Genomic DNA, 57,671 nt, shown 5'->3' with positions numbered 1-57,671 from the left:
TAACAGCGTTTTCTGGGTCGATATTAAACAGCAACTGTTATACCGCATGGATTACGCATCCAGGGCTGTGACGTCCATTCCAATGCCAGAACAAATTGGCTGGGTGAAAGAAACCCGTTCGGGCCGTTTTATTGTTGGATTACAGTCGGGCATATACTGGCTAAACGACGATCTGAGCTGTGGCGAGTGCTGTTTATTGCTGAGCGAAGAACCGGCAGGCAATCGCTTAAATGATGCGAAAACTGACCAGGCTGGTCGGCTGTATTTTGGTTCCATGGATGACAGTGAAACGGCTCCCTGCGGGAGTCTCTATCAACTTGCCAATCTTAACGAAAATCCCACATTACACAAAGTAGACAGTGGCTATGTCGTATCCAATGGCCCGGCATTTAACCTAGCCGGAGATCGGCTTTATTCAGTGAGCTCTGCCACCCGAACCATCTACGCTTTTACCGTTGATGGTCATGGACAGCTATCCCATAAGCGCCAACACATTGTTTTACCTGAGCACCACGGTTATCCGGACGGTATTACGGTGGATAGCCATGACAACCTTTGGGTGGCCTGCTGGCAAGGGCACGGGCTGTGTTACTTTGATCCGGCAGGAAAGCTCATCGAGCGAATTGTGTTGCCTGCGCCACAAATTACCAATGTCACTTTCGGCGGGCCAGAATATTCAACACTGTTGGTTACCACAGCCTGCATCGGCATGGATGATGATGCGTTAAATCGCTATCCGCTGGCTGGTAGCGTGTTTGAACTCGACGTGGGTGTAACGGGTGTGCCTGAACCGCGGGTTAAAGATAACTAACTCAGATTTATCAAGTTCTTGTTTTTGCTACAAGGTAAACGTATACCCATATTTAGCGTTGCTCCCCATTTATAGTGACTAGCCTCATTTATGTTAATTAGCTGATCAGATGAGAATAGGTGGCGTAGAGTTATTTACATCTATGTAAAAAAAGACGAGAATAGGGAAAACGTTTACCCTTTAAGTTAAACAGGAATTAATCATGTCTGTTCCTTTTGAGCCGTCGGATCATCCACATCGACGTTACAACCCGTTATTGCAAGAGTGGGTGCTGGTATCGCCACACCGGGCCAGGCGCCCCTGGCAGGGCCAGCAGGATGAGCCCGATCAGTCCGTCTTACCTACGTATGATGAAAGCTGTTATTTGTGTCCGGGAAACACGCGGATCAACGGGGAAGTCAACCCGGCTTTTGCAGGGACTTTCGTATTTACCAACGACTTTGCCGCGCTGCAACCAGACACGCCGGATAGTGCCAGTAGCGACCCGCTGTTTCGCTATGAGTCTGAACAGGGATGTAGCCGGGTGATTTGCTTTTCGCCGGATCACAGTAAAACGCTACCATTACTGACCAATGAGGAAAGAGTCGGCGTAGTGAAATGCTGGATGGCGCAAACCGCAGAGTTAGGTGAAAGTTATCAGTGGGTACAGGTTTTTGAGAACAAAGGCGCCATGATGGGCTGCTCCAATCCGCATCCCCATGGACAAGTCTGGGCTCAGCGTCATTTGCCAACGCAGGCGGCCAGGAAACAGGCAAGCTTCGCTGAGTATTATCAGCAACATCAGCGAGCCCTGCTGCTCGATTATGCGGAACGCGAAATTGCTGTCAAAGAGCGGGTAGTATGCAGTAATAAAGACTGGCTGGTTGTGGTTCCTTACTGGGCCGCCTGGCCGTTCGAAACTCTGCTATTACCGCGCTTTAGTGTGAGTTCTCTGGCGGATCTGAGTGAGACTCAGGCGCGAAACCTTGCCATCATTGTGGGCGAAATTACCAGTAAGTATGACAACCTGTTTAACACGTCCTTCCCATATTCAATGGGCTGGCACAGTCAGCCCTTTGATGACAAAGCGCATCCTGAATGGGGGCTGCACGCACACTTCTTTCCGCCATTGTTGCGCTCTGCCAGCGTCAGAAAGTTTATGGTTGGCTATGAGATGATGGCAGAAGCTCAGCGCGACCTCACACCTGAACAAGCTGCCCGGCAGTTGCAGGCGCTTTCTGCCACACATTATAAAGAGGCCGGCCAATGACGCTTGCAGATATTTCTTCGCTGTTCTCTGCTTATTTTAACACCACGCCAGAGGTAACCAGCCACGCCCCCGGCCGGGTTAATCTGATTGGTGAGCATACCGACTATAACCAGGGTTTTGTATTTCCGGTTGCGATCAACTTTGGTACCGATATTGCCGCGGCAAAGCGGCATGACGGCATTGTGAAGGTGGTGGCCGTTGACTACGATAATGAATGCGCGTCATTTTCCCTGGATAACATTCAGCACCAGCCACAGCCAGGCTGGCTCAACTATGTAAAAGGGGTGTGTCAGGTTGTCAAAGCGAAGTACCCACAACTGGGCGGGGCGAATCTGGTGGTTACCGGTAACGTGCCACAGGGCGCGGGGCTGAGTTCATCTGCCTCTTTTGAAGTTGCGATTATCAGTGCCTTAACGCAGCTTTATGAGCTGAATATCGAAGGCATTGAGGCTGCCTTGCTGGGTCAGCAGGCCGAAAATGAATTTGTTGGCTGTTCGTGCGGCATTATGGACCAGCTGATATCGGCACTCGGCAAACACGGGAAAGCTATGTTGTTGGATTGTCGCGACCTGTCCCAGCGCTTTATCGATTTACCTGAAGATTTCGCCATTATGATCATCAATTCCAATGTGAAGCGGGGATTGGTCGACAGCGAATACAATTTGCGCCGTCAGCAATGCGAGGCAGCAGCTCGCAAACTTGGCGTGGCCAGTTTACGGGATGCCGACACAGAGCTGCTGGAAGCCGCCAAAAATTCGCTTAGTGAGAATGAGTACAAGCGCGCACGCCATATAATCAGCGAAAACGCACGCACCACTGCCATGTTTGATGCATTGGCAAAGGGTGACATGGCTCAAGTGAGTCAGTTAATGGCTGAGTCGCATATTTCAATGCGTGACGACTTCGAAATAACCGTGCCGCCGATTGATTTTCTGGTAGAAATTATCCAGCAGGAGATAGGCAAAACCGGCGGGGTTAGGATGACTGGAGGCGGATTTGGCGGTTGTGTTGTTGCTTTATTACCAAAAAATTTACTTTTAGGGGTGACTAAACAGGTAGAAGACAAGTATTATGCGCGGACTGGGTTGAAACAAAAAGTTTACATTTGTACTACAAATCAGGGTGCTTTTGACGAAAATACCTAATTTCGTTATCCACTTACGAATTAAAATTACAATCTATTGGGTCGCATAATGAAAATTGAAACACTCGACATAGCGTTATTCGCTATCTATGTGATTGCCTTAATCGGCATCGCATGGTGGGTTTCTCGTGAAGAAAAGGGACACGAGAAAGACACTAACGATTACTTTCTGGCGGGTTCAAGTCTGCCTTGGTGGGCCATCGGTGCCTCACTGATCGCTGCCAACATTTCGGCAGAGCAGATCATCGGGATGTCCGGTTCCGGTTACATGGTGGGGCTGGCAATAGCTTCCTATGAGTGGATGGCAGCTATCACGCTGATCATTGTAGGTAAATACTTCCTGCCGATCTTCCTGAAACATAAAATCTATACTATGCCGCAATTCCTCGAGCAGCGCTACGACCACCGTGTACGCATGGTGATGGCGGTATTCTGGCTGGGTGTTTATGTGTTTGTAAACCTCACCGCAGTATTATGGCTGGGTGCACTGGCAATCAATACGATTGCTGGTGTTGACCTGATGTACGGTATGATTTTCCTCGGTGTATTCTCTCTGGCTTATTCTTTATACGGTGGTCTGAAAGCCGTGGCCATGACAGATATTATTCAGGTTGTGCTGTTGGTATTAGGCGGAATGTTCCTGTCTTACACCGCATTGAATATTATCGGTGACGGAGCCGGATTCTGGGCTGGTTTCAATACCGTAACGACTGAGTTACCGGGTAAATTTGACATGATCCTGAGCGAAGACAATCCACATTATATGGATCTGCCGGGCTTATCAGTTCTTATTGGTGGTATGTGGATCATGAACCTGTCTTACTGGGGCTTCAACCAGTACATTATCCAACGTACTTTGGCGGCTAAAAGTGTTAATGAAGCTCAGAAAGGGATTGTATTTGCTGCATTCCTGAAGGTGTTGATGCCGTTGATTGTAGTATTACCCGGTATTGCAGCGGTGCTGTTGGTCCCGGATCTGGAAAAAGCCGACCAGGCATATCCGTCACTGATGACACTGATGCCGGTTGGCCTTAAAGGCATTATCTTTGCTGCACTGGTTGCCGCAATCGTCTCGTCACTGGCGTCGATGACCAACAGTGTGTCGACTATCTTTACCATGGATATTTATAAAGACCGAAACCCTGATAAGAGCCAGCATCACTATGTAAAAGTAGGTCGTATTGTGAGCTTGCTGGCGCTGATTATTGCCATGGTTGTGGCTAAACCATTACTCGGTCAGTTCGATCAGGCGTTCCAGTATATTCAGGAATTCACCGGCTTCTTCACACCGGGTATCGTAGCGCTGTTTGCACTGGGTATGTTCTGGAAGAAAACTACCGCTAATGGTGGTCTGGTAGCGGCCGTTGGCTCTGCGGTATTCAGCCTGGCATTTAAACTCCTGCTGCCAGAGCTGCCGTTTATGGACCGCGTAGGCATTGTATTTTTACTGTGTGTGGGCCTGGCCGTTATTGTTAGCCTGTTTGAAGGTAAGGGCGACCATGAGCACGCCGTACAACTGAATGACATCAACTTTAAAACTTCATCAGTGTTTAATGTTGGTTCGGTGGCATTAACCATTGTAGTAGCGGCGTTTTATATTACCTGGTGGTAAGCACCGTCGGCTAATAAAATTGAGCTGAAAGCCTCAACTCCGGTTGAGGCTTTTTTTTGCCTGTCTGTAATTAATTTTGCTAAACATGGCCGCCATCGCGAGCTTACCTGCAGGGTTAAGTCACACAACCGGTTGCAAGAACAGGTGAAAGTCGCGCTAATTTGCCGTAGTCTAATTGGTAAAACAACGAGTTAGTATTTTGTCATTGAGGATTTTTATTTAACCTCAAAAAGGCGCTGAGCGAGCGCAAAAAATGCGTTATAATGGCAAGCTTTACAAACGACGACGAAGCGCTGCATGCGCTTATATTATTATAAAAGCGTAAACAGATTTTAGGAGACATCATGGCAACTCGAGGCGTTAACAAAGTCATTCTGGTCGGTAATTTAGGTAACGACCCGGAAGTACGTTACATGCCCAACGGCAACGCCGTTGCCAATCTGAGCCTGGCAACCAGTGAAAGCTGGAAAGATCAGCAGGGGCAGGTGCAGGAACGAACTGAATGGCACCGTTTAACCATGTACCGTCGGTTAGCAGAAATTGCCGGTGAATACCTTAAAAAAGGTTCGCAAATTTACGTTGAAGGTAAACTGCAAACCCGCAAATGGCAGGATCAACAGGGGCAGGATCGTTACACCACAGAAATCATCGTCGACCAGATGCAAATGCTCGGTGGCCGTGAAGGTGGTCAGGGCGGACAGGGCGGCGGCTATCAACAGCGTCCACAAGGCGGTCAGCAGGGCGGTGGTTACGGCGGCGGCAACCAGAATTATGGTGGTGGCAATCAGGGCGGAAACTACCAGCAACCACCTCAGCAGCAACGTCCGCAGGGCGGCCAGAATCAGCAAAAGCCTCCTATGGCTGAGCCTGACTTCGACTTTGACGACGACATCCCGTTCTAGATCTAAGGTATGGTTGTTTTACAAACCCCGCATCAGCGGGGTTTTTTATTGGCAATGACAGCACCGCCAAAAATGCATATAGTAGAATTCTGTCAGTTTCACTTCTGCAGGAAGTTAGATGGATTGTCCCAAGTGTCATGGTCGTTTTGAGCATATCAATACGCCTGCCGGCGTGGTTGAGCGTTGCAGCACCTGCCACGGCTTATGGTTTGATGTGATGGAGCATAAGGCGCTAAAGGATTTTGCCCGCGCTCTGGACACCGGCGATAAGAAAATGGGCACGCTTTATAGTGAAATAAGCGATATTCAATGCCCGGTGTGTCCGAATAGTAAAATGCTCGAGATGACCGACAGCGCGCAGCGACATATTCATTTTGAAAGCTGTCCCCATTGCCATGGCCGGTTTTACGATGCCGGTGAATATGTTGATTACGCCACGATTTCTGTGAGTGACTTTCTGAAACGTTTCGGATTGCGAAAGTAAAGCTCAGCGGGAAACCGCTCTTTAAACGGGCTAATAGGCTTTTGTGTTTGCGAAAAAAAGCCCCGCTTGTGCAGGGCCTTTGGCTTTAAAGGCTTACAGGCGCAAAGACTTCTTAAAATCTGCCTACAACTGTCAGCATCGCGTTAAGTGGCGCCGCTACCGTTGCCTGATGGGTGGCTTGGGCATTCGGGAAGTACAGTTCGTCGGTCAGGTTTTCGATGTTCAGCTGCACGCGCAGGTCTTCGCTGATATCGTAATACGCCGAGGCATCCCAACGGGTATAGCTGGGTAATACCGCCGAATTACCGTTGTTAATAAAGCTCTCATCCTGATAGGTAGCACCCAGGCCTACGCCAAATACGTCATTCACCTGATAGGTGCTCCATACCGAGAAGGTATTTTCCGGCAACTCGCGAGGCGTGCGGCCGGTTGGACCGTTGCGGTCTACTATTTCGCCTTCAAGGTGGCTGTAATTAGCGGTAATGCGCCAGTCATCATTCAGATAGCCGGTGAGTTGCAGCTCGTAGCCAGAGATGTCTGAATCAATCACATCCAGGGTTTCCGGATTATCATCGGCCACCTGAGGAGAGCTTTGCTCGTTTTCAAATACGGCGGCAGTGAAGCTCAGACCCTGGGCAAAGTCCCACTTAATACCAATTTCCTGATTGCTGTAGGTATCAGGATCCAGTTGGTTGTCACTGCCGTTAATATCGGTATATTGCTCGCCACTACGCGGCAGGAAAGACTCGCTGTAACTGGCATAAAGGGAGATGTTTTCCTGTGGCTTATAAATAAGACCGGCGCGAGGAGAAACCTGTTCGTCGGTGCGACTACGGGTTTCCACTGCTTTAGCGTTAAATACTTCAATATCGAAACGGTCAAAACGAGCACCAAGTACCAGGTCCAGGTGTTCAGATAGCTCAATTTCATCCTGCACAAAGAACGAGGCAACATCTAAGGTTACGCGAGTGTCATCATTGAGTGCCGTAAAAGCGGTGGTGACCTGATTACCGGTAGCGTTGATGCCGCTAAAGCCGCTAAACAATAGCGGGCGCTGGGTAATAAACGTTTCGCGGTCATTCCCTGTGCTATCAAATACGGAGTTTAAGCGGAACTGGTCTGAATTGGTGCGGATCACCTCTGTACCGGCGATCACCATATGGCCAATACTGCCGGTGCTGAATTCGCTGATCAGGTTGCCTGATACAATCAGGTTGTCGCGAGCCGTTTCATCAATATAACCGTCCAGTTCAACAATGTTGGTGTCGGCGTCATAGTCACTGGCGTAAAAATTTGAGTAAACCTTATCGTAATCACCATAAAACACGTTCACGTTGGCTTTGGTGTAATCGTTAAACTGGTGCGACAGGTTTACGCGGAATACGTGGGCTTCCAGCTCGTGATAGTTATTCTCCGGGTCGCCAAATACCACATTTTTCAGTGACTCTACCGGGCGACCATCAGCGCCGGTGGGAATACCGCGGTCAATAAAACGTTCGTGGTTGATGTACTCGTAAGACATATCCAGCACGCTGTCGTCGCTTAATTCAAATCTGGCGGTAGGATTAAATCCAATGCGCTCGCCGTCGAAGAAGTCGCGGTGGTTATCCAGCGATTCGTACATCGCATTGATACGCAGCGCTGAGGTGCTGGTCATATCGGTGTTGGTGTCGATTTCTACGCCATAGCCGCCAAAGGTGTTCAGCGTGGCTTTGTAACCGGTAAAGGTTTCATCTAATTTTGCTTTCTTTGAGACCCGGTTCAGGATTCCGCCGGTGCCACCGCGGCCGAAAAGCAGGGCGTTGGGCCCGCGCAGGATTTCCACCTGTTCCACATTGTACAGCGAGCGATAGTACTGCACGTCATCGCGGTTGCCATCCATGTAAAAATCTGCTGTCGAGCGAACGCCGCGAAATACCACTGAGTCGCGGTGTCCCTCACCCTGAGAGGTGTTCACGCCTGGCGTGTAGTCGATGATTTCACCGATGCTGGTGATCCCGCGCTCGGTAATCTCCTCGGCTGTCATAATCGACAGGCTTTGTGGTACATCAATAATCGGCGTGGGTGTTTTTACCGAATTGGACTCATTGATCGATAAATACTGGCCTTCAATAGTAATGCGTTCCGGGTCATCCGCCGTGTTGGCTGATACTGAAGTATTAAAGGTAAGCGCTGCGGCAACTACTGATAGTGCAAATTTCAAACTAAAGTCTCCAGGTATGCTGAGCTGAAATATCGGTCAACAGCCTCTCCAATCTGTGTTGGTTGAGGAATGATCGACTGCAAAATTTGAGAGAATAATAATGCGAATAATTCTTGATTACAACATATGTTTTAATTTTGATTAAAATCTATGTTTAGTTTTACTTAATCTTTAGGGCTTGATTGGCGGGCTTATTGAGAGAGTAAGCGCTATTAGTGAGCCGGTTGTTTAGCCGGTTAATAGCCAGATAAAACGTCCTGTCAGCGCGGGTTGATAGACCAGATTTGAAAGGCGCAGTTCACAGCGACAAGCGCTTTACGAATTAAGCGCCTGCTGCATGTAGTGGGCAATCATCCATTCTTCATTGGTGGGGATCACTCGCACAGTGACAGTTGATGATGACGTGCTGATTATGGGGCGGTTGTCCTGGTTGGCGGTATTATCTAACTCAACGCCAAGCCAGCAGAGCTGCTCGCACACCCTGCGGCGGATATCCGGAGCGTTTTCTCCCACTCCTGCGGTAAAAATCAACGTATCCAGGCCTTGTAACTCGGCGGTCAGGCTACCAATGGCTCGTACGATGTAGCGGCAATACAGGGTAAGTGCATGAGTCACAGCAGGCTCATCATCATGTTGCTCCAGAATTCGCATGTCACCAGAATAACCGGAAACCCCCAGCAGCCCCGACGATTTATACAATGCACTGGTCACTTCTGAGGCCGACATCCCCAAGTGGGTTATGCAGTGTAATACCAGCCCCGGATCCAAAGTGCCGCAGCGAGTTGCCATCATCAGACCATCAAGGGCGGTAAAGCCCATGGTTGAGCTAACGCTTTTACCTTTATACATAGCGCAACCACTGGCGCCGCTGCCCAAGTGCAACACAATACATCTACCGCCCGCTGAAGGATCTGAAGCGGCAAGCTGATGACTGATGTAATCGTAAGATAAACCGTGGAAACCATAACGGCGAAGCCCTTGATGGCGCAAGGAGTCAGGCAAAGCATAATCGGTTGACACTCTAGGTTGCGTAGCGTGAAAAGCGGTGTCGAAGCAGGCCACCTGAGGTAATTCCGGGTGCAGCTCGCGCAGTACTCTCACGGCATGCAGATTATGCGGCTGGTGTAAGGGGGCCAGATCGCACTGTTTATTGAGTGATGCGAGTGAGCTATCATCAATGAGTAGTGGTTGCGTATAGGCGGTACCGCCATGCACCACCCGGTGCCCCACAGCCCTGACATAGCCGCCATGGTGCAATACTTCTTCCAGCGTTTCGGCATAGTTATCTTCATTAAGTTCGAATAGGCCCCGTTCTACTACCGCCAGGCTGATGGCGTCAAATACGGCGTATTTTAAGGTGGAAGAGCCGCTGTTTAATACCAGGTAATGGGGGCTATCGGTTTGCTTGCTCATAACGGCAGATCCCCGCGTTTACGCTGATAAACCAATGCCATGGCACAAGACACTTTGCGGGTTAGCGGCCCGCCGGCACGACTGGTCAGAATAATCGGTGCTCTGGCCCCCAGTACAATGCCTGCTCCTTCGATGCCGGACAGGTAACGCATTTGTTTAAACAACATATTGCCCGATTCTAAATCCGGTGCGACCAGAATGTCAGCGTCGCCGGCCACCTGCGATAATATTCCCTTGGCTTTCGCCGCCTCAGCCGAAATGGCATTATCCATTGCCAGCGGTCCGTCGAGGAGTCCTCCCACTATCTGACCACGCTCGGCCATTTTACAAAGTGCAGTGGCATCAAGTGTTGAAGGTATTTTTTCTTCCACCGTTTCCACCGCAGATAATATCGCGACCTTGGGAGTGCGGTTTGTCAGGGTATACACCAGTTCGATGGCGTTTTGAATAATATCCTTTTTAGCGGCCAGGTTAGGGCGGATATTTATCGCGGCATCGGTGAGAAAAAGCGTCTTGTGGTAACTGGGGGCATCAAGCGCAAATATATGACTCATCACCCGCCCGGTTCTTAATCCGTAATCCTTATTGAGTACTTCATGCATCATTTCATCGGTGTGTAAATGGCCTTTCATCAGTGCTTCGGCCTTACCACTGCTTACCAGTTTTACCGCCGTTTCAGCCGCGGCATGGCTATGCGGTGTATCAACCAGTTCAAATGAGGATATGTCGAGTTTATTTTCCCGCGCGACTTGTTCGATGCGGGCTGTGGGGCCCACCAGAATAGGGGTAATAAGGTTATCTGCAGCGGCTTCTACAGCGCCGGCCAGTGAATTGAGATCCACCGGATGAATAACACAGGTTTTGAGCGGAGACATATCTTTTGCCATGTCCATAAACTGCTGATAGCGCTCACTGCTTTGTTCTTTGAGTTCAACCGCCGGCAACACTGCTCTGGGCCTATCGATTTGTTCGGTAGGCGCTTTTACCAGTGCCTGACCGTCAATAACAACTTCACCGTCCTGATTAGTACAGGCACAGCCGAGCAGGATTTGATAATGCTCACGTTTTTCTAACACGGTTACCGTGACGGTGAGGTTATCGCCCAGGCAAACCGGGCGGCGGAAGGTGAAATCCTGCTTAAGATAAATGGTGCCCGGGCCTGGAAGTTGGGTACCCAGCACGGTTGAAATTAATGCTCCTCCCCACATCCCATGGGCGATAATGTGATGAAACTGAGAGCTGTTAGCGTACTCCTCGTCTACGTGGGCCGGGTTTACATCGCCCGACATAATGGCAAACAACTGAATATCTTTACGGGTCAGTGTGCGGCTAAGCGAGGCTTTATCGCCCACCGTAATGTTGTTGTAGGGTTTATTGCGGATCATTTCCATATTGATTCTCCGGCCAGAGGCGCCAAATTGTGAATGCTGTAACTCGCTTTGTAATATTACACGGTTACACTACAGGTTGATGAATAAATGTGCATTGATACCGATCAAGATCAAGCTTTTTAAGCGCTGAAGCTGTTATGCTGAACAAAACAGTCTGGGAGACTTGTTGTGATAAACCACGAAAGTAACGTTATTGAATATACTTACACCGATCAGCATGCGGTACCCTACGATGTTAGTGAACCGCTTAATCCTGATTATGCCATTAATCAACTCCTCGCGCAGTTCACCGGAGGCATCGATCCGGTGGCTTATTCGCTGGCTTTTACCGATTGGTTTATTCATTTGCTGCTGTCACTGGGTAAACAGCAGGCACTACTGGACTTAAGTCTGACTAATGCCAGTACGCTCAATAAAAACCTCGAAAAAGCCGCAGACGACAACCGGCTATCCGGTCCCGAATGGCAAACCTGGCCCTATGCCGTGTATCGGCAAAATTACCTGGCCATGCGCCAGTGGTGGCAACTGGCCACCCGCGATGTGCAGGGCGTTGAAAAACACCATACTGATATGGTGAACTTTTCCGTGCGGCAGTGGCTGGAAGCTTTGTCACCGGCTAACTACATGACTACTAACCCGCAGGTTATTCATAAAACCCTGGAGTCTGCCGGGGCGAACCTGGTGAAAGGCGTTGATAATTTTATCGAGGACATCCAGCAACAGTACTTCAGGGAACCTGAGCTTCAACGCCAGGAAACCTACCGTGTAGGCGAAAATATTGCCGTCACACCTGGCCAGGTAGTATTCAAAAACAACCTGCTGGAGCTTATTCAGTACAGCCCGGACACCGAAGAGGTGTGCGCTGAGCCCGTGCTGGTAGTGCCGGCGTGGATTATGAAGTACTACATTCTGGATCTGTCTGAGCACAACTCGTTGATAAGGTATTTAGTGCAGCAGGGCCATACGGTATTTATGATTTCCTGGAAAAATCCTCAACAAGAGGATCATAACGTTGGCCTGATCGATTACCTGAAGAAAGGCCTTGGTGAGGCAATAGAAGCCGTTCAGCAACGGGTACCCGGGGAACAAATCAATGGGGTTGGCTACTGTCTGGGGGGCACCCTGCTGACGATGGCTGCGGCCTGGCTGGCCCGGGAAAAGCGTAATCCATTTTGTGCGCTAACGTTATTGGCTGCACAGACCGATTTCAGTGATGCCGGCGACCTCAGGTTATTCATTGACGAAAGCCAGTTGTCGATGTTGGAGGCGGTGATGGCTAAAAACGGTTTCCTGCCCAAAGAAAGCATGGCTGGCACTTTTACTCTGCTGAGGGCGAATTATTTACTGTGGTCGCGATGGGTAAAAGAATATCTGCTAGGTGAACGCCAGCACCCTAACGACCTGTTGACCTGGAATAAAGACGCTACTCGCATGCCTGCGCGCATGCATGCCGAATATTTGCGCCAGTGTTATTTACATAATTCGCTGGCGAGCGGTCAGTTTATGGTGGATGACAGGCCCATTGCGCTGGCCGATATTCAGGTACCGTTGTTTGTAGTCGGTACCGCCAAGGATCATGTCGCGCCATGGCAATCGGTGTATAAAATTAACTTATTGATTGATAAGGATATTACATTCTTACTGACCAATGGTGGGCATAATGCCGGGATTATCAGTGAACCTGGTCATGCCCATCGGGTTTATCAGATGGCTACCCGTAAAGAAGACGGGGCTTATCTGCCACCCCAGGCATGGCTTGATGAAGTGCCATTACAGGAAGGTTCCTGGTGGCCGGTCTGGCAGCAATGGCTAACCTCACAGTCAAGCCGTAAGGTCAGCGCCAGACCGGTGGAAGCCATTAAGACGTTACCGGCCGCTCCCGGCGATTATGTGCTGGCGCAATAGCGTTGGAGGTTACTCGAGAAGATTGGTGCGCACCAGCCGTAGGTAGACTGCCCGTTGCTTTTCTTTAATGGAATAACTGGCATTAAAGAAGGCCACGGTCCAGACCCTTTCCGGGTCGTTCAGGCTTGGCGTGGACGACCAGAAGCTGTCTTGCGGTGTCGCCGGGAAAAACGCGGTATTCACCGACGGTCTTACGCAGTTTTTCTCGGTCAGAGAGGCCAGTTCTTTGACATTGGGAACACGCCAGCCTTCCAGTAATTCAGCGTCATAATCCCGGGCATATACCAGCGCCTGCTGCCAGGTCAGCTGTTCTGCTTCGCCGCTGCAGGTTTCGCCGGTCCAGGTTTGCCCTACCGCACAGCGCTGCCAGATCAGGCCGGTGCGAATATGTAAAACGGTGCCCGTAACGAATGGGCTGAATTCTTCATCCGGAGTGGATTCAACCGCATTGGTAAGGCATTCCTGAGCTGAGAGCTGGGCCATTACTCCCAGGCTAAACAGTAAAGTGATTAGGCGTTTCATGATTATCGTCCCGCTCTGACCAGCCGGATGCTTACTGCATCTGACTTATTAAGAAAATTATCTACCCCACTGATAAAATCAATGGCCCAGGCGTTTTGCGCGGCATCATTGCTTACGCCATCGGCGCTGGGCTGGACAGTCCAGTACCAGAGCGTAGCGGCGCTGTCGGCTCCGGTGTTGGGGAAATACTGTGTATCAATGCGCGGCAGGGCAGTACGGCCAAAGTGTACCAGTGACATCAATTCCTGATGATTGGGTAGACGCCAGTCATAAAAGCCGCATAATCCCGCACTGTTAACAGCGTCAATGTAAGCACTGGTATTACAGCTCGCCAGCGTACAACTGGTGTTGGTGCCATTAAGGTTGCCGGGCGCGCCACCGTTGTTTTCTTCGGCATACCAACTGTAGCGGTGATCCAGGTCGCGCAGGCCGCCGTCGGTAGTTTTTACTTCCCACACCAGCCCGGTAACATTATCCCGTACACAACTGAACTGCGGTGCATCCACATCCTCTTCATCGCCATTGGCATTGAGCTTGGTAAAATCGAAGCCGTTTTCGCCGCGACCTGCTTTTTCCAGCACGTTGTTGTGGGCCAGCGCATCGGCACCACGCTGACCATCCTGACCGGGAAACGCGTTTTGCTGAGTGGCCGATAACGTAGTGTTAGTGGCCTGCTGCGTCATGCCGGTATCATTGAGGACCCGCACCGGAAATGGGCGCACCAGTACCCGCAAATGATCGGTCACTTCGTTACCAAACCTATCTTCCCCGGTGAGGTAAAAATCCAGAGTGGTGGCACTGTCTACCAGTGGCGCAATAGCGTAAGTGTCGGCAGTATTCGGATTGATAATTTGCGGCGCTGCATCACCGCTGTAAGTCCATAAGGTGGCAATTGGCGCAGCTGCAGGTACCGTGCTCGTGGCGGTGCCGGCCAGCACAATTCGCTCACCGCCAAACAACGCCTGATCTATTCCCGCATCTACCTCAGGCGGCGTCTCACTCATTGACAGAACAGTAACAGAATGCGTTGTGGTATCTTCCGCTCCTTCATCGTCAGTTACCATCAGGCTGAAAGTCAGGGTTTGCCGGGTATCTGAAATCGGCGTGTCGATCACCAGCGTCGACTGGTCGGTCTCAATGCCGGTCAGCACATCATCACCGGCGGTTTGTTGCCATGCCCAGGCGCTAATTTCTTCGCTGCTGGTACCATCGCTGTCAGAGCTGTTGCGCCCGTCAAAGGTCAGGGATACGCCTGCCGGGTAGGTGCCGGGCGGTAAATCCGGCCAGTCGCTAAGAGTGATAATAGCTGTGGGAGGCAGGTTGTCCGGGGTTACGGTAAGTGTGAAGCTATCTGAAGCCGACTGACCTGCACTGTCGGTGGCACTTACAGTGACCACATACTGCGTGTCGGCGGTAACAACCGGGGTGGTCAGACTGGCCGTGGCAATGCTGGTGTCATCATGGGTGATGGTAAGCGCCGGTGTTGACGACCAGTTGTAAACTACGGCCCCGGATGGGAAAGACACCTGTGCCGATAAACTCACTTCGCTTTGTTCTGCTGCCGCGCGATCGCGACCGGCATTGACGGCAAAGGCTTCGTCCGAGTCATCCTTACTCAGCCCACCGCCGCATGCACTCAACAGCAGGGCTAGCGTCAACAGGGCAGCCCGCATCATCAAATGACGGGTACGTAAAGGCAACAGGCTCATTATTCCTTTCATCAGACGTTATCACTCTTTTTGGCACAACACTGTGAGTGTTATCGGCCACCCCGGGCTGATTATTGAGTACTTTGTGTAATATTACGCTGTACAGTGGCAGGAACGCCGTAGGCGACGGCATTGGCAGGGATGTCGCTGGTCACCAGGCTGCCCGCGCCAATCACCGCGTTATCGCCAATCGTTACGCCGGCACAGATAGTGGCGTTAGCACCAATCCATACCCGGTGACCAATTGAAACCGGCAGGCCGGCCTCCTCTGGCGGATAATGCTCTGGCCAAATCTGTGTTCTCCCCACTGCGCTGGAGATAATACAATTGGGGCCGACAAGTACCTGATTACCCAGTTTGATCGGGCAGACATCAAGAAAGGTCGCGTTATGATTGATAAAGCAGCCTTTGCCAATGGAGCAGTTAAGGGCATATTCGATTTGAAAGGTTGATTCAATCTGTACCGACCCCGGGCACTTTAGATGTGATATCAGCACGGCCTGGCGCTGGCGGGCATCGGTTAGCTGGTTATAGTCGTGACACCATTGCCGGGAAGCCTGCCTTGCCTGCTCAAAAGGCACATCAGCCGGGGCGTAGGTCGCTCCGCCTGCCATTTCGAAAACGCTTTTAGCGGGGGCCTTTGGGGAGGCTTGGCTGGTCAAAAATGTACCCTGATGTCAGAGAGTTAAGCTTTAATTATAAAGGGTGACGGGCATTTGGTACATTGTTCGACAAAAGTGTGGTATCCGGCACTGGTACTTTGAGCTAAACTCTGTTGTAATTTAACTAATAATTATACGAAGTTATAAAAATATATGCGCATTGGTTGGCGTTCTTTCCTCAAACAAAAATTCCAAAAAAAATCTGGCTATCATGCAATCGGCATTGCAGTGTCGCTGGATTCGGTAACGTTTTGTGCGCTTAAAAAACAAAACGGCGAAGTTACCCTGGCGTTTGAAGAGACTGTCAGCTTTTCTCACTGGGGCGCTCACCTTGCCAAATGGGTCGATAAACACGGCCTGGCCGGCACCCCCGCTTATGTGGCGTTTTCAATTCATTGGTATCAGATTCTGCAAATTGACCGTCCCACAGTGGAAGCCGATGAAATCACCGCGGCATTGTCCTGGTCGGTAAAAGAACTCACCGGCAGCGATAAAGAAATGGCCATCGATTACACCGATTTACCGGTGCCGCTGGCCGGCAATGCCAGAATTAACGTGTTTGCCTTACCCAAAGACGATGTCGAGAATGTCAGCGAAGCAGTATTTAACGCAGGTCTGGTGCTCCAACTAATTACCGTTGAAGAACTTGCTACCTGCGAATTAGTCCCGGTGCAATCCGACCCCATCCTTACCGTGGTGCAGGAAGCCGGAGAGGAAATTTGTCTGAATATCATCAAAGACGGCCAACTGTATTTTAGCCGCCGACTCAAAGGCTTTGAGAACCTGGGTAGCTTTACTGAAGACGAGCTCAGAATGGGCATCGGTGAGTCGTTAAGTGTGCAGATTCAGCGCTCTATGGATTTTTATGAAAGCCAGTTACGCCAAGCTCCGGTAAGACAGATTATGATGCGCCTCGATACGCCTCATCGGGATGCACTGGCCAGTCAGATTGAACAGGTGGTGAGTGCCAGAGTCAATGATCTCACCCCCGCAGTGACTGCCGCCGAGCCGGGCATGTCGGTAACCCGGGTCAATTATTCCAGTCTTGGTGCAGCGATTTGTGGGTCTGCTGAGCCGCAGGTTAAAAACGAGGCTGCGGCATGAAAAACAGGATTAATTTTTATTCTGCCGAGTTTGCCCCGCGCCTCGACTTGCTCTCGCTTACCAGTGTGTTATTAGCATGGGGAGCAACTCTCTCTGTGCTGTTACTCATTTGGGCGGGTGTCGCCTGGTATGGCGCTTCTAAACGCACCGAACTGGCAGAGGTTCAGGACCAGCAACAGCAGTTATCGGCTTCGGTAAACAACCTTAAAACCACGCTTGAGCAACGTAAACCGGATGCTGGCCTTACCCGCACTCTGGAACAACGTCAGCAGGAACTGGCAAATCGTGAACTGCTGGTGCGCGAACTTAGTCAGCGCGAACAAATTAAGCAGCAGGGCTTTGCCGGGATGCTCGATAGCCTGGCTCAGAAAGATGGTCAGGATATCTGGCTCGATACCATTGAAGTCAGCGAAAACATGATGGTACTGCAAGGGCAGCTGAGTAGCCCTCAGGCCATGCCCAAATGGTTACAACGGTTGGGGCAGACTACGGCTTTCTCCGGTCGCACCTTTGATTCCACCCGACTATACCGGGACGATGAGCAACTGCGCTTTGAATTAAACATGGCCCGGGTGCCGGAAACAACGCAACAAGGTGGTCTGCGGTGACTTTTGACCTGTACGAAGAAAAATTTGCCGCGCTGAGTCAGCGCGAGAAGGTGTTAATCTTTGCCTCGGGAATGGTGGTGGTCCTTGCCGTGCTGGTTTTTTTGCTGATTGAGCCTGGCATTAAGGAAAACGGTAAAACGAGCAGTAGTATTGAGATTGCCCGCAACGAAGTTACCACCCTTAAAGAGCTGCAACTGGTTTATGAGCAGGCGCTGGCCGAAGATCCGGATGCTAGCCTGAAGCAGCAGATCGCCCAGGTGGATAAGCGTATGGTGCGCCTGCAGGAAAACTTTGCTGCACAGCTGGCCGATTTAATCCTGCCCCGGCAAATGCCCGCGCTCATCGAGCAGGTGTTTTCCCAGGCTGATGGGCTAAAACTCATCGAAATGGCCTCAGTCAGCCCGGAAAATATTTTTGCCGATAACCCGGCTATGGCAGAGGTCCCGCTATACCAGCACGGGGTTACGCTGACCTTCGAAGGCCGTTATTTTGCGGTACGCGATTTTCTGGCCCGCCTGGAGCAACTGTCAGACAAGCTGTACTGGCGCTCCATGGCCTATCACGTAAAGGAATATCCCACTGCTGAAGTGACCCTTCAGGTTTACACTCTGAGTACTGAAAAGGCGTTTATAGGTGTTGAATGAAGTGTCCCCTTTGTTGCTGATATCCATGCTCGTTAGCCCCGCCGGAGCTCAGGTGCTTGAGGACCCAACGCGCCCGGCACGCGCTGCCTCTCAGGCGAGTGCGGCGGTAGCCACAGCTGCAGTTGAATTACAACTGGAAGCCGTATTACAGCTGGGCGCGAGCCGGACTGCGGTGATAAATGGTAAACCGGTTAAACAAGGGCAGACAATACAGGGCGCAGTAATCAAAGAAATCAATCCACGTAGTGTGGTGATTGCGCATGATGAAAACGGGGTTTGGAAAACAATGACGTTATGGGTCAGCCAACGGGGCAACGTGAAAACCAATGCAGCAGAGAATTATTAAAATGAGTAGCATGACTAAACGTTTGATATACATCGCTCTCGCTATGGCACTGGCGGGCTGTCAGTCGACACCCGAAGAATCCGTGGTAGAACAATCATTAAAACAGCAACTGGCTGAACAAATTGCACATGAACAAGCCGCGCAGAAAAAGACCAAAGCGTCACCGGATTCATTGCAGGACGTGCCGGACAGTGTGACCAATTTACTTGGCGATGTGGCAACCACCGGTGAGCGCCCCTCGTTATTCGGCCCGGAAAAGTACGACATCGAAGCCGATGGCGTAGGCGTCAAAGCCTTTTTTACCGGCCTGGTGGCAGATACGCCCTACAGCGTGGCTATTCACCCCGACGTCAGCGGTGAAATTTCCCTGAGCTTAAAACAGGTCTCCATGGAGCAGGTGATGGAGCTGTTGGGCGACCTTTACGGCTTTGATATCAGTCGCAAGAGTAATGTGTTCAGAGTGCTGCCCGCCGGCATGCGCACTGAAACACTGGCCGTAAATTACCTGCTGATGAAGCGGGACGGCTCGACACAAACCAGCATTATCTCTGGCGGCGTTTCCCAGGCCGATAACAACGGTAACGGAAATTCTAATAGCAATTTTAACAATTTCAGCGGTAATTCGGCCAACAGTAACAATCTGGGTAACCAGTTTGGAAACAATATTAATGGCACCTCTATTTCAACCCGTACAGAGACCGATTTCTGGACCGATCTGAGAGCGTCACTGGAGTCGATGATTGGTACCGAAGGCGGCCGTGCGGTATTTGTTACCCCACAAGCGGGCCTGGTTACCATTCGAGCTATGCCGGATGAGATCCGTGATATTAAACGTTTCCTGAAAACCTCCGAGGCAAGCCTGCAGCGCCAGGTGATTCTGGAAGCCAGAATTCTTGAAGTGGCTCTCGATGACGGCTACCAGCAGGGCATTAATTGGTCTGAGGTAGTGGCAAACGTTGGCAGCACCGACTTTACCTTCAGTAATACCGCGGCCACCATTGGTAATGAAATTTCAGCCTCGCTGGGTGGCGTTACCAGCTTATCGTTCCTTAACCAGGATTTCTCCGGGGTTATTTCACTGCTGTCTACGCAGGGAAATGTGCAGGTGTTGTCCAGTCCCAGAGTCACCGCGATTAATAACCAAAAAGCGGTGATTAAAGTGGGTGACGATGAGTATTTCGTAACGGATGTGTCGAGTCAGAACACCATCACCTCCACCACCACATCGGTTGTCCCTAATATCGAACTTACCCCGTTCTTTTCCGGGATCGCCTTGGATGTAACGCCGCAAATAGATGAAAACGGCTCAGTGTTGCTGCACGTTCACCCTTCCGTTATCGAAACCCAGGAGCAGGAAAAAGTAGTAAGCCTGAACCAGGAGCAAATTGTCCTGCCGCTGGCGCAAAGTACCATACGTGAGTCTGACACCATCATTAAAGCAGCGTCGGGCGAAATTGTTGTTATTGGTGGCCTGATGCAAACCAGCCTGACTGATTCAGAATCAAAAACGCCGCTGCTTGGTGATATTCCGCTACTGGGCGAATTGTTTACTAACAAAAGCCAGCGTGAGACCAAGAAAGAGCTGATTATCCTGCTTAAACCCACGGTTATTGGCAGTGGGACCTGGGCGGAACAAATTGAATTAAGCCGTGAAAAAATGGCCGACTGGTTGTACGTAGACTAATTATGTACCTGTATCACTTTGGTATCCGTGAACTGCCTTTTACGCTGACCCCGAATACCAGCTATTTTTTCGGTTTGCCGAGCCACAATGAGGCCATGCAGGTATTGCTGACGGCACTGAAAACCGGTGAGGGCTTTATCAAGGTTACCGGCGAAGTGGGTACCGGTAAAACGCTGATTTGCCGAAAGTTGCTAAATGAGTTACCGGATTATTTTGTGGCTGCCTACGTGCCAAACCCGATGCTGTCACCCACCGAGTTACGGCGTGCGGTGGCCAATGAGTTAGGCGTGGAGCTGGGCAGCGACTGCGATCAGCAGGCGTTCACGCAAAAGATTCAGGAACGTTTGATTGCCATTCATCAGCAGCAGAAAAGCGCGGTGCTGATTATTGATGAGGCCCAGGCGTTGCCCACAGAAAGTATTGAAGCGTTACGGTTGATGACCAATCTGGAGACTGAGTCGCGCAAGTTACTTCAGGTTGTGTTATTCGGGCAGCCGGAGCTGGACGAAAAGCTGGCCTTGCCGGAGTTACGCCAGTTACGGCAGCGAATTACCTTTAGTTACAGCCTGGCGCTTATGGATCCCGATCAGGTGTATCAGTACGTCAGGCACCGGGTCAATGTGGCTGGATATCATGGCACCGATTTATTTAATCGTCAGTGCTGTGAGTTACTCTACCGCGCGAGTGCCGGCACGCCACGGGTAGTGAATGTGCTGGCCCATAAAGCGTTAATGCTGGCTTATGGCGAAGGCAAGTCTGCCGTAGAACCGGAGCACATCGCTGCGGCATCTGCCGATACAGAAGCAGCGCAAACGGTGAGCAGTAAGTGGTGGTTTAACCCCCAGAGTAAATGGTTGCTATTAGCGACCACAGTAGTAGTGATTGCGATGATTGCAGGGATATGGAACATGAGGGCGACACTGTGAGTGTAGTCAATAAAATGCTGAAAGACTTAGAGAACCGGGAAGCCAGTCAGGCTACGCCGGCTAACTATCAGCCGCCTGCTAAAAAGTCCTCGTCAGTGTTGCGCATTGCTGTCATTCTGCTGCTTGGCGTAATAGCTATTGGCGCCGTTTACTTATGGCCGGTTGCCAACGAGGATAATCTGTCACAAAGCCCCTCAGTAGGGCCGATTAACCAGATTGTACCTGATGCCGTGGCCGCCCGGGCAATAGCGCCTGAAGAGCCGGAACCACAAACGGCTGAGCCTGAAGAACCCAGACAGATTACAGCTTCACCAATTACAAAGCCGCAAAATACCATGGGCGTAATGGATGGTCCGGTCGATATCAATGCGCAACCTAAACGCACCGAGTCCTCTGCCGGTGATCCTCAACCCAGTGCGCTGGAGAGAGTGGCTGCGTATTCAGGTGGCAACGCATCTGTATCAGAACCTTCCCTAACAGCAGCCCCCGAGCCTGATAAAGCGCCCGCTGAGCCGGTGATTAAGCCCAGTGCCGCGAATCCGGAAGAAGCCCTTAAAGCGCAAATCCGTCAGGCTCTGAGCCAGAACGATACACCAATGGCTGTGCAGTTGTTACGTACGCTGATCCGCCAGCAACCTGATAATGTGGCCGCCCGTAAACGTCTGGCCGCCCTGTATTTCAGTGCTGGCCGCACCACCGACGCCCAGCAGTTACTGCAACAAACCGTGGCGGATATGCCCGCCGACAGTAGTGTCAGACTAATGTATGCGCGCTTGCTGGTGCAGCAAAACGAGACCAAGCTGGCTTATTACACGCTGCAGGACGTTAACGACTACACCCAGCCATCTATTGAACTGTTAGGCTACCGGGCATCGCTGGCGCAAAAGCTCGGCCTGCTCGATGACGCGCTGCAGGACTACGCACAACTGGTTGTGCTTGATAGTCAGACCGCTAAATGGTGGCTCGGTCAGGCGGTGGTTGCCGACAAACAGGGTTACACAGCCCTCGCGCTAAGCAGCTATCGGGAAGCGTTGTCACTAAGGCAGCTCGAGGACGGTATAGAACAATTTATTCGCCAGCGCTTAACTAATCTGACAGGAGTTTCATCATGAGTGGTGTAAAAGTCAGGCTGGGTGATCTGCTGGTTCAGCAGGGGCTGATAGACGAGCCTCAACTGATGTCGGCGCTGGCTGAACAACGCCAGACCGGCCGCAAGCTCGGCGCCACTTTGATAGCCATGGAACTGGTTACCGAAAAGCAGTTGCTGGAACTGCTCTCCACCCACTTAAATGTGCCACTGATCGACATTGATCACTTTAATGTTAATCCGGCTGCGGTCAAACTGCTGCCGGAAGTGCAGGCCCGTCGTTACCGGGCACTGGTGCTGGAAGACCGTGGCGATAAGTTACTGGTGGGAATGAGCGATCCGGCCGACCTCACCGCCGTGGATAACCTTGGCGAGATCCTGCCCAAGCCCATTGAAGTGGCCGTAGTAAGTGAACAGCAGTTGTTTGGCGCTTACGACAGTTTCTACCGGCGCACCGATGAAATTGCCTCTTTTGCCCAACAGCTGGCCAATGAGTACCGCGATGAGCAGGAGTTTGAGCTTACCGCCGGGCTAGAGGACGAGCAGGATACTGCCGTTGCCCGCCTGCTGCAGTCGATCTTTGAGGATGCGGTACAGGCCAAGGCCTCGGATATCCATATCGAGCCAGATGAGCAGCAATTACGCATCCGGCAGCGGGTAGACGGGGTATTGCAGGAAACTGTTATTCCGGAAAATAACATTGCCGCAGCGCTGGTATTACGCCTTAAACTGATGGCGGGTCTGGATATTTCAGAAAAGCGTTTGCCGCAGGATGGCCGTACCCAGGTCCGCGTAAAAGGTCACCGGGTGGATGTGCGTTTATCAACTATGCCGGTACAAACCGGTGAAGCAGTGGTTATGCGTTTGCTGGATCAGTCAGCCGGCGTATTAACCCTGGATGAAACCGGCATGCCCAGGCCATTACTCGACCGTTTACGGGTATTACTGAAACGGCCTCACGGCATGATCCTGGTAACAGGGCCGACCGGTTCCGGTAAAACCACCACGCTGTATGGTGCCCTGAGTGAATTAAACCAGCCGCAGCGCAAAATTATTACCGTTGAAGACCCGGTTGAATACCGTTTGCCGCGCATTAATCAGGTACAGGTAAACAGCCGTATCGGACTTAGTTTCTCTAGCGTACTGCGGACCACCTTGCGTCAGGACCCGGATATCATCATGGTGGGTGAGATGCGGGATCAGGAAACCGTGGAAATTGGATTGCGCGGTGCGTTAACCGGTCACCTGGTATTATCCACGCTACACACCAACGATGCCGTATCCAGCGCTATTCGTTTGCTCGATATGGGCGCTGCAGGCTACCTTGTTGCCAGTTCATTGCGAGGTATCATTGCCCAGCGTCTGGTGCGGCGGATTTGCGATAATTGCGAAGTAGAGCATCAACCTTCACACGATGAGCTGTTCTGGCTCGGGCATATTGATAACAACCTGGATAACGTTACCTTTAAACGGGGCAAGGGATGTCAGAAGTGTAACCATACCGGTTATCGCGGCCGGATGGGCGTGTTTGAACTGCTCGAACTGACCGATCCGATGATGAATGCATTAAAAGCCGGTGACACTGTTGCCTTTGGTGAGCATGCCTTACGCAGTCCGGGATATAAGCCGCTGTCTCACGTTGCGCTGACCTATGCCAAAATGGGCCAGACAACGGTAGAAGAGGTACTGAAACTGGTGGAAATGGTTGCCGAGCTCCCGCAAAGCCAAGAGCAGGATGAGCAATCCACAAAGCGCGATTCTGGCAATAATGGCAATACAGGCGGCCTGAGTCTGGAGGACTTACCGGATGCCTAGGTTCAGCTATACCGGCCGTGAGCCTGGTGGCGAAATGAAAAGCGGCATGCTTGATGCGCTTGACGCTAACGCAGCGGCTAAAATGTTGCTGGCGCGCAGCATTACACCTATTTCTATTAATCCGGTAGAAGGCGGGGCGACACAGAGCGAGGTAAAGGTTAATTTCCTTACCCCTAAGGTGAGTCTTGATGAGCTGGTGATTTTGTCTCGTCAGATGTATTCCCTCACTCATGCCGGTATTCCGATTCTGCGAGCGGTAAGCAGTCTGGCCGAATCGTCATCGTCGTTGCGCCTTAAAATAGCCCTGACCGATATCATCAGCCTGTTGGAAAGAGGGCGCACGCTGTCTTCAGCCATGCACCAGCACAGCGAAATCTTCGACCGGTTATACGTTAGCGTGGTGCACGTGGGTGAGAATACCGGTCGTTTGGATGAGGCATTTTTGCAGTTAGCCGGTTACCTTGAACGTGAGCAGGAAACCCGTCGCCAGATTAAAGCGGCAACCCGCTATCCGATTTTTGTAGTGTTCGCACTGGTGGCGGCGCTCATCATTATGAACATTTTTGTTATCCCGAAATTCGCCGATATGTTTAATAAGTTTGGCGCCGAATTGCCGGTGATGACCCGCTTCCTGTTAGGCATGTCTGACTTTTTTATAAATCAGTGGTACATATTAATTGGTGCCTTAATTGCTATAGTTCTTGGTGTACGTAACTACTTACAAACGCCGGATGGAAACCTGACCTGGAGCCGCAAGAAACTGAAGCTGCCGATTATTGGTAAAGTCATAGAGCGCTCGCTGCTCGCCCGTTTTTGTCGCAGTTTCTCGATGATGCTGCAAGCCGGTTTACCGTTAACCACGGCGCTCAATCTGGTGGCAGAAGCGGTGGGCAACCGCTTTATGGAAACCAAGATTATTGATATGCGCCAGAGCATTGAGAAGGGCGAAAACCTGTCGAGGGTGACTCAGGCAAGCGGCCTGTTTACTCCCATGGTGCTGCAAATGGTTAATGTGGGTGAAGAAACTGGTCGGGTAGATGAACTACTAGCTGAGGTGGCAGACTTTTACGAACGTGAAGTCGACTATGACCTCAATAGCCTGACGGCCAAAATAGAGCCGGTATTGATTGGTATTGTGGCAGGTATGGTACTGGTGTTGGCATTGGGTATCTTTACCCCGATGTGGGACATGATGAGTGCGATTAAGGGGTAATAAGCTTGAAATCAAAAGACGTTGCCGAACATAACCTTAATAAGGTGCTGGTCAACCTGGCGGTCGTCGTTGTGTTTACCATTTTGATGGCCACCGCGATTATTTATGTGTACGACAGTGAACCAGACGTGGAAGCAGAAATCATGCGGGGCTACGCCCGTCAGTTTGCGACCAGCGCAACCAATGCTCACTGGCAGTGGCAGGCAGAAGGTCGTCCGGAAATGATTATGCTGGTGCATTACGACAACGAAGGTAAGGAAGTCGGCCGCCGGCCGGTCAGAATGGCTCACTTTGGCTGGCCCAAAGTCGAGCCAAGCTCAGAGAGTTGTTTGCAGCTCTGGGAGCAATTACTGAATACGCCAACCCGGGTTGAAGGATTTCGGGTACTGGGTGATTACTACGCCAGTGATAATGAAGGGGAGCAAACACCAAATGCACGGTGTCGCTACCGGGTGAGTACCGGGCCCTATTTCGACTACAGTATTTATACGGGTATTGTTCAACAATCAGGGAATGACTAGTTCGTGAATAAATTGGGAGTTCAGGAGTTATCTATGACAAATTGTAAACGTCACAACGCGGGTTCGCAGATCGCGGGTGTAAAAGGTTTTACCCTCATTGAGCTCACTATTGTAGTGGTCTTACTGGGGTTACTGGCAGCAGTGGCTATTCCGCGTTTCCTGGATGTTACCGAACAGGCCGAAGATGCCACTATTGAGGCGGTTTCCGGTGGGTTCGCGACTGGTGTTGGCCTGGTCAGGGCGGAGTGGGAGCTTGAGGCCCGACCGCGGGATAATCAGGGCGCCAATCTGTCGTTTGTCACCATCGACGGTATTATTGTTGGTGTCGACCGTAATACCGGCTATCCCACCGGGCAACTGAACAACGATAACAGCACCGAAGACGATGCCATGTCAGCGCTGGACTGCGAAAGTATTTTTAATCTGATTATGCAGAGCGCACCAACTATTACGTCTAACTGGGCAAACCGGCCATTTGACAGTTTCCGTTATTTTACTAACTTCAGTAATGGGACAGGCTCCGGCGGTAATGACCTGTGCTTTTATTATTTGAGTAAATCAGTGCGGAATTTACAGAATGCGCCAACCGATGACACTGTTGGGGATGGATTTATATACGATCCCAGAATCGGTCAGGTGGTAGTCTTTAGCAACAATACTAACAATTCGTCTAATTAGTACAGTAAACACTGTACTCGATTGAAAAATAGTGAATAATAGAAAAACTTGTTTTGAGGGGAATTAACATGCAACAGCGTGGTTTTACTTTAATCGAACTGATCGTCGTGATCGTGATCCTAGGCATTTTAGCTGTAACAGCCGCACCGCGGTTTATTGACTTCCAGGGCGATGCTCGGGCATCAACCCTTCAGGGTCTTAAAGCTGCGTTACAAGGTGGCTCTAATTTAGTCTATGCGAAATCATCCATTGCTGGTGAGCAAGGAAATGCGAATGCCAACGACAGCACTACTCAGGTAGAAATAGGCTCCACTACCGTCGAGACGGATTTTGGTTATCCTGATGCAGAACTTATGACTTCAGCGTCGGCAAATGCCTGGGTTGAAATCGCCGCTGCCGATTGGACTTTACTTGTGGGCGATGGTCAGACCGGAAATCCTGCATTGGGTACAAATGCATTTACTCCTAACGGCGTTACATATGATGCCGACACGGATAATGCCTGCCAGGTTTTATATATCGAGCCTACAGCAGAAGGTGAGTCACCAACAATTACTGTTCAATCTGATGGTTGTTAATACTCTTTTTAATAGTTAGATTTAATAAGGTTGTGCTATGGCAGGAATTCGTTGTAGCGCGGGCTTTAGTCTTGTTGAGTTAATCACAGTCATTACCTTAATCGGCGTGCTGGCCGTTGTGGCCGGCACCCGACTTCAAAGCCGCCAGGGCTATGTTGAATATGCCTATCAGGACCGCCTCGTGTCCGCCCTCCGTAATATGCAAATCAGAGCCATGCAGGATACCCGTGACGGGTTTTGCTTCCGGCTCAACTTTCAGTACGGCGCCAGTAGCGCGTACGGACCACCATCTCTCGATTATGCACCCGGTAACGGCAGTGCTACGTGCGGTAGCGGCATAGCCAGTGATGCACCGGCTTTTCTGGCCACCGTGGGCACCGAGCTTACCGATGAAGGACTGAGTTTATCCAGTGCCGATGGTGCGCTGATTAACTTCAGTTATATCGGGTTTGATGCGCTGGGCAGGCCGCTGAACAATGCAGCTAACTGTGGTACGGGAACGCCGTGCCGGGTAACTATCACTGGTGAGTCAAGCGTGGATGTTTGTATTGAAAGCGAGGGCTACATCCATGCCTGTTAAAGTGGTAAAAGGGTTTACCCTCGTTGAACTGATTATTGGTATTACTGTGTTTTCCATCATTATGATGGTGATCATTGGTTTGATTGGCCCGCAGTCGCGGCTCAGTGTGGAGCCCATCTGGCAGGTACGGGCCAGCGAGTTGGCGCAATCGCTGATGAGCGAAATTAATGCCCGCGCGTTCGATAACAACCTGGCTAACAGCAGCACCGGCGAGCGCTGCAATGAATCTATACCCTGTACGACTTCGGGAAATCTCGGCCCCGATGCCGGCGAAGGTCGCGCTCAGTTTGATGATATTGATGATTACAATGGCCTGAATGAATCCGGGGCGACTATATTGTCGGCCCAGGGCCTGCCAGTGCTTTACAATGGCGAGAGTCTGTATACCGGTTTCTCTGTCGCCGTTCAGGTTTACTATGATGATAACGAAGACGGCGTCAATGACGATGCCGGTGGTAGCGGCACGGTTATTGGCAACGTAAAGCGGATTGTCATAACCGTAACCACGCCCGGCGGTGAAGCCATAACCTTCAGCAGTTACCGGTGGAACGTATGATCAGTACCACCCGGCGCAGCCGCGGATTTACCCTTATTGAACTGGTCACCGTTATTGTCATTCTCGGTGTGGCCAGCGCTGGCATTGCCAGCTTTGTGCGTGGTTCTATGCAAACCTATATAGATGTCAGTACCCGTGAGCAACTGCTCTCCGAGAGCCGTTTTGCTATTGAACGGCTTAAACGGGAGCTACGCAATGCCTTACCTAACAGCGTCAGAATAACCGGTAACACCAGTTATCACTGCATGGAGTTTGTGCCGATTAACTGGGCTACGGTGTATACGGATTTGCCTGATGCCGGCGATTCCACCTACGAAATCGACGTGGTTGCCCTGCACGATATAAACAATGTGCCCTATGAGCTGCCCGGCGGCGATAATTTTGCAGTAGTGTATCCTACCCGCAGTGAGGATGTGTTTGATGCCAATAATGGCCACCGGGTTACCGTGTCCGGTTGCAGCGATGATGGTGACGGCGACTGCACCACGCTGGATGACAGTGATAACATTGTGCAGCTTGAGGTGACCGGGTTACTGGCGCAGGAATCACCTGCTTCCCGGGTTTATCTGATCGACCGGGCCGTGAGTTACTGTGTTTATCAGAATCGTCTGATCCGCTATGAAAATGATTTACTGGTGAATCAGTTAGGGGCTTTCCCCGGCCTGCCGGTGATTGCCGAGCATGTGGCCAATGTGTTGTCGGCTGATCCGGTGAATAATCCGCAGGAGGATGACCCGTTCCGGATTATTTCTACCAGTCTGCAGAGTAACTCGATAGCCGAAATTCGTCTGCGCTTTATCGATAATAATGAACAGATTGCTTATCAGCAGGAGATCCACATTGCTAATATTCCCTGACAAACGCCAACGCGGGAGTATGTTGGTGATGACGTTGTTCATTATAATCATACTCGCCTTTTTGGGCATTACTATGGTTAATCTGCTATCGTCATCCAATCAGTCGGTGGTATATGAGGTGCTCGGCGCCAGAGCGAAAATGGCGGCTCAGAGTGGCGTACAGCGATTACTCAGCACCGCTTTTCCATTAAACAGTCCGGTGGCAACCTGTAGTACCACTATTACCAGTAATGCTGCCTTCAGCACCGGCGATGGGCTGGAAAACTGCAGTTATCAGGCAACCTGCACTACCACTCAGGTGGTAAAACAAAATGTCGATTATAATTACTATCGCTTTGAGAGTACCGGTATCTGCCGGGCGAATGATATTTGGGCCAGCCGGACCTTCGAGCTGGATGCGTTCGAAGAACGTTAATAAAGGGTAAGCAGTGACTGTATTGCGTTGTTGTATTCTACTGTTATGGTTGCCTGCCATGTTGGCGGCGGCTGCCAGCTGCTCCAGTGTTTTTCCTGACCCTGCCTCCTCTTATCATTCTGGTGGTGAAATTACGTTTAATTACCACTCTCGTCTTATTGGCAGCGATGGTGAGCTGGAAGTTAAGCGAATGGACGATCAATCTGCGGGGACCAGTTGCGATTCAGCGCCCTGCAGCATATCCGGAAATCAATCTGAGTCATTTACTTTAAAATCATTCAAAAAGTCGTCCAGCAAAAGCGACTTGACCCTGAATTATCGAGAAACCGGCGCTATCAGTCCCGGTCACTACGACAACATCGAGCTAAGTAACGAAAGCGTTCTTAATACTACGGCAAGTGGTACCTACTACATTGATAAGCTGGATTTGAAATACCGGGCAACGGTGTACTTGTCGAGTGGCACCTATTGGATAGACACGCTGAATATGGACAACGAAACCAACCTTCGTTTAATGCCGGGTGCAAAGGTAACGCTGTATGTAAAACATGACTTCGAGGTTAAGTTCCAGGCTGGATTAAATCGCTTCGACGACGCCGATCCTGGTAACCTTCTGCTGATTGCTCACAATAACGTAAAGATTCACAATGAAGTTCAGATTAATGGCTTTCTGTATATTAAAAAGCGAATTGACTACGGTTATCGGGCCCAACATGTTGGTGCGGTGAATGCCCGAAATATCCTGCTCCAAAATGAAGCCGCCATTACTTATGCGCCCTCTGCTATTTATAAGCTGCCGGCAGGAAACCTTTGTGAGACTCAGGAAACACTTCCTGAACCGGTTGGCCACTGGCCATTTGATGTATGTAGCCTATCAGGAAAAAACAATGATTTACCGGAGCTCATTGCTGGAAATAACGGTACCTCAAGTAATTTGCCTGGCATAAAAGAAAATGGTATTCGCTGTCAGGCCGGCCAGTTTCGAGGCATTGATGACATAATCAGTATCCCGCATCAGCCTGCTTATGCAAAAGATGACTTTTCAGTGTCATTTTGGATGCGCACGGATGATTTGAGCTATAGCCATAAGTCAGCGGCAGGTCTTATGACTATGCTGTCTAAAGATGTCAAAGGTTTTGGAGCCGGGGGGCATTTTTCGCTATCAGTAACAACCGCTGGCAATATCTCTGTAAAACAACAATCACGGAGTGCCAGTTACCAGATGCAGTCAGCTCCGGTAATTAACCAGCAACAATGGCACCACATTGTTTACACCGCAGGGAAGGCGGGTATGCGTCTCTATGTGGATAAGGTGCTGGCCGCTACAAATAACAATTACACTGAAAGTGTATTGGCCAATGACGCATTAATCACGCTCGCGGCGAATGCCGGCAATCTCGATGGCCCGTCTCAGAATATAGCGCAGTTGACGGACTTTTTCCGTGGTGAGTTGGATGATTTACGTATTTATGACAGCGAGTTAAGCGCAGCACAGGTAACGTTGCTTTATGACCTGCAGGCAGGAACCTGTATTACCTGTCAGTCCTCCGCTTTTTTGATTTCACACTGGAATTTCGATGTTTGTAGTCTGAATGGCCAGACCGGAGATGTGGTTGATGTAAAAAGTGGTTACCACGGTACGTCTCACTCAGGTATCGGCGTAAACGACACCGGCCGATTTTGTCAGGCTCTGGACTTCAACGGAAACGCCTTTGTCGACGTTGAACATCAAACTGATTTTGCTTTGTCTTCAGGAACAATAGCATTCTGGTTTAAAGTGGATTCACTTTCCGGTCTTGCCAGCGATCGGATGGCGCTGGTATCAAAGGATGGTCGTCAGTCAAATAATAACGGCTATTTCACCGCTTATATTAATGGGCTCGGACAAATTATCTTGCATCAGGAGACAAGTCAGCAAACCGACGAAGTGGTGAGTGATGTGACCTTGAGTACAGGACAATGGCATCACATTGCCTATCAATGGAGTGCTGATGGGATGAAGTATTATATCAATGGCGTGTATCAAGGCGGCTACACTGCCGCTTATTCCTGGAGTCAGAACGAGCAACCATTAGTATTCGGCGCATCAGGCGAAAATTTTGCTCAGGGAGCTGCTGATTCTTCGTTAGCAAGTCAATATCTTGTTGGAAGTCTGGACGATATCAGGCTCTACAGCGGACTACTTTCTGCCGGTGAGGTGCAGGCGTTAGTGGATGCGGCAGATTATACCTGTATCAATTGTAATGATACGGGGCCAATAGCTGAGTATAAGTTTGAAGCCTTGTCGTGGTCAGGTGCAGCCAGTGTTGAAGATAGCTCCGGAAATAGTCAGCACGGCACACCACTTAACGGCGTATCACCTGAGCTAGTGTCTTCACCGGTCTCATGCAGGGCGTTAAACGTGCCCTACAATGATGATACCGCGAAAGTTGCTGTTGACACCTTAGTTGATGTAAATGCGATCGGTGAAAGAGGAACAGTGTCATTTTGGTATCGCAGCAATGCTCCCTGGATTGATGGAGGTAACAGGCAACTATTGGATGCCAGTCTCGGGGATAAGTATTTTTATCTGACATTACTGGATAGCGGAAAACTGGCATTTGGTTTGGAGGACTCAGCGGATAAAGACCTGCAATACCGTTCAAATGTGATGAGTTTTATGGCCGATGAGTGGGTTCACATTGGCCTTTCCTGGGATATTGTCAGTCAGGATATTCATCTTTTTATTAACGGCCGCGAGGCATTCATCGGTGGTCAGTCTACCCTGTCGCAGTCTACATTAGGAGCCTTAGGCTCTTTGATTATTGGCGACAATTCTTCTACATACATTGTTGCCGATATGACTGCTAATTCAGCTAACGGCTATTTCGACGATGTGCGAATTTACAGTTTTGAGCAATCCCTCGCGCTGATTCGTACTGATATGCGCAACACAACGGCGTGCTCAAGTGTTCATCACTACGAAGTGGTGCATCCTTCGCAGGCGCTTACCTGTGATAGTGCTGAAATTACTCTAAAAGCCTGTGCCAATGCTGATTGCACTCAGTTGGTATCACACGCAGTCAACGTTAACTTACCCGCCGGTGACTGGTCTGAGACCGTGCCGTTAACATTCACTGGTAGCATTTCTATAAGCCTTCAGCAGGCTCAAGTCGGTGCATTCGGAATTTCCGTAACCGGGGGCGGAGCAGCTTCGAGTGCTGAGCATGCCACAACGTGTTCTGCCAACTGTAGTATCAACTTTGTTAATGCTGGCTTTGAGTTTTACGATGCATTATCGCCCTACCGTTCAACGTTACCGGATCTTATTGCTGAGTCGGATCTGGGGCGTATTGGCTTGAGGGTTGTGCGTGATAATTCAGGCGTGTGTGAGGCGCTGTTAACCGGTTCACAGAATATCAATCTGACTTATGATTGTATCGACGGTGGCACATCTTATTCAACGGATCAGTGCTCAGTCCCTTTTGCCGGTGTACCGGTGAGCGGGGATGGCAGCACAGACAATAGCGGCACCGTCAGTGTCACTTTTAACCAAAATGGTGAAGCAAGTCTGAGGGGGTATCACTATGCAGATGCTGGCAAGATAGCATTGCAGGCTTCTGCTAACATTGCCGGTGTGGCACTTGATTCTGGCAACGCACAGTTCAATAGTATCCCGGCTGCATTAGAGCTGGCCAGTACTGCTGCCACGCCGCAAGTTGCGGGCGCAGACTTCGAACTGGCTATTAAAGCTGTAGGAGCCGCTGGTAGTGTATTGCCCGGGTATTCTCCGGGTTTACTGCAAATGAGTTTGACGCGAATAACGCCTCAGTCAGCTAGGGCTCGTGAAACCCGTTTAAAAGTTTCAGACTCGCAGATATTAACCAGTGCAATAAACAGCACGTGGGTCAGCACCAGAGTAGGTGGTTTTACTAACGGTGAATGGCTTTACGGTCAGGCTAACAGCGATGAAACAGGAACTTATATCTGGGATGTTCAGGATGCTGCCTATTTGGGCCACGTTCTGAATGCGGATAGTCTTACATTGAATCGTTTTATTCCGGCTTATTTCGACGTGATGCTGACCACCACACCACAACTGGCGGCTCAATGTGGTACAGCTTTTACTTATATTGGTCAGTCATTTGGGATGGAGATTGGCAGTGAGCCTGAACTGTCAGTCACTGCATTAAATGCGCAAGGGCAGATTACGCATAATTATTCGGATACAGCCTGGAAACTGTCTCCAGGAAATGCCAGCTTAGCCGCCGTAAGTTTTACAGATAACAGTAATTATCAGGGGACCTTGCTAACGCTGAATAAAGCTGACACGCCTATTGTGGCAGAGCAGGCAGATTATGATGGACAAGGCACAATTTCGTTGTTCAACAGTGAACTTCAGTATACAAAGATTGCGTCGCCGACGTTGGGTACTGGCAATGGATCGCCGTTTGCCGGTGATATTAGCATGGCAATAGGGGCGGTCTTTTTGACTGACAGCGATGGTGTTTGTTATCAAAATGCTTACCCCGGAACCTGCCAAAGCTTTGCTATTCCGTCGATTCAAGGTAGTGAAATGCGCTATGGCAGACTCAGAATCGAAAATACCTTTGGCCCGGAAACCGAAACCCTCACGGCGCCGCTGGTCACGGAATATTATGATAATGGCAACTGGATGATAAACGTGCAGGATAGCTGCACTGCCTTAAGTTTATCTCAAAGCAGTGGGCAGGTATCGATTGCCAATGTTTCCGAGGGTAACGATGAGCAGGATATTACCAGTCACCTCCCAGGCATTAGTAGTACCGGCGTGTTATCCGCGGGTAAAAGTCCGGACTCTATGATTAATCTGGGGCCGGCAATGCAGAACGGCGTAGCACTGCGTGGTGCGGTAAGAATAACCCTGGAGCCAGCAGCAAGTGGTGCCGACTGGGCCGGGTATCTCAACATCGACTGGGATGGCGACGGTGATATCGACACCGATGACAAACCAAGCGGTGAGGCCTTCTTTGGTATTTACCGTGGCAACGACCGCACCATACACATTCGGGAAGGCTACTAAACCACCGAGAGGCAGGGTAACAGCGTAACCTTGTATAGGCATAAATACCTGTTATCCGGACTAAGTCAGTATATTCGTTGAACGCTGAGCGGGCAGCATTGGCAAAGCGACAGGCAAATAAGGGCAATGGCTGGTTTTTTTCGGTTTAGTCAGGGAGTTTACTTGCTCAAAATAGCCCCCATTGTTAAAGTGTGCGGATAGTTGTTAAATCACGTCCAGCCGCCTTATTCCCGCACTTCACGGCGCAGTGACAGGTGCTTATTACAGGAAATACCACTTCATGTTTAAAAAACTTCGAGGCATGTTCTCTAACGATCTGTCCATCGACCTCGGAACAGCCAATACATTGATCTACGTAAAAGATCAGGGCATCGTGCTGAATGAACCCTCCGTTGTTGCTATTCGCCAGGAACGTGCCGCCGGCCCAAAAAGTGTTGCTGCGGTAGGTGCCGAAGCTAAGCGCATGCTGGGCAGAACGCCGGGTAACATTCGTGCCATCCGGCCAATGAAAGATGGTGTTATCGCCGATTTCTACGTCACCGAGAAAATGCTGCAGCACTTTATCAAGCAAGTGCACGACAATAACTTCCTGCGCCCCAGCCCTCGTGTACTGGTGTGTGTGCCCTGTGGTTCTACTCAGGTTGAGCGTCGCGCAATCAAAGAATCGGCGCTGGGTGCCGGTGCCCGTGAAGTGTATCTGATTGATGAGCCCATGGCGGCAGCCATCGGTGCTGGCTTACCAGTATCCGAAGCAACCGGTTCAATGGTGGTTGATATCGGTGGTGGTACTACCGAAGTGGCGATTATCTCTCTTAACGGTGTGGTCTATTCCTCTTCCGTGCGTATTGGTGGTGATAAGTTCGATGAAGCGATTATCAACTATATCCGCCGTAACTTTGGCTCACTGATTGGTGAAGCCACAGCTGAACGCATTAAGCACGAAATTGGTGCTGCTTATCCGGGTGAAGAAGTTCGCGAAATTGAAGTTCGTGGTCGTAACCTGGCTGAAGGGGTACCACGTGGCTTTATTCTTAATTCAAATGAAATTCTTGAAGCATTGCAGGAGCCATTAACCGGTATCGTATCGGCAGTCATGGTGGCCCTTGAGCAATCACCGCCAGAATTAGCCTCTGATATTTCAGAGCGAGGCATGGTGCTCACCGGTGGTGGCGCATTGCTTAAAGATCTCGATCGACTCCTGATGGAAGAAACCGGTATCCCGGTGGTAATAGCTGATGATCCGCTCACCTGTGTGGCGCGTGGCGGAGGCAAAGCCTTCGACATGATAGACATGCATGGTGGGGATTTGTTTAGCTACGAGTAAATAGACAAGGCAACCTTCTCAGGTTGCCTTCTTGCATTATGGATACAATTTTTACCCGTGGTCCCTCACTCAATATCCGGCTGGCATTAGCTCTGGCAATGTCGGTGATGTTGATCGTGCTCGATTTTAAGCTCGATGCGTTTTCGACCACCCGGGTATTTCTGAACTCCCTGGTTAGCCCGGTTCAGTATCTGGCTAATTTGCCCGGGCAATTGCTCAATGCCAGCGCCCAACGCCTGACCTCACAACAGGCACTGATTGAGGAAAACGAACAACTCACCAATCGCCTGCTGTTGCAAAACGAAAAGCTACAACGGTTTGAGGCGCTGGAGCAGGAAAACAAAGAACTGCGTCGCTTGCTCGATGCGCCGGTGCGTCAGAATATGCGTAAAATGGTGGCTGAATTGATGGCGGTGGACAACACCCCTTACAGTCAGCAAATCGTCATTAACAAAGGCGCTATAGACGGCGTCTACCTGGGTCAGTCTATTCTGGATGAACGAGGTATTGTGGGCCAGGTGATGGATGTAGGCACCACCAATAGTCGTGTGCTACTGATCAGTGATGTAACCCATTCCATTCCGGTGCGCTCAATCCGCAACAACAGCCGCTTTATTGCCTCAGGTAGTGGCGCGATCGATGAATTGTATCTTACCCACGTGGCGCACAGTGCCGATATCCGCGAAGGCGATGTGCTGGTGTCCTCCGGACTGGGAGATGTGTTTCCGGAAGGTTACCCGGTGGCAGAAGTGATTCAGGTGATTCGCGATGAATCGCGCCCCTTCGCGCAAGTAACCATTGCCCCCCAGGCCCGCTTAAATCGTCTCAAGTATCTGTTACTACTGTGGCCACAAACCTCCTCAGAGCCTGATGAACAGGCACCGGAGGTAACTAATGATTAAGGTGCGTCATTATACCATTGCTATCACATTGCTGATTGCCATGGTCTTTCAGATTATTCCGGTACCGGTGCAATTAGACTTATACCGCCCGGACTGGGTACTAATTGTGTTGTCTTACTGGGTGATGGCCTTACCGCACCGCGCTAATGTGGGGGTAGCCTTTACCAGCGGTCTGGCGCTCGACATTCTGCTTGGCACCGCCATGGGTGTGCACAGTTTTGCTCTGAGTATCTCCATTTACGTGTTAGCGGCTAATTACCAGCGCCTGCGTAATTACTCGGTGTGGCAACAAGCGGTGATTATTGGCGTAATATCGGCGTTGTACCATTCCTTACTGTTCTGGATACTACGTTTACTGACCGACGTTACCTTTCGCTTTGAGGAACTGTGGCCGGTGCTTACGTCGATGGCACTGTGGCCCTGGATCTTCTGGTTGTTACGTAAAGTCAGACGGCAACTGAGGATCACATGAATCAGCTTCGAAAACTGGTGTTGGCCTCAGCATCCCCGCGCCGCGCCGAACTATTAACCCAGATTGGGGTCAAATTTAGTGTTATGCCTGCGGATTTGGATGAGTCGCCATTAGCCGGTGAGCAGCCCGAAGCACTGGTAAAGCGTTTGGCGGCCGAGAAAGCAAAGGCCGCCGCACAAGTGCATAAGGATACCGAGGGCTGCGTGGTGTTGGCTTCTGACACCGTTGTGGTGCTGGATAACCAGGCGTTAGGTAAACCTAACGATTTTGCCGATGCGGCGGCTATGCTGGGCGCATTAAGCGACCGAACACATCAGGTGATGACAGCAGTGAGCCTGCTTGATGGTACCAGACAAAAAACGATTTGCGTGACAACTCAGGTCCATTTTGGCCCCTTGTCCGCAACACAAATTGCCCGTTACTGGGCAACCGGAGAACCCGCAGACAAAGCCGGGGCTTACGGTATTCAGGGAATTGCCGGCCAGTTTGTAAAATCGATTGAGGGCAGTTACAGCGCCGTAGTGGGGTTGCCGCTGTATGAAACCGTACAACTACTGCAAGAGTTTGGAGTGATTGAATGAGTGCAGAACTACTGATTAACGTTACACCGTCAGAGTCACGTGTTGCGCTGATAGAAAATGGTATTCTGCAGGAAGTCCATGTGGAACGTCACACCAAACGTGGTTTGGTAGGCAATATTTACCGCGGTAAAGTGAGCCGGGTTCTACCCGGTATGCAGGCGGCCTTTGTAGATATCGGGCTGGATAAAGCGGCATTTCTGCACGCATCTGACATTGTTATTCATAACGAGGTCGTCGGCGAAGTCTCTACCAGTCATATAGAAAAACATGATATCCGCGACCTGGTTCGCGATGGTCAGGATATTGTGGTGCAGGTGGTCAAAGACCCCATTGGCACCAAAGGTGCACGGCTGACTACTGATATTACCATTCCATCCCGTTATCTGGTGTTTATGCCCAGCGTAACCCATGTTGGGGTATCCCAGCGCATTGAAGATGAAGCTGAGCGTGAACGCTTAAAAGAGCTCGTTGCCGAGTTTTGTGACGAGGAAGGCGGGTTTATTTTGCGCACCGCTGCTGAAGGGGTTAGTCAGCCGGAACTTAAAGCCGATGCCGCCTTTTTACGCCGCTTATGGAGCAAAATTCAGCAGCGCATGAAGAAGCGCCGCTCGCATGTGCTATACGAAGATTTACCGCTGGCTCGACGCGTGCTGCGGGACTTTGTTGGCACCGAACTGGATCGCATCCGCATCGACTCCAACCTGTCACACCATGAGCTTGGAGAGTTCACCAAAGAATATGTGCCGGAAATGCACTCCAAGCTGGAATATTACCCCGGCGACCGCCCCATTTTTGATCTCAATGATGTTGAAAACGAGATGCAGCGGGCACTGGAGCGCCGCGTAGACCTTAAATCCGGCGGTTATCTGATAATCGATCAAACCGAGGCCATGACCACCATCGACATTAATACCGGCGCGTTTGTTGGTCATCGGAATCTCGAAGAAACCATCTTTAACACCAATATCGAAGCAACATTGGCGATTGCTCGTCAGCTACGGCTGCGTAATCTTGGCGGCATGATCCTGATTGATTTTATCGATATGACCAATAATGATCACAAACGCCGGGTACTTAACAGCCTGGAAGCTGCAACCAGTAAAGATCGGGCTAAAATCAATATTCATGGCTTTACTTCGCTGGGACTAGTGGAGATGACCCGTAAGCGTACTCGCGAAAGCCTCGAGCATATTCTGTGCGGCGATTGTCCGGTTTGTAAAGGGCGCGGCACGGTTAAAACCATTGAAACCATTTGCTTTGAGATCATGCGTGAAATTGTCAGAGTAAACCGAGCGTACGATGCCGATATGTTTGTGGTTTACGCGTCGCCCACGGTGGCCGATTATTTGTTGGGAGAGGAGTCTCACATGTTGGCCGAACTGGAAGTATTCGTTTCGAAACAAATAAAAGTACAAACAGAAACCTTATACAACCAGGATAAGTACGATGTGGTAATGATGTGAACCGTCCCCTCTCCGTTGCCGCTTACATTGTTAAAAAACTCTGGCTGTTCTGCGCCATTGTACTGGTACTGTTTGCCGTTTTACTTAGCGCGCTGCGCTACACCCTGCCTTATCTTGACGAAGAAAAACAACTTATTGAAGATTATCTGAGTGCCCAGTACGGCATTCAGCTGACCATCGACAGCCTGTCAGCGGCCTGGCAGGGCACTGGTCCGAGCATAGTACTCAATGGCGTTGAGTTTCAACAGAACGATCTGTCGCCGGTAGAGCTCAAACTGGAGCAGGTTTATGTGGAAGTGGATTTTTGGCAATCCCTGCAGCAACGGGAGCTTTCATCCAAGCGCTTCGATTTGGTTGGCCTGCACGCCCGGGTGGATACTCAGCGTATGGAAAAGGGCAGTGAAGGCGATTTCCCTATTGTGGAAGCGCTACGCAGCCTGTTTCTCGATCAGTTGCAAAGTTTCTCGCTGTTACACGGCGAGGTGACGCTGGTCACCCCGGCCGAGGAAGAGGTCATTGAATTATCCCAGCTGTACTGGGTTAACCGCGATAGCCGCCACCAGGGCCGCGGCGAGATTCGGGTGCAGGATATCGCCAATAACTCGGCTGCTTTTGTGCTCGACTTATATGGCGGTAAATCAGACCTTTCCGGTACCCTCTATGTAAAAGGGGAGTCACTGGACATCTCACCGTGGATCAGCGCGCTGTTACCTACGCGCTCTCCGGTAGAGCGTAGCCGAGGCAATTTTGAGGTCTGGGCGAGTCTGCAGAATAATCATATTGATGCCGTTCAGGTGGAGTTTGACGACAGTGATATCGCCTGGCGACTGGCCGGGGATGATAATATCCTGCAATCACAGCTCCTCGGCGGCAGTATCCAGGCATTGCCATCGGCGGATGGCTGGTCAGTCAGAGTCGATCAGTTAATTCTGCAAGCCGACAACAATACCCTGGTCACCGATTTAGTCGGGCGCCTGAATGGCGAAGGGGATTTAACCATCAATACGGTTAAGCCTATCTCGCTGGCTCCCATCATGGCCCTTGCGCCATTATTTACTGAAGGCAACAGCGGCCAACTGGTTAAACGGCTTAACCCAACCGCCGAGCTGGCTACCTTACAGTTACAATGGCAGCAAGAGGCCCTGTCTGTGGCGGCAAAGATTTTTGATATGCACTGGAATCAGAGCGGCAAATTGCCGGGACTCAGTGCCATTGATGGAGAGTTTTTCTGGCACCATGATCATGGCGTGCTCGAACTGGAAGCCAGTGACTCAGAGCTCAGCATTAATAACCTGTTACCGCAGAACCTGACCCTCGATAGAATCCGTGGCCGCGCCTATTTCTACCCGGAATCTGAGGGCGATTGGGTGCTGAGCCTGCAAAATATGCAGGTGGAGAGTGAGCTGTTGAGCTTTACCCAGGATATCCGTTATGAGTTTGGTAGTGGTGTACTGAGTGCTGCTATGGATATTGACCGCATGGCGTTAACCGACGTGCCGGTTTTTTTTCCTGCTGCCTACATGGGCGAAGGAACGGTTAATTACCTGCAAAGGGCGTTTAGCCACGGCGGCCAGGTGCAAAATGCCAGCGTACTGTGGTTTGGGAATCCGGCACAATTTCCCTTTGCCGACGGGCAGGGCGTGTTTCAGGCCCGGGTAGACGTTACTGACGCTGGATTTACTTTTGCGCCCGACTGGCCGGCGCTGGCAAATCTGAATATGCGGCTGATGTTTGAAAATGAATCCTTGACCATGACCAGCCCCGCCAGTCAGTTAATGGACATCAAATTATCAGACTTGTACGCCCGTATTCCACGCCTAAGTGGCTCTTCAGTGCTGACCATCGACGCCACAGGGCAAGGCTCAGGCGAGCAGGTAGCCGCACTGATGCGTAATTCGGGTTTAAAGGATTCACTGGGTAAAATTCTTACTCAGGATGTAGTGGTTAGCGGGCCGGTTGCCAGTGAGGTGAAGCTGAAAATCCCCTTGAATGGCAAGAATGTGAAAGCCACGGGCATAGCCCGGCTTGAGGGTAATGAGGTAAACGTTAACAGCCTGGATCTTAAGTTTGTCCAGGCCAGTGGTGAAGTGGGCTTTTCTAACGCCAATATTTCGGTTAACGGTCTGACTGCTTCGCTATTTGGCCAGCCGGTGGCCCTGGAACTTGCCGGAAATCAACTGAGTGATGAGTATTTACTGGATATTGAACTAAGCGGAAACTGGGCCGCGCAGCCGTTAATCGAAAAGGTTAATCCGGCATTTGCCGACTACCTTAGCGGCGATGCGCAGTGGCGAACTGATGTATCGGTATCGCTGGGTAAAAATGGGTTTCAGTACAATGCGAGTATGACCAGCGAGCTGGCTGGCGTTGAATCGCGTTTACCTGCGCCGTTTTATAAAGATGCAATGACGGTGAAACAGCTCATGGTGTTGGTGGATGGCGATCAGGATGTGTCAGACATTACGCTGAATGTGGGTAATGATATAAGTTTCTCCGGTGTGCTGCCTCATGATACCAAACAGTTTGCCGGTGCCCATTTGGCTTTGGGCAACAGCGATATTGTAGGGCTTGGTACAGGCTTTAGTATTTCAGCGGCCATGCCGGAAGTCGACGTCGCCCGTTGGTATCACGTTATTGATTTATTGATTGGCGGGCTGTCGTCAGACTCCGTTCAAACCGCCAGGGCCACCAAGCAGCCAGGCTACTTTTCTGTTCCCCAGCGGATATTTGTTGAAGCGGAAAACCTGATTGTGGCCGGCCAGACGCTCACCGATGTGACCATTTCGGCGCGCCAGCAGAGTAATAACTGGTCGCTGAACGTGCTCTCTTCCCAGGCTAAAGCAGAAGTAAAACTGTTTGATGCGTGGCTGGAGCAGGGCATTGAAATTGATGCCGATTTTATCCGCCTTACCCAGTGGCAAACCGATGACAGCGACCGGGAAAAATTGCAATACGATTACCAGCCAGATGCGCTGCCGCCTATTCGCTTTCACTGTGATGCCTGTAACCTGCTCGATAAAGACTTCGGTACGGTGGATCTAGAAGTGACCCGCACCGATAACGGCATGTTAATTAACCGCTTTGATGCCACTAATGACTTTGGTGAGTTAAGGGCGTCCGGCAGTTGGTTAACTGCTGGCGATAATACTTCAGTAACCCACTTCGAAGGCGACATTAACAGTCACAATATAGGCGGTATGTTGTCAGAATTAGGGGTTAACTCCGGGATAAAGGACTCTAAGGCGAGTATTGATTTTGTGCTTAACTGGGATAATTCACCATTTAATTTTGCCATGGAATCATTAAACGGTAGCGTGCAAACCGAGCTCACTGACGGTTACCTCACCCAGGTAAGTGATAAAGGCTCACGTATATTTACTCTGTTCAGCCTTAACTCACTGGTCAGAAAACTCAGCCTCGATTTTCGTGATGTGTTTGCCCAGGGCTTTTTCTATGATGATATTAAGGGCAGCCTGGAAATTGTTGATGGCGTAGCAAATACAACCGACACCGTAATCGACGGTGGCGCCGGTGAAATCGAAATCAAAGGTTATACCGACCTGGCCAATAAGACACTGAATTACAACGTTAGCTTTGCACCCAACGTGACCGGCAACCTGCCTTTCCTGGTGTACTTTATGGTGAACCCGCCAACGGCACTGGCGGCATTGGCATTAGATCAGGTCTTGACCTCAGCCAAGGTGATCTCTAATGTGAATTACCACATTACCGGCACTTTCGATAACCCTGAACTGGAAGAAGTTGGCCGCGATAGCACCGACATAGAGCTGCCGGCGCAGCGTCAGCCAGCGCAATCCCAGGGTATCGATAATGAACCGATAGAACCCGCAGAGTCAAAGGAACCTGTAGATGCAGACAGTTAATCTTGCCGCCCTGCAAATGACATCCGGCCCGGATGTTGATGCGAATCTGGATTTTGTTGAAGCCCAACTGGCAGAAGCCGCATTACCCGCCCATACTGTGGTAGTGCTTCCCGAATGTTTTGCCTGCTTTGGTACCCGAGACGGTTTTTTGCTGACTATCGCCGAATCCCCCGGTGACGGGCCCATACAAACCCGACTGGCTGAGATTGCGGCCAGATTCGAGTGTTACCTGGTGGCTGGAACGATTCCGGCAACTTGTGACGATGCGCAGAAATTTACCGCTTCCTGCTTTGTTTTTGGTCCGGATGGTAAGACACTCGACTGCTATCAGAAGATCCATTTATTTGATGCCGCCGTGGCCGATAACACCAAAGCCTACAAAGAGTCGAAGTACACGCAGGCGGGCGAGCAGGTAGTGGTGATTGATACCCCGCATGGGCGAATCGGCGTTGCGGTGTGTTATGATGTGCGTTTTCCCGGCTTGTTCGACGCCATGGGCGATATTGATGTACTGGTATTACCCGCTGCGTTTACCCAGGTTACCGGTGCTGCCCACTGGCATACGTTATTGCGTGCCAGAGCAATTGAAAAGCAGTGTTTCGTAGTGGCCGCCAACCAAACCGGCACCCATGAAAATGGCCGTGAAACCTACGGCCACAGCGTGATATATTCGCCCTGGGGAGATTTGCTGGCAGAGCGGGAAACCGCAACGGGCATTGTGCAGCATACCGTGTCTCTGAAGGACATCAATAAATACCGACAAGCCATGCCATTGGCTCAACACAATCGTTTCAGGAGTCACTTTGATAAATCAAGTTGAAACTAATTTGCTGGCTGATTCAGGGTTATCCCGACAATCGCTGGATACCGCACTTGCTTCGATTCATTCTCATCAAACCGATTACGCCGACCTGTATTTCCAATCCAGCCAACACGAAAGCTGGGTAATGGAAGACGGCATTATTAAAGAAGGCAGCTTCAACCTGGAACGTGGTGTAGGTGTGCGCGCGGTAAGTGGCGAGAAGACCGGCTTTGCGTACTCAGACGAAATCAGTGTGGAAGCGATTACCAAAGCCTGTACTGCGGCCCGCAGCATTGCGCCTGCTGGTGGCCAGGTCAATGTTGGCACTTTAAGCGATATCACGCCGGCGCCACGGTACGCCGCTGATAACCCTATTCTGGCCATGGCTGAGGCGGAAAAAATTGCCTTGCTAAAAGCCGTAGACGGCTATATCCGCAAACAGGACAGCAGTATTAATCAGGTAGTAGTGTCAATCAGCGGCGTGTATGAAGAGGTGCTGGTGGCTGGCAGCGATGGTACCCTGGCTACTGATATTCGTCCTTTGGTGCGTCTTAACTGCTCAGTGCTGATGGAAAATGGTGACCGCCGTGAACGCGGCAGCGCCGGTGCCGGCGGCCGACACACTTATGCCTTCTTCACCCGTCAGGAAGATGGTCGCCCTTTTTACGAACAAATTGCCGATGACGCATTGCATATGGCCAGAGTCAATATGCAGGCAATTGCCTCACCAGCTGGCCTGATGCCAGTAGTGCTTGGCAGTGGCTGGCCGGGTGTCTTGCTGCACGAAGCGGTTGGTCATGGGCTGGAAGGCGATTTTAACCGCAAAGGCGCTTCTACCTTTGCCGGCAGAATGGGCCAGCAGGTTGCCGCTAAAGGTGTTACGGTGGTAGATGACGGCACTCTGGATAATCGCCGTGGCTCGCTAACGGTTGATGATGAAGGCACACCAACAGCACATAATGTGCTGATAGAAGACGGTGTTCTGACCGGCTACATGCAGGACAAAATGAATGCCCGCCTGATGGGTGTTAAACCTACCGGGAATGGTCGCCGTGAGTCCTATGCCCATTTACCGATGCCGCGAATGACTAACACCTACATGCTCGGTGGTGAGTATACGCCGGATGAAATTATCAGTTCGATTGATAAAGGCATTTACGCGCCTAACTTTGCCGGCGGACAGGTGGATATTACTTCCGGTAAGTTTGTGTTCTCCAGTGCCGAGGCCTATTTAATCGAAAACGGTAAAATTACCGCGCCGGTGAAAGGCGCTACGCTAATTGGCAATGGCCCGGAAGTCATGCAAAAGATCTCCATGATAGGCAACGATGTGGCGTTGGATCGTGGCGTTGGGGTATGCGGTAAGGATGGCCAGAGCGTGCCGGTAGGCGTGGGTCAGCCTACCTTAAAAATAGACGAGCTAACCGTCGGCGGGACCAGTTAATCCTGGTCCAGCATATGTTCTTTAAGATATTGAAATAACTCGCGATAAGCTTTTGGTGGCGCATTTTTACTGCGCTCCTTAATGATAGACCGGTGGAACTGCCGGAGTTTTTGGCGCTCCAGGCTCGGGTGCTCATCGAGGACCTCCTGGATGGCATCGTCGCCCCGGTCGGCAATCGCATCGCGGGTTTTTTCTAATTGGTGGAAGCGCGCATTTTGCGCCTGGTGCTGGTGTTGCAACTTGGCCAGGGCTTCTTCAATAGGTGTTAAATCGCGACTGCGCATTAACTTACCAATAAACTGTAACTGGCGGCGAAAGCCATCTTTTTTACGGTTTATTCTGCGGGCCAGTGTTACGGCATCGGCAAGTTCATCATCCATAGGGATGGTTTTAATATGCGCGTCAGACAAATTTACGAGTTGTTCGCCAACCTGCTGACGTAAGGCAGACAGGCGTTTAAGCTCAGATTTACTAACGAATTCATCGTGCTCGGGATAGCTGTCGTCGTTATCCCAATTCGCGTCATCATGCTGACTTGGGTCGTTCATTGGACTCTCGTTTATAACTGATAATAGTGAATTGTAGCCATGAACAACGGACATTTATAGCGAAACTTCTATGCAGATCGAACAACAACTAGCAGAAATTCAATCGAAAGTGGCTGATACGCTTAAGTTAGCGCTGAAAAAAGGCGCTACACAAGCCGAGGCCAGCATGTCGAAGGTTGAGGGAATTTCGGTTTCCTCTCGCTTACGGGAAGTGGAAAATATTGAGTTTACCAATGATGGTGGCCTGGGGATCAGCGTTTATGTAGGTAAGCATAAGGGCAGCGCCTCAACGGCCGACCTCAGCATGGAGGCCTTAGCGCTGGCGGTTGAGAAGGCCGTGGATATTGCTAAGTATACCAGTGAAGATCCTTGTACCGGACTGGCGGATGCTGAGTTAATTGCTACTGAATTTCCCGATTTAGATCTCTATCACCCGGTTCCACTGGATCCTCAGAAAGCTATTAAGACTGCTGTGGCAGCTGAGTCGGCAGCACTGGATTATGATCCGCGGATCACCAATTCCGACGGGGCCAGCTATAACGCCAATATGGGCATGCGGGTGTACGGTAACACCCACGGAATTAACGCTGGGTATACCAGCAGTCGCTACAGCCTGAGCTGTATGGTGATCGCCAGTGACAACGACGATATGCAACGCGACTATGCCTATACAGTTAGCCGGGATGCCAGCAAGCTGGACTCAGCCGAAGCGGTTGGACTGGAAGCTGCACAGTGCACCGTGGCTCGTCTTGGCGCACAGAAAATCAAAACTGCCACCGTACCGGTGTTAATTGATAAGCAACTGGCTTCCAGCTTATTTGGCCATTACGTTGGCGCTATCAGCGGCGGTTCGCTATATCGCCGGTCTTCTTTCCTGCTCGACAAGCTCGGCAGTCAGGTATTCCCCGAGTGGCTGAATATTGTTGAACGCCCGCACCTAAAAGGCGGGCTGGCCAGCAGTAACTTTGATCACGAAGGCGTGGCCACCAAAGACATGACTATCGTCGATAGCGGTAAATTATCTACCTACCTGTATACCAGCTACTCAGCCCGCAAACTTAACACCGTGACTAATGGTCATGCCGGTGGCATTCATAACTGGATTGTCAGTGATTCCGGTCAGTCAGACGCAGAGCTGCTGAAAACCATGGGCACAGGTTTGTACGTTACTGAGATGATGGGGCAGGGCGTTAACATCGTAACCGGGGATTATTCTCGTGGCGCAGCTGGTTTCTGGGTCGAAAACGGGGTGATTCAATACCCGGTACACGAAGTAACAATTGCCGGCACTTTGCAGGAAATGTTCGCCAATATTGTTGCCATTGGTGCCGAACGTGATGCGCGGGGAAGTGTTAGTACCGGCGCTGTGTTACTCGAAAAAATGAAAATTGCCGGCGCTTAGAAATAAGCTCTTTATATCGCGCACAACAAAACAGGTCAGGCTGTTAATTCAGCCGACCTGCTTTTACAACAGAGTGCTTGTCTTACCTTAGCTGTCTACCGAGCCACAGAAGCGATAACCTTCACCGTGAATAGTGACAATCAATTCTTCTTCATTTGGCTCAGATTCAAAATGCTTACGAATACGGCGAATGGTAACATCCACGGTACGGTCGTTCGGACGCAGTTCACGGCCGGTCATTTCCATAATCAGCTGTTCACGAGTAAGGATCTTACCGGGGTTGCTCAGGAACAGGTGTAAAGCACGGAACTCACTGCGTGGCAGGCGGAATTCATTACCGCTAGGCGCAATCAGAGAGCGGCTGTCGCCGTCCAGAGTCCAGCCGTTAAAGCTAACACGGCTTGGTAAATCATCGTCTTCAGTGCTGCTGGTGGTGCGGCTCAGCAGGTTACGTGCGCGGATGGTCAGCTCACGTGGGTTGAATGGTTTGGTGAGATAATCGTCTGCACCAATTTCCAGACCCAGGATACGATCCACGTCGTTATCACGACCAGTTAAGAAAATCAGGCCGATATTTTTACGGTCGCGTACTTCGCGAGCCAGAATCAATCCGTTTTTACCAGGCAGATTAATATCCATGATAACCAGATTGATTGTGTGATTTTCAAAAAAGTCATGCATTTGTTCGCCGTTTTCGGCTTCGAAAACGTTATACCCTTCGGCTTCAAACAAACTTTTCAATGTGGTTCGGGTGACCACTTCATCTTCTACTATTAATATGTTGGGCGTCTGCATTTTCACACTCTATTTACAAAAATTAGAACTCTGTACAAAGTTTATCAGATTTTATTGTTATCGATCTTTTTATCTTGCAAATTAATTGCCACATTCGTAAAAGTACGCTTAAGGGCAGGTTAAGTCCAAGAAAAAATGTGTTAAATAACGGTTTTATGGTTTTTTTACTGTTACCGGGAACGTTAGCGTAAACTCAACGCCGTTTCCTTCTTCGCTTTCTAACTTTATATTGCCATTAAGCGCCTGAGTTACCAAGTTAAATACTAAATGCATCCCTAATCCGGAGCCACCCTGGCCACGTTTTGTTGTAACAAAGGGATCAAAAATACGCTTCTTGATGCTTGTTGGTATACCGCTTCCGTTATCCTTGTAAATTATTTTCAGTTTTTGGTCATCCGTCAACCTAGCTATGACGTCAATTTTGCCGTTTTCAACCGTTTCGAAGGCGTGGATCAGTGAATTCATGATTAAATTGATCAAAATCTGATTTAACGGCCCGGCTTTACACATAACATTAAGGGTTTCTGAGCAAACAATATTAATTGTATGAGTGACCTTTTTCAGACGCGGCCGCATCGACATCAGGGTCTCTTCAATCAACTGCTTAACGTTGACTTCCCGGGCTTCTTCACTGGTTTGATCCACCGCTACCTGTTTAAAGCTCGAGATTAACTGGGCGGCCCGGTCGAGGTTGCGGTAAATAATATTCAGGTTTTCCCGGCTTTCATTGATAAAGCGTTCCATGGCACTGGCCTTGAGGGTTTTACCCTTAAACTGCTGGTCAATAACCGCCAGCCGGTCGAGCATCATGGTCGAGGCAGTAATACCCAGTCCAATAGGCGTATTTACCTCATGGGCAACCCCTGCCACCATATCGCCGAGTGACGCCATCTTCTCGTTTTCCACAATCTGGCGCTGAAACTGATGCAGCTTCTCAAGAGTCTGAATCAGTTCGTTGTTAGCGCTCTTCAGCGCAACGGTACGTTGATTTACTTCTTCTTCCAGGCGACTGTTGAGGGTTTGTAACTCTCGTTCGGCCTGCTGCTGTTTGCTGATATATTCCTCAACCCGCGACAGTAAAATGTTGATGGAATCGAGCATATGGTCGTACTCGCGGACATTACTGGCTGAGAATCTCAGCGAGTAATCGCGACTGCGGGCAACCTTCTGCAGCATCAGGTTGGTATCCTGGATCGGATTAGCCAGCATCTGGCCGTATTTAAGCGCAACCAAAAAGGCGGCAATGATAATCAGCACTATTGTGGCCACTTGCACCATTCGGGTGCCACTGACGTAGCTGAAAAAAGATTCGGATGACATCCGCACGTAGACATAGCCCAGGGTTTGTTCTTCTATGTTAATGGGACGGATTATTTCTATTACCTGATTATCTTCGTCTAACCGGGCGGTGAAGTAGCGCGCCAGGTCATTGATCTTACTCTCGGCGGCGATACTGGTTGATTTGGTATATAGCGCGAGCATTTGCGGCGTCTGGCCGTTGATTGGGGCACTATAAATATGCGCGTTTAATACGTCCGGAAAACTATCGAGCCCTTGCAGCATATTGGCGAGCTGATCGCTGCGGCTCATCTCTTCGTCTAAATCGCTGGGCGTGATAGCCATAATGGGACGCACGTTACTGGCTACCATATCGGCCAGCGAACGCACGTTTTGGAGTAACTGCTCTTTTACCTCTGCATGTTGCAGATAGTTTGTCACCAGGGTGGATAACAACATAGCGCTGCCGGATACGACAATAACGAGCCATATCATGATACTTTTGATAGAAAGTCTGGCGGCCGACGGCGACATGAGAAGGTTAAATAAGCCCACAAGGATTAGTCATTTAATAGTGGCTCATAAAGGCTAAAAAATAAAGTATTGCGGGGGCTTAAAGGTGTGGTTTTGCGTTATAAAAGCCCTATTTACGCCAGACTATTGGTTATTTTCTGCTGCCCAGTCTGGTGCCGGTATTTCCAATAGCTGAAAAAGTGCCTGCGGTGGCAGCGCATACTCGCGGGCGATACTGGTAAATGCAACTTGCTGACGGCTGACCGGTAAATCGGTGAGGTCGGATAAGCACAGGCACACCATTGAGCCCTGATTAATGGCCAGTGACGGCACTGCTACGCGCGCTACCCGATACAGGGTGTGAGGGCAGTAGGTTTGTCGCTCCGGCGCCTGAATGCATTCCTCAGGCACCTCTGCCCACACTGCAGAACTCGCCAGAGTACAGGCTACTAACAGTAATAATGCCCGTAGTGACATTAATTGATGCTCTGGTATAGCGCCAGATATTGTTCAGCGGCTTCCTGCCAGGTAAAGCGGGTGTGCATGCCCTTTTGCTGCATGGCGCGGAAAGTCACCGGACATTCGTAGTAAGCTAACAGCGCACGACGAATACAGCCAAGTAATGCCTCGCCGCTGGGCTCTTCAAACACAAAGCCGGTTGCCGTATCCGGGGCGTATTCCGGATCGACCACAGTATCCTTAAGGCCTCCGACGGCGCGCACAATAGGCACAGTGCCATAGGCCAGGCTGTACATCTGGTTAAGGCCGCAAGGCTCAAACTGAGAAGGCATCAAAAAGAAATCCGCGCCCGCTTCAATCAGGTGGGCATGTTCGGTACTGAAACCATTAATAAAGGAGAACTGCTGGGGATGTTGCTCGGCAAACTCGCCAAGATCCTGACAAACCCTGGGATCGCCGGTGCCAATAATAACCAGTTGCAGTTTGTGGCGGATAAGGCGATCAAGAATAGGAATAAGATACCCAAAACCTTTCTGTTCGGTAAGGCGACATACCATACCAAACACAGGCACGTTAGGCTCCGCCGGCAGGCCGGATTTACGTTGCAGAGCCTGCTTACATTCTGCCTTGCCACTCACATCATCCGCGTTGAAGTGGGCCGGAATGTACGGGTCGGTCATTGGATCCCACTGGCTGTAGTCACAGCCATTTAAAATACCTGATAAGTCGTTACTGCGCTGCATAAGCCGGTCGTGCAGGCCATGGCTGCCGAGGTCGGTAAGGAGCTCCGAAGCATAATTAGGGCTTACTGTAGTGATTTTATCTGCGCACTCGATGGCGGATTGCAAAAAGTTGATGTAGCCGCCATGGACCTGCTCAAAAATAGCCGGATGATGGCGCAGGTACGGAATTTCTTCTATCCGGTGCACACCCTGAAACGCGGCATTGTGAATGGTAAATACCGAACGCGTGTTGCTGAAATAGCCGCTGCGATCGCTGCGTAATAAAAACGGCAGCATGGCGGTATGCCAGTCATGGCAGTGGATGATATCCGGCGCCATGCCAAGCGCCTGAATCGCACTTAATACCGCGCCGCAGAAGAAACTGAAGCGCTCGCCGTTGTCGTTATAGGCTTCATACGCACTGTTATACAAACCTTCCCGGTTGAAGTATTCCGGGTAGTCAATAAAGTAAACGTCGATACCGTGCCAGTTAAGCTGACGAACGGCATAGTGGTAAACCTTACTTTCGGCAAACAGGGTCTGGCTACTACAGGCTTCAGAAAGTGAGAATTGCTCGGCGATGGCCCGGTAATAGGGCATAAATACGCTAACGGTATGCTCGGGCGATTTCAGTGCCAGAGGCAGTGCTTTGCCCACATCGGCCAGGCCACCGGTTTTGACCAGCTCTTCAACTTCAGAAATCGCAAAAACAATGTTCACACTACTCTCCAGCGTTTAATTTGATGCTTTACACAAATTACCACACAAGACAGGGATTTAAACGCTAACTTTGTGCAAAATACACAGAAAATCGATTGTCCTGGGTGAGCACTGATGGGCTTGAAAATTGTTCCGCGAGCAATTCCGCATAGGGTAAAAAGCGGTTGGCGACCAGATAGAGTTTTCCCTTTGGCTGCAGATGTTGCCGGGTGGCCTGAATAAACTCGCGGCTGATGCGGTAATCGGTTTTAACCCCGGTATGAAACGGCGGGTTTGTTACAACCGTCTGGTACTTAGCGCTGACACCCTGCAGTGTGTCGGTGGCGATAATAATGCCTTGCTGATGATTTTCATGCAACGTGTGGGCGCTGCACCACAGAGCCAGAGCACTGACATCCAGCAGCTCTACACTGGCCTTACTGCCAGCAGATAACAGGTAGCTGGCGATAACACCGGCACCACAAGCAAAGTCGAGAACCTTGCCGGACAGAGATGTGGGCAGCTTATCCAGCAACATGGCAGTACCTGCATCCAGCTCGCGATGACTGAATACGCCGGGTAAGGAACACACGGTCCACTCAATACCGTTACGATTGTAGGTGTCGCGGCTCATATAATCGTTAAGGGTAAACGGAGCGGGCGCCTGGTTGAGATGACAGGTTAACCAGCTGCAATGACGGGCAGAGTCTATTTTATCTACATCACCATAAGATTGGATGGTTTTACCCGCACTTTTTATGCCGCCGCGATTTTCGCCAATCACGTGTACCCGGTTACCTTCACCAACCAGCGCAGCTGCCATAGCCATCAGCATCGCCAGATGCGCTTTGGCTTTGGGCATAAAAATCAACACATCGGTAATCGCTGCGACATCACCAACTGCTGGAGCAAAGGTATGTGTGTGATTGCCAGAAGTGGCGGTGAGGGCAAAGTTAGCGTTATTACTAATCAGGTCGCGACTGTCAAAACGGGCTGCGTCATTACGCCGGGCACACTGTTTAAATACATCGTAATATTGATGCAAAACTGTGAGCTTTACGTCACTTAGCGCACTGAATAGCGCCGCATCGTCGGGATTGATAATCAGCCAGTTACCCTGCTCAAACTGCTCTTCGTTACGCAGTATTAACTGGCTTTGTGGCGACAGGCTCATGCTGTGCGCTCGTAAATCAGATCCCAAACGCCGTGGCCAAGTTTCTGGCCGCGTACCTCAAACTTAGTGGTTGGGCGGTAATCAGGGCGTGGTACATAATCACCTTCGGCAGCGGTGTTAGTGTAGCCCTCTGCTGCGTTCATTACCCCGGCCATGTGCTCTGCGTAAGGCTCCCAGTCTGTGGCCATGTGGAATGTGCCGCCAACAGCCAGTTTGGTGCGAACCAATTCAGCAAATTCCGCTTGTACAATGCGGCGTTTGTGGTGGCGCTTTTTGTGCCACGGGTCGGGGAAAAACAACTGCAGGCGATGCAGGCTGGTATCAGGGATCATGTTTTTAAGCACTTCAACGGCATCATGTTCCATAACGCGCAGATTCTCTACGCCCAGCTCACCGGCATCGGCCAGACAAGCGCCAACGCCCGGACGGTGAACTTCGATACCAATAAAGTTAAGCTCAGGGGCCTCATGAGCCATGGTGACCAGTGACTTACCCATACCAAAACCGATTTCAACGACTACCGGCGCGTCACGGCCAAATACGGCAGCAAGATCCAGCGGCTCGCTCTGGTATTCGATACCTTTGGTTGGCCAGAATTCTTCAAGCGCACGGCCCTGGGCTTTGGTTAAGCGCCCTTCGCGCTTCACAAAACTCTTTACTTTACTGATATAAACGCCGGCCGCTTCGGCTTCGGCCTGGGAATTAAATTTTGCCATGATAGTCTGTCACCTGTTAATTGCCGCGGCATTATCCACGACGCGTACAAAATTGCAACGGTCTGGCGTGCAGCCACGACGGGTCGCTGGTTGTATGATAGCGTAAACCCAGCTTAAACGAATGGAAACTCACCTAATGTCAGCTCACTTTTGCCCTCAATGCGGGCAGCAGACTTTTACCAGTCAGGACAACAACCGTTACCAGTGCAGCGACTGCCAGTTTGAAGTGTTTCGTAATGTGGGCGCAGCGGTAGGCGGGATTCTGGTGTATCAGCAACACGTGTTGCTGGTCAAACGCAGTAAAGCCCCGGCTGCCGGCGAGTGGGATTTGCCGGGCGGGTTTATTAATCCCGATGAGTCGGCAGAGCAGGCGCTGCGCCGAGAATGCCGGGAAGAAACCGGAATCGATCCCGGCGAGTCATTGCAATACCTGGGGGCGTGGCCGAATCAATACCCGTATAAAACACTGGTTTACCCAACCATGGATATCTTTTTTGCTGCCGAACTACACGATAAGCCTGCCTGCAAAGTGGATAACAGTGAGGTGAGTGGCTTTAGCTGGCGGCCATTATCTGACTGTGCGGAGCTTAAACTGGCGTTTCCCTCCGCACAGCAGGCCCTTAGCCGTTACCTGAGCTTAAGCCAATAGCTCGTTTAGCAGCGCCGCCACACTCGCCGGTTGTTCCAGCATCATCATATGGCCGCTGTCTTCAACCGGCAGCAGCCGGGCACCGTTAATTTGTTGGTGGGCGGTTTGCATAGCCGGGAATGTTGCCACTGCGTCCTGACGGGCGGCAATTAAATTTACCGGGCAGTTGAGCTGGCCGAGCTTGGCGGTGAGGTCTTTTCTGGGTGTGGTGCTTTGTACATGCGCCCGTAATGTCGCCGTGCCTAAATCGCTGGCCATATCGGTGAGTATTGGCAGTATGTCGTCACTGTGTTCTGGTAGCATCATGTTAGCCAGATAGGCTTTAGCCGTGATATCCACTTTGCCGCCTTTTAACTGCTCCAGCAGGGTTTTACGCCGTTTTAACTCACGTTCCGACAAACCGGTAGGGGCGTAGCCCATCAGCGTTAGCGAGGCCACTTTATCCGGATAGGTCAGCGCCCACAACGCAGCGATATAGGCCCCCATGGAATAACCAATCAGGTGATTTTTACCGTCCGGGTCGGTGCGGTCGCTGGTGAGCGCTAACATTTCTTCTAAACTATTTGCCCATTGCAGCGGTACATAAGCTCGGGCAGACAGGCTGAGCTGCTTCCAGACCGGCAGCCAAACACGCTCATCACATAAGGTACCGGGTAAAAAAACGTATCGCATGAAACGCTCCTGGGAAAAAGTTGGTCAGAGCCTATCAGGCTCTACGGGATCGGTGCAATCACTGTTACACTGCGCCGCAGTAATTGGGAGTAAAAAGTCGTGAATACATTTTCTACACGGGTATTAAACTGGTTTGACGAACATGGCCGTAAGCATCTGCCCTGGCAACAGGCCATTTCTGCTTACCGGGTATGGGTGTCTGAGATCATGCTGCAACAAACTCAGGTGACCACGGTGATCCCGTATTTTGAACGCTTTATGGCGCGTTTTCCCTCCGTGATAGCGTTGGCCGAGGCGCCGCAGGATGATGTGCTTCACCTGTGGACGGGCCTGGGCTATTACGCCAGAGCGCGTAATCTGCACAAAGCGGCGCAGCAGATTGCCACACAATATAACGGCGAGTTTCCAGCTACCCTGGATGAGGTAGTTGCGTTGCCGGGGATTGGTCGTTCCACGGCAGGGGCCATTTTATCCATCGCCTGCGGTCAGTCACACCCTATTCTCGACGGTAACGTGAAGCGTGTACTGGCTCGTTATTATGCCGTAGAAGGCTGGCCCGGCAAGCGCCAGGTAGAACAACAGCTCTGGCAGTATGCGACCCAGAATACGCCGGATAAGCGCACCAATCATTACACCCAGGCCATGATGGATTTAGGCGCGATGATTTGTACCCGGAGCAAACCGGCCTGCGATCGCTGCCCATTGCAAAGCGACTGCATTGCCTATGCGCAGGGTAATCAGACTGACTACCCGGGCAAAAAGCCGAAAAAGACCCTACCAGTAAAAAGCACCGTGATGTGGATCCCGTTCTACCAGGGCAGTGTGTTACTCAGGCAGCGCCCGGCAACAGGTATCTGGGGCGGACTCTGGAGTTTTATCGAAAGCGAAGATGCTGATGCTGTGCCAAAGGATGTTGCCCAGTTCATCGGCAGCGATTTCGATGCACAGTTGCTTACGCCATTCAGACACACCTTTAGCCACTATCATTTGGATATTCAGCCTAAGCTGTTACATTGCGAGTCGTTAAGCGCGGTGATTGCCGAGACGGGTCACAGCTGGGTGTCGTTATATAAGCCATTGCAATTGGGCGTGCCTACACCGGTAAAAAGACTTCTAACTGATTTAACGAAACAGTTATAATCACAACAAATTAATGCGGAGAATAACAATGCCCAGAACGGTATATTGTGCACACTACGACAAAGAAGCAGACGGACTGGATTTTCAGCTTTACCCAGGCGAGCTAGGTAAGCGTATTTTCGACAGTATCAGCAAAGAAGCCTGGGCCGAATGGCAAAAAAAGCAAACTATGCTGATCAACGAAAAAAAGCTCAATATGATGGAGCCAACCGATCGTAAGTTCCTGGAAGAACAGATGGAAGCCTTTCTGTTTGAAGGTAAAGAACCAACGATTGAAGGCTATGTTCCGCCCAAAAAGCCGTGATTTTGCACAGATTGCACAAAGAACATGCAGTTGATTAAAATATTCAAAAAAGTGGTTGACTTAAAAGCGCGAAACTCGTTAAATACGCACCCACAGCGAGACAGCAACATTAATCGCTAACCAGTTTTGCCTCGATAGCTCAGTTGGTAGAGCAGCGGATTGAAAAGTGCGAGCTTTATCAATCGATTTTACCAAGCTGATCTGTTAGGATAAGAGATATAAAGTTAGTAAGCACTTCGATTTAGCTTGCAAAGTTTTGCAAAGAAAAATTAAAGCTTACACTGCACAGTTTTATGTGCCTCGATAGCTCAGTTGGTAGAGCAGCGGATTGAAAATCCGCGTGTCCCTGGTTCGATCCCGGGTCGAGGCACCACTTATCAAGAAGCCCTGATCAGAAATGGTCGGGGCTTTTTTGTTATATTTGCGCTTTGTGTATGGTTAGACGTAGCGGATTTACATCCACTGATAACAATACTGTACCGGATCGAGTTCGGCCTCTGGTACCATTCTTTGCAAGAAAATTTAGCAACTAAACCGACCTTTGAGTCGGTTCTTTTGTATCTTTTATTTACTATTCTCGTGTTAAAAGATGATTCACACAAGAAAGTGAATTAATTTTCTGAGTATTGAATTATCCAGTCTTCTAACAAGTTAAATGGTACTGGATACTGAGCTATCCCCACGAATAGTAAAATAAAGTCAAAGAGTTAGGGAACATTCATGGCATTTGGTGATCAGATCTTTCGCCAAAAAAAACCAACACAGAAAACACCATGAATGCACGCTCTATATTGAACAATCTTGTCTCTTTTGTCAGCCATAAAATGCATAAAACCCGCAAACAGGCCGTTGTCGCCTGTGTGCGAAGCTTGATTGAGAGCGGTTCGGCCACTGTGACCAGTATGGGGCGCGGTATCCGTTCCAATGCCTATGAGAAACACCGTATTAAGCGGGCTGACCGGCTGTTATCTAATGGTCACCTCCAGCGTGAAGTACCGTTTATCTATGCAATGATTTGCCGGTTATTTTGTACCTGTAAACATCCTGTCATTGCCGTTGACTGGTCAG

50 protein-coding genes, 1 tRNA gene and 1 pseudogene (1 of these 52 running past the window's edge) are annotated in these 57,671 nt (G+C 50.4%); 38 read left to right on the top strand and 14 right to left on the bottom strand.

All coding sequences use genetic code 11. From position 1 onward, the window contains the following. The 6 genes from C6Y40_RS05565 to C6Y40_RS05540 all read left to right on the top strand — a co-directional run. Nucleotides 1-811, top strand: the 3' portion of a protein-coding gene (locus tag C6Y40_RS05565) for an SMP-30/gluconolactonase/LRE family protein (RefSeq protein WP_105933728.1). Its footprint begins 74 nt before the window's first position; 811 of the gene's 885 nt are visible here — the last part of the coding sequence; its start codon lies beyond the left edge, outside the window; its stop codon occupies nt 809-811. Nucleotides 812-1,013: 202 nt separating this feature from the next. Then, on the top strand, nt 1,014-2,060 hold the full coding sequence (locus C6Y40_RS05560) for a UDP-glucose--hexose-1-phosphate uridylyltransferase (RefSeq protein WP_105933727.1): 1,047 nt from the start codon (nt 1,014-1,016) through the stop codon (nt 2,058-2,060). After that, nucleotides 2,057-3,205, top strand: coding sequence for a galactokinase (galK, locus tag C6Y40_RS05555; RefSeq protein ID WP_105933726.1), 1,149 nt, complete (start codon nt 2,057-2,059; stop codon nt 3,203-3,205). Before C6Y40_RS05560 ends, galK begins: the two co-directional genes overlap by 4 nt. A 48-nt stretch (nt 3,206-3,253) precedes the next feature. Then, a complete protein-coding gene (locus C6Y40_RS05550; RefSeq protein WP_105933725.1) occupies nt 3,254-4,816 on the top strand; it encodes a sodium/sugar symporter in 1,563 nt (520 codons plus the stop codon). 344 nt (nt 4,817-5,160) lie between these two features. Then, a complete protein-coding gene (locus tag C6Y40_RS05545; RefSeq protein ID WP_105933724.1) occupies nt 5,161-5,718 on the top strand; it encodes a single-stranded DNA-binding protein in 558 nt (185 codons plus the stop codon). Nucleotides 5,719-5,836: 118 nt separating this feature from the next. Beyond that, nucleotides 5,837-6,202 carry a zf-TFIIB domain-containing protein gene (locus tag C6Y40_RS05540; protein WP_105933723.1) on the top strand — a complete coding sequence of 122 codons (366 nt, stop codon included), beginning with the start codon at nt 5,837-5,839 and terminating at the stop codon, nt 6,200-6,202. Nucleotides 6,203-6,314: 112 nt separating this feature from the next. Here the strand turns inward: C6Y40_RS05540 and C6Y40_RS05535 are convergent, their stop codons facing one another. The 3 genes from C6Y40_RS05535 to C6Y40_RS05525 all read right to left on the bottom strand — a co-directional run bounded on the left by C6Y40_RS05535 (nt 6,315) and on the right by C6Y40_RS05525 (nt 11,209). Beyond that, nucleotides 6,315-8,405, bottom strand: a complete 2,091-nt coding sequence (locus tag C6Y40_RS05535; RefSeq protein WP_105933722.1) for a TonB-dependent receptor — start codon at nt 8,403-8,405, stop codon at nt 6,315-6,317. 315 nt (nt 8,406-8,720) lie between these two features. Further along, complete coding sequence (locus C6Y40_RS05530) at nt 8,721-9,818, bottom strand: acetate/propionate family kinase (protein WP_105933721.1); 1,098 nt, start codon at nt 9,816-9,818, stop codon at nt 8,721-8,723. Further along, nucleotides 9,815-11,209, bottom strand: a complete 1,395-nt coding sequence (locus C6Y40_RS05525) for a bifunctional enoyl-CoA hydratase/phosphate acetyltransferase (RefSeq protein ID WP_105933720.1) — start codon at nt 11,207-11,209, stop codon at nt 9,815-9,817. Before C6Y40_RS05525 ends, C6Y40_RS05530 begins: the two co-directional genes overlap by 4 nt. A 168-nt stretch (nt 11,210-11,377) precedes the next feature. On the opposite strand from C6Y40_RS05525, the gene C6Y40_RS05520 reads away from it, so the two are divergent. Further along, nucleotides 11,378-13,114 (top strand): PHA/PHB synthase family protein, encoded by a 1,737-nt coding sequence (locus C6Y40_RS05520; RefSeq protein ID WP_105933719.1) that lies wholly within the window; start codon nt 11,378-11,380, stop codon nt 13,112-13,114. Between the two features lie 9 nt (nt 13,115-13,123). On the opposite strand, the gene C6Y40_RS05515 is transcribed toward C6Y40_RS05520, so the two are convergent. Genes C6Y40_RS05515 through C6Y40_RS05505 form a run of 3 tightly spaced genes read right to left on the bottom strand, consistent with a single transcriptional unit; the run spans nt 13,124 to nt 16,007 of the window. After that, on the bottom strand, nt 13,124-13,636 hold the full coding sequence (locus C6Y40_RS05515) for an Lcl C-terminal domain-containing protein (protein ID WP_105933718.1): 513 nt from the start codon (nt 13,634-13,636) through the stop codon (nt 13,124-13,126). Between the two features lie 2 nt (nt 13,637-13,638). Beyond that, nucleotides 13,639-15,357: an Lcl C-terminal domain-containing protein gene (locus C6Y40_RS05510; RefSeq protein ID WP_105933717.1), complete on the bottom strand. Its 1,719-nt coding sequence runs from the start codon at nt 15,355-15,357 to the stop codon at nt 13,639-13,641. A 59-nt stretch (nt 15,358-15,416) separates the two neighbouring features. Next, nucleotides 15,417-16,007 (bottom strand): sugar O-acetyltransferase, encoded by a 591-nt coding sequence (locus tag C6Y40_RS05505; protein ID WP_105933716.1) that lies wholly within the window; start codon nt 16,005-16,007, stop codon nt 15,417-15,419. A gap of 153 nt (nt 16,008-16,160) precedes the next feature. Between C6Y40_RS05505 and C6Y40_RS05500 the strand changes: the two genes are divergently transcribed. The 25 genes from C6Y40_RS05500 to tldD all read left to right on the top strand — a co-directional run bounded on the left by C6Y40_RS05500 (nt 16,161) and on the right by tldD (nt 45,532). Continuing rightward, nucleotides 16,161-17,111 carry a type IV pilus biogenesis protein PilM gene (locus C6Y40_RS05500; protein ID WP_105933715.1) on the top strand — a complete coding sequence of 317 codons (951 nt, stop codon included), beginning with the start codon at nt 16,161-16,163 and terminating at the stop codon, nt 17,109-17,111. After that, the gene (locus C6Y40_RS05495) at nt 17,108-17,719 is read left to right on the top strand and encodes a hypothetical protein (protein WP_105933714.1); all 612 of its coding nucleotides are present in this window, start codon (nt 17,108-17,110) and stop codon (nt 17,717-17,719) included. The genes C6Y40_RS05500 and C6Y40_RS05495 overlap by 4 nt, the downstream gene beginning before the upstream one ends. Beyond that, complete coding sequence (locus C6Y40_RS05490) at nt 17,716-18,363, top strand: type II secretion system protein M (protein WP_105933713.1); 648 nt, start codon at nt 17,716-17,718, stop codon at nt 18,361-18,363. The genes C6Y40_RS05495 and C6Y40_RS05490 overlap by 4 nt, the downstream gene beginning before the upstream one ends. Next, nucleotides 18,353-18,709, top strand: a complete 357-nt coding sequence (locus C6Y40_RS05485) for a general secretion pathway protein GspB (protein ID WP_105933712.1) — start codon at nt 18,353-18,355, stop codon at nt 18,707-18,709. The genes C6Y40_RS05490 and C6Y40_RS05485 overlap by 11 nt, the downstream gene beginning before the upstream one ends. A gap of 1 nt (nt 18,710) precedes the next feature. Then, a complete protein-coding gene (mshL, locus tag C6Y40_RS05480; protein ID WP_420836928.1) occupies nt 18,711-20,393 on the top strand; it encodes a pilus (MSHA type) biogenesis protein MshL in 1,683 nt (560 codons plus the stop codon). A 2-nt stretch (nt 20,394-20,395) separates the two neighbouring features. Further along, nucleotides 20,396-21,319 carry an ExeA family protein gene (locus tag C6Y40_RS05475; RefSeq protein ID WP_105933711.1) on the top strand — a complete coding sequence of 308 codons (924 nt, stop codon included), beginning with the start codon at nt 20,396-20,398 and terminating at the stop codon, nt 21,317-21,319. Next, nucleotides 21,316-22,431, top strand: a complete 1,116-nt coding sequence (locus C6Y40_RS05470; RefSeq protein WP_170308415.1) for a DUF6584 family protein — start codon at nt 21,316-21,318, stop codon at nt 22,429-22,431. The genes C6Y40_RS05475 and C6Y40_RS05470 overlap by 4 nt, the downstream gene beginning before the upstream one ends. Continuing rightward, nucleotides 22,428-24,221, top strand: a complete 1,794-nt coding sequence (locus C6Y40_RS05465) for a GspE/PulE family protein (RefSeq protein ID WP_105933709.1) — start codon at nt 22,428-22,430, stop codon at nt 24,219-24,221. Before C6Y40_RS05470 ends, C6Y40_RS05465 begins: the two co-directional genes overlap by 4 nt. Further along, the gene (locus tag C6Y40_RS05460) at nt 24,214-25,434 is read left to right on the top strand and encodes a type II secretion system F family protein (protein WP_105933708.1); all 1,221 of its coding nucleotides are present in this window, start codon (nt 24,214-24,216) and stop codon (nt 25,432-25,434) included. The genes C6Y40_RS05465 and C6Y40_RS05460 overlap by 8 nt, the downstream gene beginning before the upstream one ends. A 5-nt stretch (nt 25,435-25,439) precedes the next feature. After that, a complete protein-coding gene (locus C6Y40_RS05455) occupies nt 25,440-25,955 on the top strand; it encodes a hypothetical protein (RefSeq protein ID WP_105933707.1) in 516 nt (171 codons plus the stop codon). Nucleotides 25,956-25,988: 33 nt separating this feature from the next. Then, on the top strand, nt 25,989-26,633 hold the full coding sequence (locus C6Y40_RS05450; protein WP_105933706.1) for a pilus assembly FimT family protein: 645 nt from the start codon (nt 25,989-25,991) through the stop codon (nt 26,631-26,633). Between the two features lie 68 nt (nt 26,634-26,701). After that, nucleotides 26,702-27,211 (top strand): type II secretion system protein, encoded by a 510-nt coding sequence (locus C6Y40_RS25395; protein ID WP_170308414.1) that lies wholly within the window; start codon nt 26,702-26,704, stop codon nt 27,209-27,211. A 37-nt stretch (nt 27,212-27,248) separates the two neighbouring features. After that, the gene (locus tag C6Y40_RS05440; protein WP_105933705.1) at nt 27,249-27,791 is read left to right on the top strand and encodes a type IV pilin protein; all 543 of its coding nucleotides are present in this window, start codon (nt 27,249-27,251) and stop codon (nt 27,789-27,791) included. After that, nucleotides 27,781-28,347 (top strand): type IV pilus modification PilV family protein, encoded by a 567-nt coding sequence (locus tag C6Y40_RS05435; RefSeq protein ID WP_105933704.1) that lies wholly within the window; start codon nt 27,781-27,783, stop codon nt 28,345-28,347. Before C6Y40_RS05440 ends, C6Y40_RS05435 begins: the two co-directional genes overlap by 11 nt. Continuing rightward, complete coding sequence (locus C6Y40_RS05430; protein ID WP_105933703.1) at nt 28,344-29,204, top strand: PulJ/GspJ family protein; 861 nt, start codon at nt 28,344-28,346, stop codon at nt 29,202-29,204. The genes C6Y40_RS05435 and C6Y40_RS05430 overlap by 4 nt, the downstream gene beginning before the upstream one ends. Nucleotides 29,205-29,232: 28 nt before the next feature. Continuing rightward, entirely contained in the window at nt 29,233-29,619 is a 387-nt protein-coding gene (locus C6Y40_RS05425; protein WP_146129505.1) for a type II secretory pathway component, read from the top strand. Between the two features lie 13 nt (nt 29,620-29,632). Continuing rightward, the gene (locus C6Y40_RS05420; RefSeq protein WP_146129504.1) at nt 29,633-34,660 is read left to right on the top strand and encodes a LamG domain-containing protein; all 5,028 of its coding nucleotides are present in this window, start codon (nt 29,633-29,635) and stop codon (nt 34,658-34,660) included. 280 nt (nt 34,661-34,940) lie between these two features. Further along, nucleotides 34,941-35,984 (top strand): rod shape-determining protein, encoded by a 1,044-nt coding sequence (locus tag C6Y40_RS05415; protein WP_073316955.1) that lies wholly within the window; start codon nt 34,941-34,943, stop codon nt 35,982-35,984. A 38-nt stretch (nt 35,985-36,022) separates the two neighbouring features. Then, on the top strand, nt 36,023-36,886 hold the full coding sequence (gene mreC, locus C6Y40_RS05410; RefSeq protein WP_105933700.1) for a rod shape-determining protein MreC: 864 nt from the start codon (nt 36,023-36,025) through the stop codon (nt 36,884-36,886). Next, entirely contained in the window at nt 36,879-37,358 is a 480-nt protein-coding gene (gene mreD / locus C6Y40_RS05405) for a rod shape-determining protein MreD (RefSeq protein WP_420836927.1), read from the top strand. The genes mreC and mreD overlap by 8 nt, the downstream gene beginning before the upstream one ends. Beyond that, nucleotides 37,355-37,939: a Maf family protein gene (locus tag C6Y40_RS05400; RefSeq protein WP_105933699.1), complete on the top strand. Its 585-nt coding sequence runs from the start codon at nt 37,355-37,357 to the stop codon at nt 37,937-37,939. The genes mreD and C6Y40_RS05400 overlap by 4 nt, the downstream gene beginning before the upstream one ends. Further along, the gene (gene rng / locus C6Y40_RS05395; RefSeq protein WP_105933698.1) at nt 37,936-39,402 is read left to right on the top strand and encodes a ribonuclease G; all 1,467 of its coding nucleotides are present in this window, start codon (nt 37,936-37,938) and stop codon (nt 39,400-39,402) included. Before C6Y40_RS05400 ends, rng begins: the two co-directional genes overlap by 4 nt. Next, complete coding sequence (locus C6Y40_RS05390; RefSeq protein ID WP_105933697.1) at nt 39,399-43,286, top strand: YhdP family protein; 3,888 nt, start codon at nt 39,399-39,401, stop codon at nt 43,284-43,286. Before rng ends, C6Y40_RS05390 begins: the two co-directional genes overlap by 4 nt. After that, nucleotides 43,273-44,106, top strand: coding sequence for a carbon-nitrogen hydrolase family protein (locus C6Y40_RS05385; RefSeq protein WP_105933696.1), 834 nt, complete (start codon nt 43,273-43,275; stop codon nt 44,104-44,106). The genes C6Y40_RS05390 and C6Y40_RS05385 overlap by 14 nt, the downstream gene beginning before the upstream one ends. After that, a complete protein-coding gene (tldD, locus tag C6Y40_RS05380; RefSeq protein ID WP_105933695.1) occupies nt 44,090-45,532 on the top strand; it encodes a metalloprotease TldD in 1,443 nt (480 codons plus the stop codon). The genes C6Y40_RS05385 and tldD overlap by 17 nt, the downstream gene beginning before the upstream one ends. Here tldD and yjgA read toward each other — a convergent pair. Next, nucleotides 45,529-46,080, bottom strand: a complete 552-nt coding sequence (yjgA, locus tag C6Y40_RS05375) for a ribosome biogenesis factor YjgA (protein WP_105933694.1) — start codon at nt 46,078-46,080, stop codon at nt 45,529-45,531. The two genes, tldD and yjgA, sit on opposite strands and share 4 nt — an antisense overlap. 70 nt (nt 46,081-46,150) lie before the next feature. On the opposite strand from yjgA, the gene pmbA reads away from it, so the two are divergent. Next, nucleotides 46,151-47,482, top strand: coding sequence for a metalloprotease PmbA (gene pmbA / locus C6Y40_RS05370; protein ID WP_105933693.1), 1,332 nt, complete (start codon nt 46,151-46,153; stop codon nt 47,480-47,482). Between the two features lie 87 nt (nt 47,483-47,569). Here pmbA and arcA read toward each other — a convergent pair whose 3' ends face one another. The 6 genes from arcA to trmB all read right to left on the bottom strand — a co-directional run bounded on the left by arcA (nt 47,570) and on the right by trmB (nt 53,838). Next, nucleotides 47,570-48,277, bottom strand: coding sequence for a two-component system response regulator ArcA (arcA, locus tag C6Y40_RS05365; RefSeq protein ID WP_070178677.1), 708 nt, complete (start codon nt 48,275-48,277; stop codon nt 47,570-47,572). 153 nt (nt 48,278-48,430) lie between these two features. Further along, a complete protein-coding gene (locus C6Y40_RS05360) occupies nt 48,431-50,014 on the bottom strand; it encodes a sensor histidine kinase (RefSeq protein ID WP_240621854.1) in 1,584 nt (527 codons plus the stop codon). A 198-nt stretch (nt 50,015-50,212) separates the two neighbouring features. Continuing rightward, complete coding sequence (locus tag C6Y40_RS05355) at nt 50,213-50,545, bottom strand: hypothetical protein (protein ID WP_105933692.1); 333 nt, start codon at nt 50,543-50,545, stop codon at nt 50,213-50,215. Beyond that, a complete protein-coding gene (glgA, locus tag C6Y40_RS05350; RefSeq protein WP_105933691.1) occupies nt 50,545-51,969 on the bottom strand; it encodes a glycogen synthase GlgA in 1,425 nt (474 codons plus the stop codon). The genes C6Y40_RS05355 and glgA overlap by 1 nt, the downstream gene beginning before the upstream one ends. 64 nt (nt 51,970-52,033) lie before the next feature. Further along, entirely contained in the window at nt 52,034-53,122 is a 1,089-nt protein-coding gene (locus C6Y40_RS05345; RefSeq protein WP_105933690.1) for a methyltransferase, read from the bottom strand. Continuing rightward, entirely contained in the window at nt 53,119-53,838 is a 720-nt protein-coding gene (trmB, locus tag C6Y40_RS05340) for a tRNA (guanosine(46)-N7)-methyltransferase TrmB (protein WP_105933689.1), read from the bottom strand. Before trmB ends, C6Y40_RS05345 begins: the two co-directional genes overlap by 4 nt. Before the next feature lie 136 nt (nt 53,839-53,974). Between trmB and C6Y40_RS05335 the strand changes: the two genes are divergently transcribed. Continuing rightward, nucleotides 53,975-54,487 carry an NUDIX hydrolase gene (locus C6Y40_RS05335; protein ID WP_170308413.1) on the top strand — a complete coding sequence of 171 codons (513 nt, stop codon included), beginning with the start codon at nt 53,975-53,977 and terminating at the stop codon, nt 54,485-54,487. Here the strand turns inward: C6Y40_RS05335 and C6Y40_RS05330 are convergent. After that, nucleotides 54,476-55,159: an alpha/beta fold hydrolase gene (locus C6Y40_RS05330; protein WP_105933687.1), complete on the bottom strand. Its 684-nt coding sequence runs from the start codon at nt 55,157-55,159 to the stop codon at nt 54,476-54,478. The genes C6Y40_RS05335 and C6Y40_RS05330 overlap by 12 nt on opposite strands. 99 nt (nt 55,160-55,258) lie before the next feature. Here C6Y40_RS05330 and mutY point away from each other — a divergent pair, with 99 nt between their 5' ends. The 4 genes and pseudogenes from mutY to C6Y40_RS05310 all read left to right on the top strand — a co-directional run. Continuing rightward, nucleotides 55,259-56,299: an A/G-specific adenine glycosylase gene (gene mutY, locus C6Y40_RS05325; protein WP_105933686.1), complete on the top strand. Its 1,041-nt coding sequence runs from the start codon at nt 55,259-55,261 to the stop codon at nt 56,297-56,299. A 28-nt stretch (nt 56,300-56,327) separates the two neighbouring features. After that, complete coding sequence (locus C6Y40_RS05320) at nt 56,328-56,603, top strand: oxidative damage protection protein (protein WP_105933685.1); 276 nt, start codon at nt 56,328-56,330, stop codon at nt 56,601-56,603. A 297-nt stretch (nt 56,604-56,900) separates the two neighbouring features. Beyond that, nucleotides 56,901-56,976: transfer RNA gene (locus C6Y40_RS05315), tRNA-Phe, on the top strand. Between the two features lie 400 nt (nt 56,977-57,376). Next, nucleotides 57,377-57,671 (top strand): annotated as a pseudogene (locus C6Y40_RS05310) (IS4 family transposase); the annotation flags it as partial.

The organism is Marisediminitalea alba (assembly GCF_002993365.1).
In the GTDB taxonomy this organism is placed as follows: domain Bacteria; phylum Pseudomonadota; class Gammaproteobacteria; order Enterobacterales; family Alteromonadaceae; genus Alteromonas; species Alteromonas alba.
The sequence above is the reverse complement of the archived record's forward strand: the minus strand, read 5'-3'. Positions and strand labels throughout refer to the sequence as shown.

Bases quoted from the DNA above. Each gene is read 5' to 3' on its own strand.
- C6Y40_RS05400 (WP_105933699.1), top strand. From the start codon at position 37,355: ATGAATCAGCTTCGAAAACTGGTGTTGGCCTCAGCATCCCCGCGCCGC.
- trmB (WP_105933689.1), bottom strand. From the start codon at position 53,838: ATGGCAAAATTTAATTCCCAGGCCGAAGCCGAAGCGGCCGGCGTTTAT.
- C6Y40_RS05550 (WP_105933725.1), top strand. From the start codon at position 3,254: ATGAAAATTGAAACACTCGACATAGCGTTATTCGCTATCTATGTGATT.
- C6Y40_RS05440 (WP_105933705.1), top strand. From the start codon at position 27,249: ATGGCAGGAATTCGTTGTAGCGCGGGCTTTAGTCTTGTTGAGTTAATC.
- C6Y40_RS05360 (WP_240621854.1), bottom strand. From the start codon at position 50,014: ATGTTGTTATCCACCCTGGTGACAAACTATCTGCAACATGCAGAGGTA.
- C6Y40_RS05500 (WP_105933715.1), top strand. From the start codon at position 16,161: ATGCGCATTGGTTGGCGTTCTTTCCTCAAACAAAAATTCCAAAAAAAA.
- yjgA (WP_105933694.1), bottom strand. From the start codon at position 46,080: ATGAACGACCCAAGTCAGCATGATGACGCGAATTGGGATAACGACGAC.
- C6Y40_RS05330 (WP_105933687.1), bottom strand. From the start codon at position 55,159: ATGCGATACGTTTTTTTACCCGGTACCTTATGTGATGAGCGTGTTTGG.
- rng (WP_105933698.1), top strand. From the start codon at position 37,936: ATGAGTGCAGAACTACTGATTAACGTTACACCGTCAGAGTCACGTGTT.
- C6Y40_RS05540 (WP_105933723.1), top strand. From the start codon at position 5,837: ATGGATTGTCCCAAGTGTCATGGTCGTTTTGAGCATATCAATACGCCT.
- C6Y40_RS05465 (WP_105933709.1), top strand. From the start codon at position 22,428: ATGAGTGGTGTAAAAGTCAGGCTGGGTGATCTGCTGGTTCAGCAGGGG.
- galK (WP_105933726.1), top strand. From the start codon at position 2,057: ATGACGCTTGCAGATATTTCTTCGCTGTTCTCTGCTTATTTTAACACC.
- C6Y40_RS05475 (WP_105933711.1), top strand. From the start codon at position 20,396: ATGTACCTGTATCACTTTGGTATCCGTGAACTGCCTTTTACGCTGACC.
- C6Y40_RS05460 (WP_105933708.1), top strand. From the start codon at position 24,214: ATGCCTAGGTTCAGCTATACCGGCCGTGAGCCTGGTGGCGAAATGAAA.
- C6Y40_RS05425 (WP_146129505.1), top strand. From the start codon at position 29,233: ATGACGTTGTTCATTATAATCATACTCGCCTTTTTGGGCATTACTATG.
- C6Y40_RS05355 (WP_105933692.1), bottom strand. From the start codon at position 50,545: ATGTCACTACGGGCATTATTACTGTTAGTAGCCTGTACTCTGGCGAGT.
- C6Y40_RS05515 (WP_105933718.1), bottom strand. From the start codon at position 13,636: ATGAAACGCCTAATCACTTTACTGTTTAGCCTGGGAGTAATGGCCCAG.
- C6Y40_RS05345 (WP_105933690.1), bottom strand. From the start codon at position 53,122: ATGAGCCTGTCGCCACAAAGCCAGTTAATACTGCGTAACGAAGAGCAG.
- C6Y40_RS05525 (WP_105933720.1), bottom strand. From the start codon at position 11,209: ATGGAAATGATCCGCAATAAACCCTACAACAACATTACGGTGGGCGAT.
- pmbA (WP_105933693.1), top strand. From the start codon at position 46,151: ATGCAGATCGAACAACAACTAGCAGAAATTCAATCGAAAGTGGCTGAT.
- C6Y40_RS05560 (WP_105933727.1), top strand. From the start codon at position 1,014: ATGTCTGTTCCTTTTGAGCCGTCGGATCATCCACATCGACGTTACAAC.
- C6Y40_RS05385 (WP_105933696.1), top strand. From the start codon at position 43,273: ATGCAGACAGTTAATCTTGCCGCCCTGCAAATGACATCCGGCCCGGAT.
- C6Y40_RS25395 (WP_170308414.1), top strand. From the start codon at position 26,702: ATGCAACAGCGTGGTTTTACTTTAATCGAACTGATCGTCGTGATCGTG.
- C6Y40_RS05450 (WP_105933706.1), top strand. From the start codon at position 25,989: ATGACAAATTGTAAACGTCACAACGCGGGTTCGCAGATCGCGGGTGTA.
- mshL (WP_420836928.1), top strand. From the start codon at position 18,711: ATGAGTAGCATGACTAAACGTTTGATATACATCGCTCTCGCTATGGCA.
- C6Y40_RS05435 (WP_105933704.1), top strand. From the start codon at position 27,781: ATGCCTGTTAAAGTGGTAAAAGGGTTTACCCTCGTTGAACTGATTATT.
- C6Y40_RS05415 (WP_073316955.1), top strand. From the start codon at position 34,941: ATGTTTAAAAAACTTCGAGGCATGTTCTCTAACGATCTGTCCATCGAC.
- arcA (WP_070178677.1), bottom strand. From the start codon at position 48,277: ATGCAGACGCCCAACATATTAATAGTAGAAGATGAAGTGGTCACCCGA.
- C6Y40_RS05510 (WP_105933717.1), bottom strand. From the start codon at position 15,357: ATGAAAGGAATAATGAGCCTGTTGCCTTTACGTACCCGTCATTTGATG.
- C6Y40_RS05335 (WP_170308413.1), top strand. From the start codon at position 53,975: ATGTCAGCTCACTTTTGCCCTCAATGCGGGCAGCAGACTTTTACCAGT.
- mreD (WP_420836927.1), top strand. From the start codon at position 36,879: ATGATTAAGGTGCGTCATTATACCATTGCTATCACATTGCTGATTGCC.
- C6Y40_RS05320 (WP_105933685.1), top strand. From the start codon at position 56,328: ATGCCCAGAACGGTATATTGTGCACACTACGACAAAGAAGCAGACGGA.
- C6Y40_RS05530 (WP_105933721.1), bottom strand. From the start codon at position 9,818: ATGAGCAAGCAAACCGATAGCCCCCATTACCTGGTATTAAACAGCGGC.
- C6Y40_RS05495 (WP_105933714.1), top strand. From the start codon at position 17,108: ATGAAAAACAGGATTAATTTTTATTCTGCCGAGTTTGCCCCGCGCCTC.
- C6Y40_RS05545 (WP_105933724.1), top strand. From the start codon at position 5,161: ATGGCAACTCGAGGCGTTAACAAAGTCATTCTGGTCGGTAATTTAGGT.
- mreC (WP_105933700.1), top strand. From the start codon at position 36,023: ATGGATACAATTTTTACCCGTGGTCCCTCACTCAATATCCGGCTGGCA.
- C6Y40_RS05430 (WP_105933703.1), top strand. From the start codon at position 28,344: ATGATCAGTACCACCCGGCGCAGCCGCGGATTTACCCTTATTGAACTG.